The 56,227-nt window shown below is 71.3% G+C and carries 54 protein-coding genes, 1 tRNA gene and 2 pseudogenes (2 of these 57 cut by a window edge); 42 read left to right on the plus strand and 15 right to left on the minus strand.

The window, feature by feature from the left end; genetic code table 11:
* From OHS71_RS30970 to OHS71_RS30980, 3 genes are all read right to left on the minus strand, one after another.
* Nucleotides 1–580, minus strand: partial view of an ABC transporter permease gene (locus tag OHS71_RS30970; RefSeq protein ID WP_328484699.1) — the 5' portion only. It extends 137 nt beyond the left edge of the window; only the first 580 of its 717 coding nucleotides appear in the window; it begins with the start codon at nt 578–580; the stop codon falls past the left edge of the window.
* Between the two features lie 50 nt (nt 581–630).
* On the minus strand, nt 631–1,554 hold the full coding sequence (locus OHS71_RS30975) for an ABC transporter ATP-binding protein (protein ID WP_328482619.1): 924 nt from the start codon (nt 1,552–1,554) through the stop codon (nt 631–633).
* Nucleotides 1,555–1,675: 121 nt separating this feature from the next.
* Nucleotides 1,676–2,476 carry an aminoglycoside N(3)-acetyltransferase gene (locus OHS71_RS30980; RefSeq protein WP_328482620.1) on the minus strand — a complete coding sequence of 267 codons (801 nt, stop codon included), beginning with the start codon at nt 2,474–2,476 and terminating at the stop codon, nt 1,676–1,678.
* 183 nt (nt 2,477–2,659) lie between these two features.
* Between OHS71_RS30980 and OHS71_RS30985 the strand changes: the two genes are divergently transcribed.
* The 8 genes from OHS71_RS30985 (at nt 2,660) to OHS71_RS31020 (ending at nt 9,259) form a co-directional block, all read left to right on the plus strand.
* Nucleotides 2,660–3,403: a helix-turn-helix transcriptional regulator gene (locus OHS71_RS30985; protein WP_328482621.1), complete on the plus strand. Its 744-nt coding sequence runs from the start codon at nt 2,660–2,662 to the stop codon at nt 3,401–3,403.
* A complete protein-coding gene (gene sufB, locus OHS71_RS30990; protein WP_328482622.1) occupies nt 3,400–4,821 on the plus strand; it encodes a Fe-S cluster assembly protein SufB in 1,422 nt (473 codons plus the stop codon). Before OHS71_RS30985 ends, sufB begins: the two co-directional genes overlap by 4 nt.
* 62 nt (nt 4,822–4,883) lie before the next feature.
* Nucleotides 4,884–6,065 carry a Fe-S cluster assembly protein SufD gene (sufD, locus tag OHS71_RS30995; protein ID WP_328482623.1) on the plus strand — a complete coding sequence of 394 codons (1,182 nt, stop codon included), beginning with the start codon at nt 4,884–4,886 and terminating at the stop codon, nt 6,063–6,065.
* A complete protein-coding gene (locus tag OHS71_RS31000) occupies nt 6,065–6,397 on the plus strand; it encodes a non-heme iron oxygenase ferredoxin subunit (protein WP_328482624.1) in 333 nt (110 codons plus the stop codon). The genes sufD and OHS71_RS31000 overlap by 1 nt, the downstream gene beginning before the upstream one ends.
* A 7-nt stretch (nt 6,398–6,404) precedes the next feature.
* Nucleotides 6,405–7,190, plus strand: a complete 786-nt coding sequence (sufC, locus tag OHS71_RS31005) for a Fe-S cluster assembly ATPase SufC (protein WP_328482625.1) — start codon at nt 6,405–6,407, stop codon at nt 7,188–7,190.
* On the plus strand, nt 7,187–8,443 hold the full coding sequence (locus OHS71_RS31010) for a cysteine desulfurase (protein ID WP_328482626.1): 1,257 nt from the start codon (nt 7,187–7,189) through the stop codon (nt 8,441–8,443). Before sufC ends, OHS71_RS31010 begins: the two co-directional genes overlap by 4 nt.
* A gap of 19 nt (nt 8,444–8,462) precedes the next feature.
* On the plus strand, nt 8,463–8,930 hold the full coding sequence (gene sufU, locus OHS71_RS31015) for a Fe-S cluster assembly sulfur transfer protein SufU (RefSeq protein WP_328484700.1): 468 nt from the start codon (nt 8,463–8,465) through the stop codon (nt 8,928–8,930).
* Nucleotides 8,927–9,259, plus strand: coding sequence for a metal-sulfur cluster assembly factor (locus OHS71_RS31020; protein WP_328482627.1), 333 nt, complete (start codon nt 8,927–8,929; stop codon nt 9,257–9,259). Before sufU ends, OHS71_RS31020 begins: the two co-directional genes overlap by 4 nt.
* 76 nt (nt 9,260–9,335) lie before the next feature.
* Here the strand turns inward: OHS71_RS31020 and OHS71_RS31025 are convergent, their stop codons facing one another.
* Nucleotides 9,336–10,043, minus strand: coding sequence for an AbfB domain-containing protein (locus OHS71_RS31025; protein WP_328482628.1), 708 nt, complete (start codon nt 10,041–10,043; stop codon nt 9,336–9,338).
* Between the two features lie 385 nt (nt 10,044–10,428).
* Between OHS71_RS31025 and OHS71_RS31030 the strand changes: the two genes are divergently transcribed.
* Nucleotides 10,429–10,749, plus strand: coding sequence for a DMT family transporter (locus OHS71_RS31030; protein ID WP_328482629.1), 321 nt, complete (start codon nt 10,429–10,431; stop codon nt 10,747–10,749).
* On the plus strand, nt 10,749–11,339 hold the full coding sequence (locus OHS71_RS31035) for a TetR/AcrR family transcriptional regulator (RefSeq protein WP_328482630.1): 591 nt from the start codon (nt 10,749–10,751) through the stop codon (nt 11,337–11,339). The genes OHS71_RS31030 and OHS71_RS31035 overlap by 1 nt, the downstream gene beginning before the upstream one ends.
* Here the strand turns inward: OHS71_RS31035 and OHS71_RS31040 are convergent.
* Complete coding sequence (locus OHS71_RS31040) at nt 11,293–12,192, minus strand: winged helix-turn-helix transcriptional regulator (protein WP_328482631.1); 900 nt, start codon at nt 12,190–12,192, stop codon at nt 11,293–11,295. The two genes, OHS71_RS31035 and OHS71_RS31040, sit on opposite strands and share 47 nt — an antisense overlap.
* Before the next feature lie 143 nt (nt 12,193–12,335).
* Here OHS71_RS31040 and dapD point away from each other — a divergent pair, with 143 nt between their 5' ends.
* Nucleotides 12,336–13,325 carry a 2,3,4,5-tetrahydropyridine-2,6-dicarboxylate N-succinyltransferase gene (gene dapD / locus OHS71_RS31045; protein ID WP_328482632.1) on the plus strand — a complete coding sequence of 330 codons (990 nt, stop codon included), beginning with the start codon at nt 12,336–12,338 and terminating at the stop codon, nt 13,323–13,325.
* Between the two features lie 464 nt (nt 13,326–13,789).
* On the opposite strand, the pseudogene OHS71_RS31050 reads toward dapD, so the two are convergent.
* Together OHS71_RS31050 and dapA are read right to left on the minus strand one after the other, a co-directional pair.
* A pseudogene (locus OHS71_RS31050) lies at nt 13,790–13,984 on the minus strand (cupin domain-containing protein); the annotation flags it as partial.
* A 77-nt stretch (nt 13,985–14,061) separates the two neighbouring features.
* Entirely contained in the window at nt 14,062–14,958 is an 897-nt protein-coding gene (dapA, locus tag OHS71_RS31055) for a 4-hydroxy-tetrahydrodipicolinate synthase (protein ID WP_328482633.1), read from the minus strand.
* A gap of 212 nt (nt 14,959–15,170) precedes the next feature.
* Here dapA and OHS71_RS31060 point away from each other — a divergent pair, with 212 nt between their 5' ends.
* The 3 genes from OHS71_RS31060 to OHS71_RS31070 all read left to right on the plus strand — a co-directional run bounded on the left by OHS71_RS31060 (nt 15,171) and on the right by OHS71_RS31070 (nt 17,457).
* Complete coding sequence (locus tag OHS71_RS31060) at nt 15,171–15,725, plus strand: DUF3618 domain-containing protein (protein ID WP_328482634.1); 555 nt, start codon at nt 15,171–15,173, stop codon at nt 15,723–15,725.
* Between the two features lie 196 nt (nt 15,726–15,921).
* Nucleotides 15,922–16,572: an ArsR/SmtB family transcription factor gene (locus OHS71_RS31065; RefSeq protein ID WP_328482635.1), complete on the plus strand. Its 651-nt coding sequence runs from the start codon at nt 15,922–15,924 to the stop codon at nt 16,570–16,572.
* 141 nt (nt 16,573–16,713) lie between these two features.
* Entirely contained in the window at nt 16,714–17,457 is a 744-nt protein-coding gene (locus OHS71_RS31070) for an SRPBCC domain-containing protein (protein ID WP_328482636.1), read from the plus strand.
* Nucleotides 17,458–17,472: 15 nt separating this feature from the next.
* On the opposite strand, the gene OHS71_RS31075 is transcribed toward OHS71_RS31070, so the two are convergent.
* The gene (locus OHS71_RS31075) at nt 17,473–19,299 is read right to left on the minus strand and encodes an endonuclease/exonuclease/phosphatase family protein (protein ID WP_328482637.1); all 1,827 of its coding nucleotides are present in this window, start codon (nt 19,297–19,299) and stop codon (nt 17,473–17,475) included.
* 293 nt (nt 19,300–19,592) lie between these two features.
* On the opposite strand from OHS71_RS31075, the gene OHS71_RS31080 reads away from it, so the two are divergent.
* From OHS71_RS31080 to OHS71_RS31095, 4 genes are all read left to right on the plus strand, one after another.
* Nucleotides 19,593–21,020 (plus strand): hypothetical protein, encoded by a 1,428-nt coding sequence (locus OHS71_RS31080; protein WP_328482638.1) that lies wholly within the window; start codon nt 19,593–19,595, stop codon nt 21,018–21,020.
* 209 nt (nt 21,021–21,229) lie between these two features.
* Nucleotides 21,230–22,693: an alkaline phosphatase PhoX gene (locus OHS71_RS31085; protein WP_328482639.1), complete on the plus strand. Its 1,464-nt coding sequence runs from the start codon at nt 21,230–21,232 to the stop codon at nt 22,691–22,693.
* A gap of 59 nt (nt 22,694–22,752) precedes the next feature.
* Nucleotides 22,753–22,822 (plus strand) — tRNA-Ile (locus OHS71_RS31090).
* Between the two features lie 373 nt (nt 22,823–23,195).
* Complete coding sequence (locus tag OHS71_RS31095; RefSeq protein ID WP_328482640.1) at nt 23,196–24,785, plus strand: TROVE domain-containing protein; 1,590 nt, start codon at nt 23,196–23,198, stop codon at nt 24,783–24,785.
* Nucleotides 24,786–24,797: 12 nt separating this feature from the next.
* Here OHS71_RS31095 and OHS71_RS31100 read toward each other — a convergent pair whose 3' ends face one another.
* Together OHS71_RS31100 and OHS71_RS31105 are read right to left on the minus strand one after the other, a co-directional pair.
* Nucleotides 24,798–25,172 (minus strand): hypothetical protein, encoded by a 375-nt coding sequence (locus OHS71_RS31100; protein ID WP_328484701.1) that lies wholly within the window; start codon nt 25,170–25,172, stop codon nt 24,798–24,800.
* A gap of 39 nt (nt 25,173–25,211) precedes the next feature.
* A pseudogene (locus tag OHS71_RS31105) lies at nt 25,212–25,357 on the minus strand (3-oxoacyl-ACP reductase); the annotation flags it as partial.
* A gap of 154 nt (nt 25,358–25,511) precedes the next feature.
* Between OHS71_RS31105 and OHS71_RS31110 the strand changes: the two are divergent.
* From OHS71_RS31110 to OHS71_RS31125, 4 genes are all read left to right on the plus strand, one after another.
* Nucleotides 25,512–25,820 carry a muconolactone Delta-isomerase family protein gene (locus OHS71_RS31110; protein WP_328482641.1) on the plus strand — a complete coding sequence of 103 codons (309 nt, stop codon included), beginning with the start codon at nt 25,512–25,514 and terminating at the stop codon, nt 25,818–25,820.
* A 384-nt stretch (nt 25,821–26,204) separates the two neighbouring features.
* A complete protein-coding gene (locus OHS71_RS31115) occupies nt 26,205–26,846 on the plus strand; it encodes a GntR family transcriptional regulator (RefSeq protein ID WP_328482642.1) in 642 nt (213 codons plus the stop codon).
* Nucleotides 26,847–26,948: 102 nt separating this feature from the next.
* Complete coding sequence (locus OHS71_RS31120) at nt 26,949–27,968, plus strand: 1-aminocyclopropane-1-carboxylate deaminase (protein WP_328482643.1); 1,020 nt, start codon at nt 26,949–26,951, stop codon at nt 27,966–27,968.
* 211 nt (nt 27,969–28,179) lie between these two features.
* Complete coding sequence (locus tag OHS71_RS31125) at nt 28,180–28,752, plus strand: TetR/AcrR family transcriptional regulator (protein ID WP_328482644.1); 573 nt, start codon at nt 28,180–28,182, stop codon at nt 28,750–28,752.
* A gap of 190 nt (nt 28,753–28,942) precedes the next feature.
* On the opposite strand, the gene OHS71_RS31130 is transcribed toward OHS71_RS31125, so the two are convergent.
* On the minus strand, nt 28,943–30,133 hold the full coding sequence (locus OHS71_RS31130) for a TerD family protein (RefSeq protein WP_328484702.1): 1,191 nt from the start codon (nt 30,131–30,133) through the stop codon (nt 28,943–28,945).
* Nucleotides 30,134–30,264: 131 nt separating this feature from the next.
* On the minus strand, nt 30,265–31,089 hold the full coding sequence (locus OHS71_RS31135) for an NAD-dependent epimerase/dehydratase family protein (RefSeq protein ID WP_328482645.1): 825 nt from the start codon (nt 31,087–31,089) through the stop codon (nt 30,265–30,267).
* 254 nt (nt 31,090–31,343) lie between these two features.
* Between OHS71_RS31135 and OHS71_RS31140 the strand changes: the two genes are divergently transcribed.
* The gene (locus OHS71_RS31140) at nt 31,344–32,285 is read left to right on the plus strand and encodes a 5-dehydro-4-deoxyglucarate dehydratase (protein WP_328482646.1); all 942 of its coding nucleotides are present in this window, start codon (nt 31,344–31,346) and stop codon (nt 32,283–32,285) included.
* Nucleotides 32,286–33,458: a hypothetical protein gene (locus tag OHS71_RS31145; protein WP_328482647.1), complete on the plus strand. Its 1,173-nt coding sequence runs from the start codon at nt 32,286–32,288 to the stop codon at nt 33,456–33,458. It begins immediately after the preceding gene.
* On the opposite strand, the gene OHS71_RS31150 is transcribed toward OHS71_RS31145, so the two are convergent.
* Entirely contained in the window at nt 33,395–34,642 is a 1,248-nt protein-coding gene (locus tag OHS71_RS31150) for an MFS transporter (protein ID WP_328482648.1), read from the minus strand. The two genes, OHS71_RS31145 and OHS71_RS31150, sit on opposite strands and share 64 nt — an antisense overlap.
* A 252-nt stretch (nt 34,643–34,894) precedes the next feature.
* On the opposite strand from OHS71_RS31150, the gene OHS71_RS31155 reads away from it, so the two are divergent.
* From OHS71_RS31155 to OHS71_RS31240, 18 genes are all read left to right on the plus strand, one after another.
* Entirely contained in the window at nt 34,895–35,488 is a 594-nt protein-coding gene (locus OHS71_RS31155) for a TIGR03086 family metal-binding protein (protein ID WP_328482649.1), read from the plus strand.
* Between the two features lie 97 nt (nt 35,489–35,585).
* The gene (locus OHS71_RS31160; RefSeq protein WP_328482650.1) at nt 35,586–36,347 is read left to right on the plus strand and encodes an MBL fold metallo-hydrolase; all 762 of its coding nucleotides are present in this window, start codon (nt 35,586–35,588) and stop codon (nt 36,345–36,347) included.
* 164 nt (nt 36,348–36,511) lie between these two features.
* Complete coding sequence (locus tag OHS71_RS31165; RefSeq protein ID WP_328482651.1) at nt 36,512–37,192, plus strand: GntR family transcriptional regulator; 681 nt, start codon at nt 36,512–36,514, stop codon at nt 37,190–37,192.
* On the plus strand, nt 37,189–38,100 hold the full coding sequence (locus tag OHS71_RS31170) for a dihydrodipicolinate synthase family protein (protein WP_328482652.1): 912 nt from the start codon (nt 37,189–37,191) through the stop codon (nt 38,098–38,100). The genes OHS71_RS31165 and OHS71_RS31170 overlap by 4 nt, the downstream gene beginning before the upstream one ends.
* The gene (gene araD, locus OHS71_RS31175; RefSeq protein ID WP_328482653.1) at nt 38,097–39,842 is read left to right on the plus strand and encodes an L-arabinonate dehydratase; all 1,746 of its coding nucleotides are present in this window, start codon (nt 38,097–38,099) and stop codon (nt 39,840–39,842) included. The genes OHS71_RS31170 and araD overlap by 4 nt, the downstream gene beginning before the upstream one ends.
* A gap of 226 nt (nt 39,843–40,068) precedes the next feature.
* Nucleotides 40,069–41,004: a carbohydrate ABC transporter permease gene (locus OHS71_RS31180; RefSeq protein ID WP_328482654.1), complete on the plus strand. Its 936-nt coding sequence runs from the start codon at nt 40,069–40,071 to the stop codon at nt 41,002–41,004.
* Nucleotides 41,001–41,900, plus strand: a complete 900-nt coding sequence (locus OHS71_RS31185; protein WP_328482655.1) for a carbohydrate ABC transporter permease — start codon at nt 41,001–41,003, stop codon at nt 41,898–41,900. The genes OHS71_RS31180 and OHS71_RS31185 overlap by 4 nt, the downstream gene beginning before the upstream one ends.
* A gap of 160 nt (nt 41,901–42,060) precedes the next feature.
* Entirely contained in the window at nt 42,061–43,239 is a 1,179-nt protein-coding gene (locus tag OHS71_RS31190) for a Gfo/Idh/MocA family protein (RefSeq protein ID WP_328482656.1), read from the plus strand.
* Nucleotides 43,239–44,093: a PmoA family protein gene (locus OHS71_RS31195; protein ID WP_328482657.1), complete on the plus strand. Its 855-nt coding sequence runs from the start codon at nt 43,239–43,241 to the stop codon at nt 44,091–44,093. The genes OHS71_RS31190 and OHS71_RS31195 overlap by 1 nt, the downstream gene beginning before the upstream one ends.
* Nucleotides 44,090–45,634 carry a glycoside hydrolase family 43 protein gene (locus OHS71_RS31200; RefSeq protein ID WP_328482658.1) on the plus strand — a complete coding sequence of 515 codons (1,545 nt, stop codon included), beginning with the start codon at nt 44,090–44,092 and terminating at the stop codon, nt 45,632–45,634. The genes OHS71_RS31195 and OHS71_RS31200 overlap by 4 nt, the downstream gene beginning before the upstream one ends.
* A gap of 320 nt (nt 45,635–45,954) precedes the next feature.
* Nucleotides 45,955–47,292 (plus strand): ABC transporter substrate-binding protein, encoded by a 1,338-nt coding sequence (locus OHS71_RS31205; protein WP_328482659.1) that lies wholly within the window; start codon nt 45,955–45,957, stop codon nt 47,290–47,292.
* 104 nt (nt 47,293–47,396) lie between these two features.
* Nucleotides 47,397–48,194 (plus strand): rhamnogalacturonan acetylesterase, encoded by a 798-nt coding sequence (locus OHS71_RS31210; protein ID WP_328482660.1) that lies wholly within the window; start codon nt 47,397–47,399, stop codon nt 48,192–48,194.
* Between the two features lie 82 nt (nt 48,195–48,276).
* Nucleotides 48,277–49,572, plus strand: a complete 1,296-nt coding sequence (locus tag OHS71_RS31215) for a pectate lyase family protein (protein WP_328482661.1) — start codon at nt 48,277–48,279, stop codon at nt 49,570–49,572.
* 81 nt (nt 49,573–49,653) lie between these two features.
* Entirely contained in the window at nt 49,654–50,811 is a 1,158-nt protein-coding gene (locus OHS71_RS31220; protein WP_328482662.1) for a pectinesterase family protein, read from the plus strand.
* A gap of 4 nt (nt 50,812–50,815) precedes the next feature.
* Nucleotides 50,816–51,844 carry a pectinesterase family protein gene (locus tag OHS71_RS31225; protein ID WP_328484703.1) on the plus strand — a complete coding sequence of 343 codons (1,029 nt, stop codon included), beginning with the start codon at nt 50,816–50,818 and terminating at the stop codon, nt 51,842–51,844.
* The gene (locus OHS71_RS31230; RefSeq protein WP_328482663.1) at nt 51,831–53,054 is read left to right on the plus strand and encodes a dienelactone hydrolase family protein; all 1,224 of its coding nucleotides are present in this window, start codon (nt 51,831–51,833) and stop codon (nt 53,052–53,054) included. Before OHS71_RS31225 ends, OHS71_RS31230 begins: the two co-directional genes overlap by 14 nt.
* A gap of 106 nt (nt 53,055–53,160) precedes the next feature.
* Entirely contained in the window at nt 53,161–54,273 is a 1,113-nt protein-coding gene (locus tag OHS71_RS31235) for a right-handed parallel beta-helix repeat-containing protein (protein WP_328482664.1), read from the plus strand.
* 160 nt (nt 54,274–54,433) lie between these two features.
* Nucleotides 54,434–55,231 (plus strand): HAD family acid phosphatase, encoded by a 798-nt coding sequence (locus tag OHS71_RS31240; RefSeq protein ID WP_328482665.1) that lies wholly within the window; start codon nt 54,434–54,436, stop codon nt 55,229–55,231.
* A 51-nt stretch (nt 55,232–55,282) separates the two neighbouring features.
* On the opposite strand, the gene OHS71_RS31245 is transcribed toward OHS71_RS31240, so the two are convergent.
* A complete protein-coding gene (locus tag OHS71_RS31245; RefSeq protein WP_328482666.1) occupies nt 55,283–56,155 on the minus strand; it encodes a hypothetical protein in 873 nt (290 codons plus the stop codon).
* Nucleotides 56,152–56,227, minus strand: the end of a protein-coding gene (locus tag OHS71_RS31250; protein WP_328482667.1) for a SigE family RNA polymerase sigma factor. Its footprint extends 494 nt past the window's final position; only the last 76 of its 570 coding nucleotides appear in the window; its start codon lies off the right edge, out of view; the stop codon is at nt 56,152–56,154. Before OHS71_RS31250 ends, OHS71_RS31245 begins: the two co-directional genes overlap by 4 nt.

The following is a 56,227-nucleotide window of genomic DNA, read 5'->3' on the forward strand; positions in this document are numbered from 1 at the left end:
GCAGCAGGCCGAGTACGTCCTGCGCGCCGGGCGGGAACTTGTCGAGCGGGACGATCACCCCGCCGCCCACCAGCAGCAGCAGGAAGACCAGGTTGGCCGCCGCCAGCGTCGCTTCCGCCTTCAGAGTGCCCGCCATCAGCAGGCCGAGGCCCGAGAACGCGGCCGTACCGAGGACGAGCAGCAGCAGGGCGGCCGCCGGGTTGCCGTGCGGGTTCCAGCCCAGCGCGAAGGCGATCGCCGTCAGGACGAGCACCTGGAGGATCTCCGTGACCAGGACCGACAGCGTCTTCGCCGTCATCAGGCCCCACCGCGGCAGCGGGGAGGCGGCGAGCCGCTTCAGCACCCCGTAGCGGCGTTCGAACCCGGTCGCGATGGCCTGGCCGGTGAAAGCCGTCGACATCACGGCGAGCGCGAGGATGCCGGGGGTGAGGAAGTCCACCGCCTCGCCCGCGCCGGTGTCGACGATGTCCACGCTGCTGAACAGCACCAGCAGCAGGGTGGGGATCACGGCGGTGAGCAGCAGCTGCTCGCCGTTGCGCAGCAGCATCCTCGTCTCCAGCGCCGCCTGGGCCGCGATCATGCGGGGGAGCGGGGCCGCCCCGGGCCGGGGGGTGTAGGTGCCAGTGGCGGTCACGAGCGCAGCTCCTTGCCTGTCAGCTCCAGAAAAACGTCCTCCAGGGTGTGCCGTTCCACCGAGATCCGGTCCGGCATCACCCCGTGCTGGGCGCACCACGAGGTGACCGTCGCCAGCAGCTGCGGGTCGACCTTGCCCATCACCCGGTAGGAGCCCGGGGTCAGCTCGGCGGCGGAGCTGTCGGCGGGCAGGGCCTTGAGCAGGGAGCCCACATCGAGGCCGGGACGTCCGCTGAACCGCAGGGTGTTCTCGGCGCCGCCGCGGCACAGCTCCTCGGGGGAGCCCTGGGCGATGACCCGGCCCGCGTCGATGATCGCGACGTCGTCGGCGAGCTGCTCGGCCTCGTCCATGTAGTGGGTGGTCAGGATGACCGAGACCCCGTCCGCTCGCAGGTCCCGGACGAGTTCCCAGGTGGCGCGGCGTGCCTGGGGGTCGAGGCCGGCCGTCGGCTCGTCCAGGAAGACCAGCTCGGGGCGGCCGACGACGGCCATGGCCAGCGCGAGGCGCTGCTGCTGGCCGCCGGAGAGGCGGCGGTACGTCGTCCGGCCGCAGGAGCCCAGGCCGAGGCGCTCCACGAGGGTGTCGACGTCCAGCGGGTGGGCGTGCAGCCCCGCGACGTGGCGGAGCATCTCGTCGGCCCGCGCTCCCGAGTAGACACCCCCCGACTGGAGCATCACGCCGATCCGGGGACGCAGGTCGGAGCCCTGTCTCAGCGGGTCGAGGCCGAGGACGCGCACCGAGCCGGAGTCGGGCCTGCGGTATCCCTCGCAGGTCTCGACGGTGGTCGTCTTTCCGGCGCCGTTGGGTCCGAGGACGGCGGTGACGCCCGCCCGGGCCGTCAGACAGAGGCCGTCCACCGCGGTCTTCGTCCCGTACCGCTTCACCAGGGCCTCGACCCGGACGACAGGCTCGCTTCGCATGGCTCAAGAGTCTAGGTTCGCGGGCCGGGGTTCAGCCGTGGGGGTCCCCGCCGGAGCGGAGCCGGGAGGGGAGAGGGCGCGGGAACCGGCCACGTGCGACGGCTTCCGGGGGCCGGCGGAGTCAGATCTCGTCCTCGCGGGACCGGTGCAGCGGCAGCCACCGCTGGGCGTAGGCCACGGCGTCCGCGACCGGGAACAGCCGTACGTCGGCCGCGCCGACCCTGCCCCGTACGACGTCACGGTCGCGTTCGAAGTCGTGGCCCAGCTCGTCGAAGCGGTCGGAGTCGATGGACACCTCGGTCATGACCTCCCACGTTCCGTCCGGCCCCGGGCGGCCCACCTCGACGAGCGGCGCCGGGATCCGGTACTCGGCGAGGTGGAAGCTGGTGCAGGTGGCGTAGCCGGCGCCCAGGAGCAGGACCCGCGCCCCCGCCTTCTCCAGCCGGGCCAGCGGGCTGCGTTCGCCGAGCCGGCAGTCGGGTGCGTGGCCCTCGACCAGCTCCGCCGCCCGCGCCCCGAGCGCCGCGAACGAGGTCTGCGGGTGGGCGCTGCGCAGGGCACCGGGCCAGGTGCGGACCGTCTCCGGGATCACGCCCACGCCCAGCGCGGGGGTGATGAGGGGGTCGTAGGCGGGCATGGTCGCCCGGATCCGCTGCCACCACTGCGCGGGGACCGGCGGATTGCTCCACAGGGCGGGGTCGGACAGGTCGCCGGACTGGGTGGGGACGACGAGTGTGCCGTCCGGACCGAGCACGTCGAGCAGTCCGCGAACGACCGTGACGGGACCTCCGCAGACCCAGCCGAGCGAACTGAGCGAGGAGTGGACGAGGAGGATTTCTCCTGGTTCGACACCCAGGGCGCGGACCTCCGCCGCGAGGGTGTCGCGGGTGACAAGTGGGCCGGTGGGAGCGGGTATGGGCATGGTTCGGCAGTGTCCTGGACGGGGGCTGCGCGGACCAGTCCTTTTCTTGCCGGTCCGCCCCCCGTCGATCGATCAAAGATCGTTTCCGCAGGTCAGATTAGGTTTACCTAAGTGACGCAGGGCACCGCCCGGCGATCCGGGCACGGCTTGCCTGCCTCTGAGGAATTACGCAACAATGGCGTTGTGAAAAACGTCGGCGAGGCTCGGGAGACCCCCACGGGGACCCCCCAGGAGGAGATCGCGACCGGTGAGCGCTCGACGCGCAACCGGGTCGCGCGGTCCATCCTGGACCACGGGCCGTCGACCGTCGCCGAGCTGGCCGGGCGGCTGCGCCTCACCCAGGCCGCCGTGCGCCGCCACCTCGACGCACTGGTCGCCGACGACGTCGTGGAGGCACGAGAGCAGCGGGTGTACGGAGCGCGGACCCGCGGGCGCCCCGCCAAGGTCTTCGCCCTCACCGACTGCGGCCGCGACGCCTTCGACCAGTCCTACGACAAGCTTGCCGCGGACGCCCTGCGCTGGATCCAGGAACGCTTCGGCGGGGACGAGGCCGTCGTCGCCTTCGCCCGCGCACGCATCGTCGAACAGGCCGCCGGGTACCGCCAGGCGATCGAGGCCGCCGCCCCCGAAGAGCGGACCGAAGCCCTGGCCAAGGCCCTGAGCGCGGACGGGTACGCTGCTACGGCGCGCAGCGCACCGGTCGGCGAGCAGCTGTGCCAGCACCACTGCCCCGTCGCTCACGTCGCGGAGAAGTTCCCGCAGCTCTGCGAGGCGGAGACCGAGATCTTCTCCCAGTTGCTCGGAACACACGTCCAGCGACTGGCGACCATCGCGCACGGCGACGGCGTCTGCACGACGTTCATCCCCAGAGTTTCCACAGCCACCCACAACGCATCCACAAGCACGGCCGGGAGGAACCCCGCATGACTCTCCCCACGGAGACTGCCCACCCCGAACTCGAGGGCCTGGGTAAGTACGAATACGGCTGGGCCGACTCCGACACGGCCGGCGCCTCTGCGAAGCGCGGCATCAACGAGGACGTCGTCCGGGACATCTCCGCGAAGAAGTCCGAGCCGGAGTGGATGACGAAGCTCCGCCTCAAGGGCCTCCGCCTCTTCGCGAAGAAGCCCATGCCGAACTGGGGCTCGGACCTGTCGGGCATCGACTTCGACAACATCAAGTACTTCGTGCGCTCCACCGAGAAGCAGGCGGAGTCCTGGGAGGACCTGCCCGAGGACATCAAGAACACGTACGACAAGCTCGGCATCCCGGAGGCGGAGAAGCAGCGCCTCGTCGCCGGTGTCGCGGCCCAGTACGAGTCCGAGGTCGTCTACCACCAGATCCGCGAGGACCTGGAGGAGCAGGGCGTCATCTTCCTCGACACCGACACCGCGCTGAAGCAGCACCCGGAGCTCTTCAAGGAGTACTTCGGCACCGTCATCCCGGTCGGCGACAACAAGTTCGCGTCGCTGAACACCGCGGTGTGGTCCGGCGGCTCCTTCATCTACGTGCCGAAGGGCGTGCACGTGGAGATCCCGCTCCAGGCCTACTTCCGCATCAACACGGAGAACATGGGCCAGTTCGAGCGGACCCTGATCATCGTCGACGAGGGCGCCTACGTGCACTACGTCGAGGGCTGTACGGCCCCGATCTACAAGTCGGACTCGCTGCACAGCGCCGTGGTCGAGATCATCGTCAAGAAGAACGCCCGCTGCCGTTACACGACCATCCAGAACTGGTCGAACAACGTCTACAACCTGGTCACCAAGCGCGCCGTGGCGTACGAGGGCGCGACCATGGAGTGGATCGACGGCAACATCGGCTCCAAGGTGACGATGAAGTACCCGGCCGTCTACCTGATGGGCGAGCACGCCAAGGGCGAGACCCTCTCCATCGCCTTCGCGGGCGAGGGCCAGCACCAGGACGCCGGCTCCAAGATGGTCCACATGGCGCCGAACACCTCGTCCAACATCGTGTCGAAGTCCGTGGCGCGCGGTGGCGGCCGGACGTCCTACCGCGGTCTCGTCGAGATCGGCGAGGGCGCCCACGGCTCCAAGTCCAACGTGCTGTGCGACGCGCTGCTCGTCGACACCATCTCCCGCTCCGACACCTACCCCTACGTGGACGTCCGCGAGGACGACGTGTCCATGGGCCACGAGGCCACCGTCTCCAAGGTCAGCGACGACCAGCTCTTCTACCTGATGAGCCGGGGCATGACCGAGTTCGAGGCGATGGCCATGATCGTGCGCGGCTTCGTCGAGCCGATCGCGAAGGAACTCCCCATGGAGTACGCGCTCGAACTCAACCGGCTGATCGAGCTGCAGATGGAAGGCGCGGTCGGCTGAGCCCCGCCCCTCCATCACCAGCTAGCAAAATCTGACGCAGGAAAGTGAGCAGACCGACAGCCATGGCTGAGGCTACGAATATCCCGGTGGGGTCCACCACCGCCGGACAGATCGCGGTGGCCGCCGAGTCGACCGTCGCCACGCGCATGAGCGCGCCCGCGTCCTTCGACGTGGCGGACTTCCCGGTCCCGCACGGTCGCGAGGAGGAGTGGCGGTTCACGCCGCTGGAGCGGCTGCGCGGACTGCACGACGGCACCGCCGTCGCGACCGGCGAGGGCGTGAAGGTCGCCGTCGAGGCGCCCGAGGGCGTCATCGTCGAGCTCGTGGACCGCGACGACCCGCGCCTCGGGAAGGCGGGCACCCCGGTGGACCGGGTCGCCGCCCAGGCGTACTCCGCGTTCGAGAAGGCCGGCGTGGTCACCGTGCCCAAGGAGACGGTGCTCACCGAGCCGATCCGCATCGCGGTGCACGGCGAGGGCGGGGTCTCCTACGGCCACCAGGTCATCGAGCTGGGCGCCTTCGCCGAGGCCGTCGTCGTCATCGACCACACCGGTGACGCCGTGATCGCCGCCAACGTCGACTACGTCCTCGGGGACGGCGCGAAGCTGACCGTGGTCTCCGTCCAGGACTGGGACGACAAGGCCGTGCACGTCGCCCAGCACAACGCCCTCGTCGGCCGTGACGCGACCTTCAAGTCGGTCGTGGTGACCTTCGGCGGCGACCTGGTCCGCCTGCACCCGCGCGTGGCGTACGCCGGCCCCGGCGCCGAGGCCGAGTTGTTCGGTCTGTACTTCACGGATGCCGGTCAGCACCAGGAGCACCGCCTGCTGGTCGACCACAACGTCCCGCACTGCAAGTCCAACGTCGTCTACAAGGGCGCGTTGCAGGGCGAGGGTGCGCACGCCGTGTGGATCGGTGACGTGCTCATCGAGGCCAAGGCCGAGGGCACGGACACCTACGAGATGAACCGCAACCTGGTCCTCACGGACGGCGCGCGCGTCGACTCCGTGCCGAACCTGGAGATCGAGACCGGCGAGATCGTCGGCGCCGGTCACGCCTCCGCCACCGGCCGTTTCGACGACGAGCAGCTTTTCTACCTGATGGCCCGCGGCATCCCGGCCGACGAGGCCCGTCGCCTGGTGGTCCGCGGCTTCTTCGCCGAGCTGGTCCAGCAGATCGGTGTCGACGACATCGAGGAGCGCCTGCTCGCCCGGATCGAGACCGAGCTGGAGGCCACCGTCTGATGGCCGACGACCGTGCTCGATTCATTCGGGCCTGTGGGCTCAGCGAGCTGGAGGAGGACACCCCGACACGGGTGGAACTCGACGGCACGCCGGTCTCGGTCGTCCGTACCGAGGGGGAGGTGTTCGCCATCCACGACATCTGTTCCCACGCGAACGTCTCGCTCTCCGAGGGCGAGGTGGAGGACTGTCAGATCGAGTGCTGGCTGCACGGCTCCAGCTTCGACCTCCGCACCGGCAAGCCGTCCGGCCTTCCCGCGACGCGCCCCGTCCCCGTATACCCCGTAAAGATCGAAGGGGACGACGTGCTCGTCTCCCTCACCCAGGAGTCCTGAGGCACCCATGGCAACGCTTGAAATCCGAGACCTGCACGTCACCGTCGAGGCCGACAACGCCACGAAGGAGATCCTCAAGGGCGTCGACCTCACCGTGAAGCAGGGCGAGACGCACGCCATCATGGGCCCCAACGGCTCCGGCAAGTCGACCCTCGCCTACTCGCTCGCGGGCCACCCGAAGTACACGATCACCGGCGGCACCGTGCTGCTCGACGGCGAGGACGTCCTCGAGATGTCCGTCGACGAGCGCGCCCGCGCGGGCCTCTTCCTCGCCATGCAGTACCCGGTCGAGGTTCCCGGCGTGTCCGTGTCGAACTTCCTGCGTACCTCCGCCACCGCCGTCCGCGGCGAGGCCCCCAAGCTGCGCACCTGGGTGAAGGAGGTCAAGGAGGCCATGGAGCGTCTCCACATGGACACCTCCTTCGCCGAGCGCAACGTCAACGAGGGCTTCTCCGGCGGTGAGAAGAAGCGCCACGAGATCCTCCAGCTCGAGCTGCTCCGGCCGAAGGTCGCGATCCTCGACGAGACGGACTCCGGTCTGGACGTCGACGCCCTTCGCATCGTCTCCGAGGGCGTCAACCGCGTCCGCGAGACCGGCGAGGTCGGCACGCTGCTGATCACGCACTACACGCGCATCCTGCGCTACATCAAGCCCGACTTCGTCCACGTCTTCTCCGGCGGCCGCATCGTCGAGTCCGGCGGCGCCGAGCTCGCCGACAAGCTGGAGAACGAGGGCTACGAGGCATATGCGAAGCTCGACGAAGTAGACACGAAGGGTGGCGTATCCGCGTGACGCAGCTGCCGGGCCTCCTCGACACCGAGGCGATCCGCAAGGACTTCCCCATCCTGGACCGACAGGTCCACGACGGCCGGAAGCTCGTGTACCTGGACAACGCGGCGACCTCGCAGAAGCCGCGCCAGGTACTGGACGCCCTGAACGAGTACTACGAGCGCTACAACGCCAACGTCCACCGCGGTGTGCATGTGCTCGCCGAGGAGGCCACGGCGCTGTACGAGGGCGCGCGCGACAAGGTCGCCGCGTTCATCAACGCGCCGAGCCGCGACGAGGTGATCTTCACCAAGAACGCCTCCGAGTCCCTCAACCTCGTGGCGAACATGCTCGGCTGGGCCGACGAGCCCTACCGGGTGGACTCCGAGACCGAGATCGTCATCACGGAGATGGAGCACCACTCCAACATCGTGCCGTGGCAGCTGCTGTCGCAGCGCACGGGCGCGAAGCTGAAGTGGTTCGGTCTGACGGACGACGGCCGGCTCGACCTGTCGAACATCGACGAGATCATCACCGAGAAGACGAAGATCGTCTCCTTCGTGCTGGTGTCGAACATCCTCGGCACGGTGAACCCGGTCGAGGCGATAGTGCGCCGCGCGCAGGAGGTCGGCGCGCTGGTGTGCATCGACGCCTCGCAGGCCGCGCCGCACATGCCGCTGGACGTGCAGGCCCTTCAGGCCGACTTCGTGGCCTTCACCGGCCACAAGATGTGCGCCCCGACCGGCATCGGCGTCCTCTGGGGCCGCCAGGAGCTGCTCGAGGACCTGCCCCCGTTCCTCGGCGGCGGCGAGATGATCGAGACGGTGTCGATGCACTCGTCGACGTACGCCCCGGCGCCCCACAAGTTCGAGGCGGGCACCCCGCCGATCGCTCAGGCGGTCGGTCTGGGCGCGGCCATCGACTACCTGTCCGCGATCGGCATGGACAAGGTCCTCGCCCATGAGCACGCGCTCACCGAGTACGCGGTGAAGAAGCTCGGCGAGGTTCCCGACCTGCGGATCATCGGCCCCACCACGGCCGAGGACCGGGGGGCGGCGATCTCGTTCACGCTCGGCGACATCCACCCGCACGACGTGGGCCAGGTGCTGGACGAGGAGGGCATCGCGGTCCGGGTGGGCCACCACTGCGCCCGTCCCGTCTGCCTGCGGTACGGAATTCCCGCGACCACGCGAGCGTCGTTCTATCTGTACTCCACGCCGGCCGAGATCGACGCTCTGGTCGACGGGCTGGAGCACGTACGGAACTTCTTCGGCTGAGGGGTTGGCGAGCGAGCGCATGAAGCTGGACTCGATGTACCAGGAAGTCATCCTGGACCACTACAAGCACCCGCACGGGCGTGGTCTGCGCGATGGCGACGCCGAGGTGCACCATGTGAATCCGACCTGCGGCGACGAGATCACTCTCCGTGTGAAGTACGACGGTACGAAGATCGAGGACGTCAGCTACGAGGGCCAGGGCTGCTCCATCAGCCAGGCGAGCGCGTCCGTCCTCAACGACCTGCTGGTCGGCAAGGACCTGGCCGACGCGCAGCGGATCCAGGAGACCTTCCTGGAGCTGATGCAGTCCAAGGGAAAGATCGAGCCCGACGACGCGATGGAGGAGGTGCTGGAGGACGCGGTCGCGTTCGCCGGCGTCTCCAAGTACCCGGCCCGGGTCAAGTGCGCCCTCCTCAGCTGGATGGCGTGGAAGGACGCGACGGCCCAGGCCCTGGGCGGAGCCGACGCCGAAAGGAAGACGGCATGACCGAGACCGTTGAGATGAAGCCGGCCTCCGAGGAGGAAGTCCGCGAGGCGCTGTACGACGTCGTCGACCCCGAACTGGGCATCGACGTCGTCAACCTCGGGCTGATCTACGGCATCCACATCGACGACGCGAACATCGCGACGATCGACATGACCCTGACCTCGGCGGCCTGCCCGCTGACGGACGTCATCGAGGACCAGGCGAAGTCCGCCACGGACGGCCTGGTCAACGAGTTGCGCATCAACTGGGTCTGGATGCCGCCGTGGGGCCCGGACAAGATCACGGACGACGGCCGTGACCAGCTTCGCGCGCTCGGGTTCAACGTCTGAGATCCCGCTTGGCGGGCAGCATGTGGAAGCGGCGGCACCCCCGGTCGGGGGTGCCGCCGCTTTCACATGGGAGGCGTCAGCCCAGGGGGCTCACCAGGCGGAAGGAGAAGTCCGCCCGGTTGGTCGTGTTGTAGCCCCAAGGGTCCAGGCGCAGCTGGAAGTTCTTGTGACGCAGCGCGTAGTTGGGGTAGTTGACCGACTGGAGCAGCACCGCGCCCGGCGCTCCGGAGTATCCGGGGCAGAAGGTGGCGTCCTGCTTGAACAGCGAGGAGCCGTCGTTGCGTTCGGCACGCAGCACGAAGTTGCGGTGGCGCAGGTACCTGCCGTCGTGCGTCGCGAACGTGTAGCAGGAGCTGTTGGACAGCCCCTTGACCACGGTGAAGGTGGAGTCCTCGCGGGACTCCGAGCCACGCGGCGCGTCGAGTTTCACCAGACCGTCACTCACGTGCCAGTACCGGTCGGGGTAGTTGACCGCCTGCACCGACCGCTGGTCACCGGACGGCGCCGGGTCGGCGGGCTTCCTGGTCGGCGGGGCCGAGGGCCGCGCCGAGGTGTGGGGAGACGAACTGCCCTGTGCCTCGGGGGAGGAGGAGGACTTCGGCGACGCGGACCCGGACGGGGACGCGGAGGTGTTCTTCCGCCCCGCCGGTGTCGCCGACCCGCTCGCGGAGGGTGTGGCGAAGGAGATCAGGCCGCCCCCCGTCTCGTCGTCCGAGAGTGTCTGTCCCTGACGGCCCTTCGACGTGTCCTCCAGGGGCTTGTCGTTGAGGGCGATTGCGGTCACGCACGCCACGATGGTGGCCACGGCGAGACCGCCGGCCAACCAGAGGCGTCGTGTTCCGGGTGCCCGGGAGGTATCCGGGGCCCAGCCGTTCTCCCAGGGTTGCTCCTGGGACGGCCGGGACTTGTTTTCTGGCATGCGCTGTTCCTCCAGCGGTACCCCTGACGGCTGCCGCGGCTGCGATGGCCCGGTGTGTGAACGGTGAAACAGTAGTGGAACGTGTGGCTCACGTTCAGCCGTTTGGGCGAGCGCTTTCCATAACGCTTTCGACTCTGCGGCCACTTGGGGGCGCGGCTCACCCCGTGGCCCGTAGCGGCGAGGGGCGCGGGAGCGGTGGTCGGGTCACCGTTGTGTACGACTGTACGCATCGTTGTGTACGCTCGTACACATGGGATATCTGACGCTCGCCGGCGCCATCGCCGCCGAGGTGGCCGCGACGACGGCCATGAAGTACAGCGACGGGTTCAGCAGGCTCTGGCCCTCGCTGCTGACGGCCGTCGGCTATGTCGTCTCCTTCCTCCTCCTCGCCCAGACCCTCAAGACCGTCGGCATCGGCACGGCGTACGCGATCTGGGCCGGGGTCGGCACCGCGGCCATCGCCGTCATAGGGTTGGCCCTGTTCGGGGAGTCCCTGACGCTCACCAAGGTCGCGGGCGTCCTGCTGATCGTCGGGGGAGTGGTCGTGCTGAATCTGGGAGGTGCGCACTGATGCCCCGGCGCCACGACCCCGAGCGGCGGCAGCGGATCATCGACGCGGCGATCCGGGTCGTCGGCGACAAGGGACTGGCCGGGCTGAGCCACCGCACGGTCGCCGCCGAGGCGGACGTGCCGCTGGGCTCCACCACCTACCACTTCGCCACCCTCGACGAACTGGTGACCGCCGCCCTGCGCCAGGCCAACGAGGGTTTCGCCAAGGTGGTGGCGGCGCACGGCGGCCTGACGGACACCCGCCTCGACCTGCCCGCCGAACTGGCCGGACTGCTCGGCGACTGGCTGGCCGGCGAACGGACCGGCGTCGAGCTGGAGTACGAGCTCTACCTGGCCGCCCTGCGCCGGCCGGCGCTGCGGCCCGTCGCCGCGGAGTGGGCCGAGGACCTCGCCGCCCTCCTCGCCCGGCGCGTCGACCCCCTCACCGCCCGCGCCCTGGTCGCGCTGATGGACGGGATCTGTCTCCAGGTGCTGCTGACGGACACGCCCTACGACGAGGAGTACGCGCGTGAGGCGCTGGCACGGCTCGTGCCGCCCGCGCCCGTCACCCGTCCGGGCCGGTCCCCTCGCCGAGGCGCCGGACGGAACTGAGCGCCTCCTCGACACTCGCCACCACGTCCGTCACCGGATACTGCACCTGCCGTACCACCCGCTCCCGGTCCACGACCAGCGTCAGCCGCTTCAGCCGGCTCACCCCCGCCGACCGGAACGTCGGCAGCCGAAGCGCGGTGATCAGCGCCAACCCGGCGTCGGACAGCAGAGGAAAGCCCAGCCGCTCCTCCCGGACGAACGCGCGCTGCTCGTCCGGGCGTTGGGTGGACACGCCGTGTACCGCCGCGCCCGCCGCACGGAACCCTGCGAGCCGGTCGCGGTAGGCGCGGGACTCCAGCGTGCAGCCCGGGGCGCCCGGGATGTCCGTCCAGTCCGGAGGGTAGGCGTCCGGGCGGGCAAAAGCGCCAGGGACGCAGTAGAGAACGGTGTACGGCGCGTCGTCGGCGACCGGATCGCGCGGCGCACCCCGGTCGTCGACCAGCAGGAGTCCCGGCAGCCGGGTTCCCACCAGCGCGTGCACGCGCCGGGCCTCCGCAGAGGACTCCCCGGCCGTGGCCGTGGTGTCTCCGTCGCCCAGGACCCAGGCGTCGCCCCAGTCCTGAAGGGCGACCAGAACGGGCAGCAGCGCCCGGCCGCGTGGAGTGAGCCGGTACTCGAAACGCGCCGGACGCTCCTGGTACGGCACCCGCACGAGCACCCCGGCCTCGACGAGGAGCCGTAGCCGCTCGGTCAACACCTTCCGGGACAGTCCGAGTTCACGCTGCAACTCGTCGAACCGGTGCACCCCGCGGGCCGTGTCCCGGACGATCAGCAGGGTCCACCAGTCCCCGACGACGTCCAGCGCCTGCGCGATGGCACAGCCCGAATCCTCCAGGCTCGTCCTGCGGGCCATGGGCCTCCTCCCTCGCTGACGGCCATGCTGGCACAGCTGGTTCCCAAGAGGAACTCACGAGGTCGCCGGGGTCGCACGGCTCGCCGACTGAGACACCGCTGTGCGGGTTGGCCACTGCGGCCCCCGCCGGTTAGGTTGCCCTCATGACCGACACGACTGCTCCTCGCACCACCGGCGCCGTGGCCGCCGGCCTCGCCACGATCGCCGCCGACGGCACCGTTCTCGACACCTGGTTCCCCGCGCCCGAGCTCGTCGCCGAGCCCGGCCCGTCCGGCACCGAGCGGCTGTCCGCCGGGAAAGCCGTGGAGCTGCTCGGCGAGGGTGCGACGAAGGCGGTCGGCCCGGACGCCCGCCGCGGCGTCGAGGTGGTCGCGGTCCGCACCGTCGTCGCCGCGCTCGACGACAAGCCGCTCGACGCGCACGACGTGTACCTGCGCCTGCACCTGCTCTCCCACCGGCTCGTCAAGCCGCACGGGCAGAGCCTCGACGGCATGTTCGGCCACCTCGCCAACGTCGCCTGGACCTCGCTCGGCCCGGTCGCCGTCGACGACGTCGAGAAGGTCCGCCTGAACGCCCGCGCCGAGGGCCTGCACCTCCAGGTCACGTCCATCGACAAGTTCCCGCGCATGACGGACTACGTCGCCCCGAAGGGCGTCCGGATCGCCGACGCCGACCGGGTGCGCCTCGGCGCCCACCTCGCCGCGGGCACCACGGTCATGCACGAGGGCTTCGTCAACTTCAACGCGGGCACGCTCGGCACCTCGATGGTCGAGGGCCGCATCTCCGCGGGCGTCATCGTCGGCGACGGCTCGGACATCGGCGGCGGCGCGTCCACGATGGGCACGCTGTCCGGCGGCGGCAACGTGATCATCTCCATCGGAGAGCGCTGCCTCATCGGCGCCGAGGCGGGCGTCGGCATCGCTCTCGGCGACGAGTGTGTCGTCGAGGCCGGCCTGTACGTCACCGCGGGCACCCGGGTCACGATGCCCGACGGCCAGATCGTCAAGGCCCGCGAGCTCTCCGGAGCCTCGAACATCCTCTTCCGCCGCAACTCGGTCACCGGCGCGGTCGAGGCCCGCCCGAACAACGCGGTCTGGGGCGGCCTGAACGAGATCCTGCACAGCCACAACTGACCGCCGGCGGCCGGTGGCCTTCCATCGATCAACTCGATCGGCGGGATCAACGCGCCGACCTGCTGCTGAGCGGTCGGCGCCTGTCCACGTCGGTCACCACGGAGTGCCCTTCCACGGCCCGAGGGCGGCCCGGGAGGGCGCTCGGGTCGGTCGGCGCCCGGCCCCACTCCTCGTCGGCGTGCGCCTGCCGTACGACCGGGCATGCAGCCGTGGCCGTGTCGGCAACTCGTTCCCGTGGCGCGGCGAGTCTGTCAGGCCGGTCGTACGACGGGAACAGACCGCTCAGGTTCCTTCCGCGATCTTTACTCCTGGCAGGATTCCGAGGGGCGTCCGGCACCCGTCACCTGCGCCGTCTTCCCTTCCGTCCGCCGCCGGCCCCCACCGCTGAGACCCGACGCACCGAAGGCTGCACCCTCGGCGCCGTCCGGACGCTGCCGAGGATCGAGCCCCGCGCCGCCCTCGGCTCAGGACTCGAGGAGTGTGTGCCCGGTCGTTGCGTCCACATGGTCCGGGACCTCGTCGTGGCGATCGCCCACGCTCAGCGTCCCGGTGGGTTCGAACATGAGGATCGCGGCGCCGGACGGAGCGTACGGCTTGTGCTCCGCGCCTCGCGGGACGGTGAAGACCGCTCCCTGGGGGAGCAGGACCGTGCGCTCCCCACGGGCGTTCTCCGGTTTCGGCGTACCTACGCCGCAGACAGGTCTTCGCGGGTCGCTGCCCCGCGCTCGGCGGGGGTTCAGAACTCCGGGTCGGCGATCAGGCGGTCGTAGGCCGCGTGCAGCTTGTCGGTCGTTGCCCGGTCGGCGGGGCGCAGTGGCGGCCGTACCGGGCCCGCCGGCAGGCCGATTTCGCCGAGCAGGGCCTTGGCGGTGACGGTTCCGGGCAGGTCCGAGGCCATCATCAACTCCATCAGCTCGGTCGCCCGTTGCTGGCGTCGTGCGGCTCCCGTGGTGTCACCCGCGTCGAACGCGTCGAGGACCGCACGGAGGTGGGCCGGAACCACGTTCGCGACCGTGCTGACGTATCCCGCCCCTCCCACCGCGTACAGCGCGAGGTTGTGCTCGTCGCTGCCCGCGTAGTACGCCAACCCGGTGCGGGAAAGCACCTTCTGAGCGCCGAGGAAGTCCTGGGAGCAGTCCTTGACCGCGACGATCCTGGGGTGCTCGGCGAGCCGGAGCACGGTGTCCGGCTCGATGCGGACGCCCGTGCGGCTCGGGATGTCGTACAGCATCACCGGCAGCCCCGATCCGTCCGCCACCTCCCGGAAGTGCGCCTCCAGCGCGTCCTGCGGCGGCCTGCTGTAGTACGGGCTGACCACGAGCACCCCGTCCGCGCCCGCCTTCTCGGCGGCCAGGGCGAGTTCGACGGTGTGGCGGGTGTCGGAGGTGCCCACCCCCGCCACGACCGAGGCCCGGTCGCCCACCGCGTCCCGCACCGCGGCCACCAGCTGCGCCTTCTCGGTGTCCGACGTGGTCGGCGACTCGCCCGTCGTACCGGAGAGCACCAGTCCGTCGCAGCCGGCGGACACCAGCCGGTCGGCGAGCAGGCGCGCGCCGTCGAGATCGAGCGCACCGGCACCGGTGAAGGGCGTGATCATCGCGCAGAGGGCGCGGCCGAAGGGGGTTGTCGTCATGGGCGTAGTCTCGGCGATACGACAGTGAAGCTCTACTTAATTTTCCTAAGGGGTATGAGTAAGCGTTGCTGCGAGGAGGGTGCGGTGGACCGCTGATCGCCCGGCCGGGGCCGGGACCCGGTGCGGGGCGGTGCGGGCGTCCCGTTGCGGGGGTGGGGGTGGTCGGCCGGGGTACTCGGAAGTTCTGGGAACACAGAGGAGGCGGCGCACCGATGACGGACAGGACACCGGCCGACCTGCGTCGGCAGATCGAGCAGACCCGGCACCGACTGGGGGTCACGGTGGAGGAGTTGGCGGTCAGGGCCGACCTCCGGGGTCGTACCTGGGCCCGCGCCGCCGACCTCATGGACCGCGCCGGCGCGGTCGGCGTGCAACTGCGCAGCACGGCGTCCATGGCCGGGTACCGGATCCAGAAGCGGGCGAACCGGGCCGGTCACACGGTGCAGGGGCGCGCGGGCCGGGCGGGCCACGTGATCCAGGAGCATGCGGGCCGCGCCGGTCATACGGTGCGCAACACCGCGGCGCGCGCCGGTCACGGTGCCCAGGGCCGCGCGGTCCATGCCCGCCGTGCCGGCCACGGCCTGCGGGGTGCGGCCTCCCGCGCGGGGGGCGCCGCGCCGTCCGTGCCCGCTCCGGTCCGGGCGCCGGTGCGGTTCGCTCAGCGGTATCCCCGGCCGGCGGTGGTCGTGGGCGCCGCGGTGGCGGCACTCGTGGCGGCCGGTGCGATCGGGAGGAACAGGGCCAGGGCGGGGGTGAAGCCCCGGTAAGGGCATCGTCCCAGGCATCGTCCTGGGGTCGGGTGAGGGAGGGGCGACGGCCCGGTGTCCGCGGCGTGCGGATGCCGGGCCGTCGGCCTGTCGGGCCACCGAAGGCCGTTTTGTCCGAGCGTGGGGGATCGTGATGTCACCCACCGAAGACTCGATTGTCCTGGACAAAAAAAGTTTTCGGTGAGACGGTGGACGCATGCTGGATGTGACCGTGATCGAGGACCCCGAGGCCGCCGCCGTCTCCCTGGACCCCATACGGGCCGGGCTGCTGGCCGAGCTGGCGGCCGGACCCGCCTCTGCGGCGATGCTGGCCGGCCGCGTCGGGCTGCCGAGACAGAAGGTGAACTACCACCTCAAGGCGCTGGAGCGGCACGGCCTGGTCGAGTTGGCCGGTGAGCGTCGCAAGGGCAACGTCACCGAGCGGCTGATGCGGGCGACCGCCGCGTCGTACGTGATCTCGCCGCTCGCGCTCGCCTCCGTGCAACCGGATCCCGACCGGTTCCGGGACCAGATGTCCGCGCGCTGGCTGCTCGCGCTCGGCGCCCGGCTGGTGCGTGACGTCGGCTCGCTGATCACCGGTGCCGCGAAGGCACGCAAGGGCCTGGCGACCTATGCGCTGGACGGGGAGGTGCGCTTCGCCTCGGCGGCGGACCGGGCGGCGTTCATCCAGGAGTTGACGGCGGGGGTCAGCGGCCTGATCCGCAAGTACGACGCCCCCGACGCGGAGGACGGCCGTGACCACCGGATCGTCGTCGCCGTCCATCCCACGGTCAAGGCCGAACCCGGGACCGGCAGCCAGGACCGCGGTCCCGGCCGGACCCGAGCCCCCGAACTCGACAGTCAGTAGCCAGTAGGAGCCAGTAGGAGCCGGCAGCGGCCACCAGCCAGTGGTCGGTACGCAGTGGTCGGCAGGCCGCAGTCAGCGGTCAGCGGTCAGCAGTCAGTAGGCACCAGCCAGAAGCCGACAGTCAGGTCAGGTGAGACAACCATGTCCAAGGAATTCGAGATCGCCCGCGAGTTCGAGGTCGACGCCACACCGCAGCAGGTGTGGGACGCCTTCACGGCCGGGACCGGCGGCTGGCTGTGGCCCATGGAGGAGCCGGAGCCGCATGCGGGCGGCAAGGGCCCCTTCGGGTCCACGGTCACCGTGTGGGACCCGCCGCACCGCTACACCAACCGGGTCGAGAACGTCGACGGCATCTCCGAGCAGACCCTCAACCAGCTCGACTACACCGTCGAGCCGCGCGACGACGGCCGTCGCGCCTGGGTGCGCTATGTGCACAGCGGCATCTTCGTCGACGACTGGGACAACCAGTACGACGCGGCGGGCCGGCACACCGACTTCTACCTGCACACCCTGCGCGAGTACCTCACGCACTTCGACGGCCGTCCCGTCGCCTTCGTCACCTTCGACGGGCCCGACGCGTCCAAGGAGTCCGGCGCCCTCACCGCCGTGGCGCGGGCGCTCGGCCTGGCGGACGACGCGTCCGAAGGCACGAGCGTCCGGGGCGCGGGCCCCGAGGGGCGCTCCCTCGACGCCGTGGTCGACTTCCGCAACCCGTACTTCGTAGGGCTGCGCACCGACAACGCCCTCGTCCGCTTCTTCGGCCGCAACCACTGGGGTTACCCGGTCGGCGTCAGCGTCCACGACTTCGCTCGGGACGCCGACGCCGAGGCGAACGAGACCGCCTGGCGGGGCTGGCTGGACGCGGTGTTCAGCCGGCCCCTGTGACCGCTGCCGCAGGTGTTACGGCTTGAACCGCAGCACCTGCGGGTCGTGGTCGCTGATCTGGTCGTGGAACTCCGAGTTGATGTGCACGCTGTCGTACGCGAAGTCGCCGTCGTGCTTGATCGACCGGCTCACCAGGATCTGGTCCAGGACCTGCTGGTTGCCCTGGTAGTCGTAGGTGTAACGCTCGTTCCGGGACAGCGACTTGATCGCCGACCAGAGCGTGCCGTCGCCCTCGAGGATCTGGGCGGTGCCGGAGAACTCGAAGTCGTTGATGTCGCCGAGGGCGATGACGTCCGCCTTCTTCTGCACGTCGAGGATGTCCTTGACGAAGGCGTTGACCAGCGTCGCCTGCTGGTGGCGCTGGGTCTCCGAGCTGCGCACCACCGGCTGGTACTGCGCGGTCAGGCCCTGGTCGCCGCCCTTGGAGTTGAAGTGGTTGGCGATCACGAAGACCGTGCGGCCTTGGAAGACGAACTCGCCCACCAGCGGCTTGCGGCTGCTCGCCCAGGCCGCGTTCGCCGGGTCGATGCGGCCGGGGGAGGCGGTGAGCTGCGGCCGGCCGTTCACCTCGGTGACGCCGACGGCGGTGGTGGCGTCACCGCCCGCGCGGTCGGTGAAGGAAACCCGCTCGGGGTTGAAGAGGAACACCTGACGGATGTTTCCGCCCGGCTCGCCGCCGTCGGTGTTGTTCGTCGGGTCGATCGAGCGCCAGTCGTACCTCGGGCCGCCAGCCGCCACGATCGCGTCGATCAGCTTGCCGACGGTCACGTCGGCGGCGGTCGTCCCGTCGTTCTTCGCGCCGTTGTTGTCCTGGATCTCCTCCAGGGACACGACGTCGGGCGACTGGAGGTTGTTCACGATCGCGGCGGCGTGCTCCGCGAAGGTGGCGTCGGTCGGGTCGAGGTTCTCGACGTTGTACGTCGCGACCGCGAGCTCGTCCGCCTTCTGCTTCTGCGTCGTCTCCCGCTCCAGGCCGCCGCTCACGAGCGTGCCGAGCCGGCTCGCGACGAGCGTGTAGCCGCCGAACTGGTTGTAGTCCAGCGGACCCGAGGTGACACCGTCGAGGGTGTCGCCGACGTTCGCGACGGGGAAGTCGGCCGTCGCGCCGAGCGACTGGATCTGGAGCCGGCCGGTGTTCTGCGACGCGTAGGAGTCGTACAGCGTGCCACCACGGCGGGTGTCGTTCTCGTGCGGCTTCACCGTGACCCACAGCTCGCTGTACGGGTCGGTGGCGGTGACCACGCCGGCGTCCTCGACCTGGACGTTCATGCCCTCGAGGGACTCGTAGTAGTCCAGGGCGTACGTGGCCGGGCGCAGGGGGAGCGCGTTGACCGAGTTGTTCGCGGCGGGGTCGCCGGCCGGGGCGTAGGCCGCCGGGACCGACTTCTTGTTCACGACGGCGGCGGCGGGGACCGCGTTGCCGCTGGAGAGGACCGTCACCGTCGGCTTGGTGATCTCGGTGACCGACTGGTTGCCGGTCGAGACACCGCCCGGCACGAACTCCGAGACCGTGCCGTTGACGGTGACGGAGTCACCGACGGCGACCTTCGGGGTGGAGCTGGTGAAGACGAAGACGCCCTCACTGGTGGCCGGGTCGGCGTCCGGGTTCGGATCCTGGATCCAGAAGCCTCTGGACGAGCCGTAGGTGCGCACGCCGGTGACGATTCCGGCCACACCCGTGACCGCCTGGCCGGCGTACGGCGATATCCGGGTCGTGCCCTGGATGTCGTGGACGGCCACCGTTGCCGCCTGGGCGGGAGTGGTGAGTGCGACGGTGGAGGCCGCGGAACACACGGCGGCGACGGTGAGCGCGGCGAGACGCGCGGACTTCTTGCTCGGCAACGGAAATCCCTCCGGGGACGTACATGAGTGCCGGGACGAGGGTGGAGCGTGGAACCGGGGGCCGCGACCGGCAGGGCGGAGGCGACGCGCGTAGAAAATACAGTGAACAGATGTCCATCGGATTTCTACGCGCGTCAATCTCCTGCCTGGTCACGCCACTTGTCAAGGTTTCAGCCATGTACGGGGCCTGGCGGGGAGATGAACCGGGCGGCATGGGTCCATACCCGTCTAGGCTGAGTGGCCCAGTGCCCCCAGCGGGCCGGTGGCACCACGCGCCCTAGGAGAACCAGCCGATGTCAGACAGCTCCCCCCTGCCGCCGGTGCGGCTGCACCCCGAAGCGGAGCTGGCGCGCGACGCGCTGTCCACACCGTTGCTCTCCCGGGCCGCCCTGCTCGCCCGCTGGGCGGGCCCCGGCACCCGGGTCGACGCCGGGGGAGGGCTGGTCGAGGAGCAACTGGCGCCCGCCGCCGAGGCGCTCGGGCTGACCGGTGACGACGCCGCCGCCCACGCGAGCGAGGCCTGGCGGGTCGCCCTGGACGCCGGGCTCGTGGAGGTCGTCGACGAGGATGCCGGCACCGTCATGGCCGGCGAGGAGCTGGCGCTGCTGACCTCGGGTTCCCCGCACGACATCCTCGCCGTCTGGCTCGGCGCCCTGGAGACCGTGCTCGCCGACGCGGCGGTGCCCGACCTGGACGAGCTGATGGAGGCGATGGACGAGGGCGGCGAGATCGACTTCTCCCGGCTCGACTGGAACCCCGAGGCCGAAGCGGAGTTCCTCGACGGCGTGCTCGGCAACCTCTACCTGCTCACCGCCGGCGAGGACGGCCCGGGCGACGCCGCCGTCCCGCTCCCCGCGCTCGCCGCGTCGATGATCATCCCCGGTGACATGGAGGAGCCCACCAACGACGTCCTGGAGCAGGTCTCCGACGCGATGATGCGGCTCGACGACCAGTTCCGGCTCCTGGAACCGATCGGCATCGTCTCCTACCGGCCCGTCGACGAGGACCTGATGGCCGACCCCGAGGAGGAGCCCACCGCCCCCCTCGACGAGACCGACGTCTCCCGCTACGGCATGGTCCGCCTCACCCCGCTCGGCGTGTACGGGCTGCGGGCCCGGCTGCGGGAGGCCGGCTTCGACGCCCCGGCCGTCGGCGACCTCGCCGACAAGGGCGCCGACGTCCTCCTCGAGGGCAGCGCCGGCTACGGCTCGCGCGCTGCCCTCGCCGAAACCGAGCAGTGGCTGATGCGCCGCGAACCCCTCGACGCGGCAAGGGAGTTGCTGGCCGCAGCCCGCGGCTCGGACCCCGGCGCGCCGCTGCGCCGACTCCGCTGCCAGCAGGCCCTCTCCCTCCTCGGCGCCCAGGCCGAACCCGCCGTCCGCGAGGTCCTCGACGACGCCGAACTCGGCGGCCTCGCGCGCGTCTGGCTCAGCGAACTCGGCGCGACGGACGTACCGCCGCCCTCCGAGGAACTGGTTTTCTGGCTCACCATCGACACCCTGGCCGCGCAGCTCGCCGCCGAGGGCAACTCCGAGGAACTCCAGGCCCTGGTCGAGGGGCTGGCCCAGCAGCACGGCGGATTCTTCTCGGCTGCGTGGCGCGTCGACCACCCGGCGACCCCGGATGTGCTGGAGGCGATGGGACGCCTGCACCCGGACAAGCGCATCGCGAAGGAAGCACGCAAGGCGGCGTTCAAGGCGCGGTCGCAGCAGGGCGGATGAAGCCGCCCGGGGTGCGGGGCCCCTCGCCGCGCTGAGGGGCTTTCTTTGGTCTCCGGTGGCGCTCCCGTGGCCTGATCCTTACGACTTCATGGAACGGGGTCCCCTGAAGTCGCTCCCTGTTCAACTCCCGTTCAGGCATGGGCGGGACGGTGTCGCCGGAACCGAGGTCCGCCACCCTCCACGGCACTACCACCGTCTCAGGAGACACCATGTCGCTCACCCGCAGGGACTTCGCCAGACAATCCGCGATCACCGGTGCCGGGGTCGCGCTGGCGGGCAGCGTAGGCGCCCTCGCCACCGCGCCGAACGCCCTCGCGTCCACGGAGACCGACTCCGATGTGGACACCGCGGACGCGAAACAGGCGTCCGCGGCCCGGCACCACGGGCTCGGCTACGGTCCCCTGGTGCCCGATCCCGCGGGCATCCTCGCGCTGCCCGCCGGGTTCAAGTACCGCGTCATCACCTACAGCGGCAGGACCAAGCTGGAGTCCGGCGAGATCACCCCGTCCAACCACGACGGCACCGCCACCTTCTGCGGCCCGCGCGGCGCGACCCTGCTCGTCAACAACCACGAGCTGAAGGGCCCGCGTGCGAACTGGCAGTACCCGGTCCCGCTGACCGCGGGGCTCGTCTACGACCCGGCGGCCGCCGGTGGCTGCACGGTCGTCGAGGTACGCCCCGGCGGGCATGTCGCCGAGTGGGTCGGTATCGCCGGCACGTCCACCAACTGCGCGGGCGGCACCACCCCTTGGGGCACCTGGCTCACCGGCGAGGAGACCGAGGACAAGGCCGGCCAGAACGGCATGACCAAGGACCACGGCTACATCTTCGAGGTCGACCCCGAGGACCGCCGCGCCAACCGCGACCCCAGGCCGGTCAAGGCATTCGGCCGGTACGCCCACGAGGCGGTCGTCATCGACCCCAAGCGCGGCCACGCCTACCTCACCGAGGACGCCTCGGGCCCCAACGGCCTCCTCTTCCGCTGGACCCCGCCGGCCGGCTTCCGCCACGGCCGCGGCAAGCTGCGCACCCTCGCCGACGACGCAGGCGTCCTCCAGGCGTTCAAGTGCTTCGACTCGGGCGGCAAGTTCGTCGACGACCTCTCCCGCGCCACGAAGATCGGCACGGTGTACGGCGTGGACTGGGTCGACGTCCCCGACCGCGACGCCAGGACGGTGTCCGTCCGCAAGCAGTTCACCGACGGCCAGGTCACCCGCGCCCGCAAGCTGGAGGGCATGTGGTGGGGCGACGGCGGCACGTACATCGTCTCCTCGTACGCCCGTGACGAAAGCCCCGTCCAGCACGACGGCGCCGTCTGGTTCTACGACCCCAAGCGCCGCACCCTGACGCTGAAGGTCCTGCTCGGGGTGAACCCCGACCCGTCCGTCGACGGCGCCTTCGACGGACCGGACAACATCACCGTCTCCCCGTACGGCGGCCTCGTGATCGCCGAGGACGGCGAGGGCGTCCAGCACCTGTTCGGCGCCACCGACAGCGGCCGCACCTACCCCATCGCCCGCAACGAACTGAACATCGGCACCGCGGAAAAGCCGGAGTACAGCGAGTTCACCGGCGTCACCTTCTCGCCCGACGGGCACACCCTGTACGCCAACATCCAGACGCCGGGCATCATGCTGGCCATCACCGGTCCCTGGAAGCGGCAGAAGCGGTGAGCTGCAAGCCGTAATTAATTCACTCGCTCGACCCGCGGCCGTCCTCCTAAAGTGATGCATGTCCAGGTGCGAAGGCAGGACCTACTTCCACTGATAATGGGGCGGCCGCGGGTTCGAGTCCCGCCACCGGCACAACGCGCCGGTGTAGCTCAGGGGTTAGAGCACCTTGTCGGTTCCGCCGGCTTCGATCTCTGGACACCACAATTTCACAGCACCTCCCGGTGCGCTGGCTGCGGCTACTTCTTTGCCATAGAAACAGAAGCCGCCGCCGACTTTTTCTCGGGAGGCGCAGCATGTGGTGGGTGCCCGGTGCGCAGGCAACGGTTACTTCATTGGATCGGACGGTCGCGGGTTCGAGTCCCGTCATCGGCTTCAGGTCGGTGTAGCTCAGTCGGTAGAGCATCTGGCTAAGTCCGTCGCCGACCCCTGATCTCGGGCACCCTCCTTTTGTTGCGCCTTCCCCGATACATCATCATGAACAATGAATTCGGGGGAATTCACCATGGCGCGCTTCAATGTCCGTGCCCGTAAGCCGCAGTCCGTCTCGCCCGTGACCACCACGGGCCGCGTGCTCCGCACCCACCAGGGCGGCCGGGGCCATGAGCGGGACGCCCGCTCCGAACTCTTCCTGCTGGCGATCGCCAACTTCGTGTCCCAGCAGACCTTCTACGAGTCCGGCGCCGCCCGTGACGACCGCTTCGCCGCGCTCGTGCGCGAGCTCGCCGTCAGCGACCCTGCCTGGACCGCCGGTCTGCTCGGCTGGCTGCGCGGCGAGGGCAACCTCCGCACCGCCGCGATCGTGGGCGCCGCCGAGTACGTACAGGCGCGTCTGGCGGCGGGCGCCACCGACGGTCCCTCGAACCGGCAGGTCGTGGACTCCGTGCTGCGGCGTCCCGACGAGCCCGGCGAGCTGCTCGCGTACTGGACGGCGACGTACGGCCGCAACATCCCGAAGCCCGTCAAGCGCGGCGTCGCCGACGCCGTACGCCGGCTCTACAACGGCAAGTCGCTGCTGAAGTACGACACTGCGTCCAAGGGCTACCGCTTCGGCGACATCCTCAACCTGGTGCACGCCGCGCCGGACCCGGCCAAGCCGTGGCAGGGCGAGCTGTTCCGGTACGCCCTCGACCGCCGGCACAACCCGGACACGGCTGTGGTGCCGAAGTCGCTGCCCGTGCTCGTCGCCCACCGTGACCTGATGGCGCTGCGCCCCGCCAAGCGGCGCAAGGTCGTGACCGGAGCGCAGGGTGCGCGACGTCTGGCCGAGGCGGGCATGACCTGGGAGGCACTGGCGGGCTGGCTCCAGGGGCCGATGGACAGGGCGGCGTGGGAGGCGGTCATTCCCACGATGGGGGCGATGGCCCTCACGCGAAACCTGCGCAACTTCGACGAGGCCGGTGTCTGCGACGAGGTCGCCGCGCAGGTGGCGGCGAAGATCAGCGACCCGGCGGAGGTCGCGCGCTCGCGGCAGTTCCCCTTCCGCTACCTCGCCGCGTACCAGCACGCGCCCTCGCTGCGCTGGGCGTACCCGCTCGAGCAGGCGCTCGGCCATTCGCTGGCCAACGTGCCCGCGCTGCCCGGCCGGACGCTGGTGCTCGTCGACCGTTCGGGTTCGATGTTCTACGCGCGTCTGTCGGACCGCTCCGAGCTCAACCGGGCCGACGCCGCGGCGATCTTCGGCACGGCGCTCGCGCTGCGGGCGGCGGACGCGGACCTCGTCGAGTTCGGCACCGGCAGCAACGCGATCAAGTTCCGTAAGGGGGAGTCGATGTTGAGGATTCTGGAGCGTTTCGGTGACCTCGGTGGTACGGACACCACCGAGGCAGTGCGCCGGCACTACCGCAAGCACGACCGGGTGCTGATCGTCACCGACGAGCAGTTCACCGCGAGCCGCCACGGTGACCCGACCGACCAGGTCCCGGCGAACGTGCCGGTCTACACCTGGAACCTGGCCGGCTACCGGGCGGGTCACGGCCCGTCGGGGAAGGCGAACCGGCACACCTTCGGCGGGCTCTCGGACGCGGCTTTCCGGATGGTGCCCCTGCTGGAGGCCGCCGACGACACGCGGTGGCCGTGGGCCGCCGCGGCCTGAGAGGCCGCGGAGTCAGCCGAGCCGCGAGACCTGGTAGTGCCCGATGCGCCAGTCGTCGCGCTCGCGCCGCACCAGCACACCGAGGTACACGGCGATCGTGGGCCGGTCGGTGAACGAGAACTCGACCTCCAGATAGCCGAGGACGAGGTCGTCGGCCAGACGTCGGGTCTCGAGGATCCGGTAGCCGGCCGTCATGCCGAGGGGCTGGGAGTCGTAGTAGTCCGCGACTCCCGGCCTCCCCACGCTGTAGGGGTGCAGACCCTGGAAGATCGCGTCCTCGGTGAACAGGGCGGCGACCCGCAAAGGTTCGTGCGCGTCGACGGCGGCCTTCCACCGGTCCAGGACGCCGCGCACGATCTCGTCGTCGCCCTTGGTGCCGCTGTTCATCGCAGTGTCCGTGTTCATCGCAGTGCTCCTGTCCGCCGGTCAGTGGCCGGCGCTCATTCCCCGTCGGCGTGCGGGACCTCGCCGGTGACGAACGGGGCGTTCTCCCAGTAGACGACCGCGTCGACGATGCCGCTCCGCTCGCCCATCCGCCCGACGGGATGCAGGGCGGCGAGGAAGTCGTGCGTGGGTCCGGGACGACCCGGTAGGAGGCTGTGGCCACCAGCCGGGAGCAAGGCGGCCGTGGCGGTCCACGCGGGGCGGGCGCACGATGGGGGTCGGGCAGCGCGGCGGCATCGGGCCGCCGCGGCCCGACGAGGCCTCACGGAGCGGAGCGGGACCATGCGGGAGTTCCTGGTCGAGATCACCACCACCGTCCCCGAGGGCACCGGTCAGGGCGAGGTCGACGAACGGCGCGCCGCCGAGGCCGTCCGAGCCCGTGAGCTGGCGGCCTCCGGCCATCTGAGCCGACTGTGGCGACCGGTCGGTGAACTGCGCAGCATCGGTGTCTGGTGCGCCGCGGACGAGGCGGAACTCCATGAGAAGGTGCTCGGCACGCTGCCGCTGCGCCCCTGGATGACCCTCACCGTGACCGCGCTCCAGCCCCACCCCAACGACCCCGGCCGGGCCCGCCCCGGCAACCCGCTGTGACAGCTCTCCGCTGTCCCGCGGCCCGGACCGCCGCCGCGACCCTTCGCTTCAGACGGTGGTCGTGCGCGGCTGCGGGCGGGGGCGTTCAGGAGGGCCAGGCGGTTGCCCCGGAGGGAACCGGGACGGGCGGCGTCGTCGTAGACCTCGGCGAACATGACCTGCCCCTCCGGCTGGGCGACCACGGCACGCGCCGCCGCCCGGGTGTCGGTCACGGCGGCCTCCCCGCGGTCGGGGGCCTCGGCGACCACCGACTCGACCATGCCGACCTGCGCCTCGTGGATCCCCTGGAGACGTTTTCGCGGACGGCCTCGGGCTGGTTGCTCGGTTCCACGGCGCCGCCGTCGCTCTTGCGCGGACGGGGGACTGATATCTAACATTTCAGTTATGGAGGCTGTGCCGCGCACTCTGCTCAGGGACCGCGCCTACGAGGCGATCCGGGACGCCATCGTCGCGGGGGACATCGCCCCCGGCGCGGTGGTGCGGGACGCCGATCTCGCGGAACGGCTGGGTTTGTCCCGCGCGCCGGTGCGGGAGGCGTTCGCCCGGCTCGTCGACGAAGGGCTGCTGGAGAGCAAGCCGCAGAGCTACACGCGGGTGACCCCGGTCGTGGCCTCCGACGTACGCGACGCGGCGGCGGTGGTGGGCGCGATGCACGAGCTGGCCACCCGGGTGGCGGTGCCCCGGCTGTTCGCGGCGGACGTCGAGGGGATGCGCTCGGCCAACGAGCGGTTCGCCGCCGCCGTACGGGCCGGGGACGTCGACGCCGCCCTGCGCGCCGACGACGCGCTGCACGACGTCCTCGTCCGGGCCGCCGGCAACCGCGCGGCCGCCGCCACCATCGCCCGCTACACCCCCCTCATCCGGCGGCTGGAGCGACGGCGCTTCGGGGAGGGCGGCACCTGCCGTTCGGCCGGACTGCACGGCCGGCTGATCGAGGCCTGCGCCGACGGTGACGTGGACGGGGCGGTCCACGTCACGGCGGAGATCTGGCGCACCCTCGCGGACCTCGCCGACTCCGACGGCTGAGCCACCGAGCCACCGAGCGGCCGAGCGGCTGAAGGGCTGAGCGGCCGAGCCCGAGGAGTGACCCAGCGACCGATCGACCGACCCACTGCTCCAGGAGGCCTCATGTCCCTCTCCTCGTACGCGCGTTACCCCCTTCTCTTCGGCCCGTCCCCGGTCCATCCGCTGGAACGGCTGACCGCGCACCTCGGCGGAGCCGCCCTCTGGGCGAAGCGGGAGGACTGCAACTCCGGCATCGCCTACGGCGGCAACAAGACCCGCAAACTGGAGTACCTGGTCGCCGACGCGCTCGCTCAGGGCTGCGACACGCTCGTGTCGATCGGCGGGGTGCAGTCCAACCACACCCGTCAGGTCGCGGCCGTCGCCGCCCGCGCCGGACTGAAGTGCGTGCTGGTGCAGGAGAGCTGGGTCGAGTGGCCCGACTCCGTCTACGACAAGGTCGGCAACATCCTGATCAGCCGGCTGGCCGGGGCCGATGTGCGACTGGTGCGGGCCGGGTTCGGGATCGGCTTCAAGGAGAGCTGGGAGCTGGCCCTCAGGGAGGTCGAGGAGTCGGGCGGGAAACCGTACGCCATCCCGGCCGGGGCCTCCGACCACCCGCTCGGCGGACTCGGCTTCGCCGGGTGGGCGTACGAGGTCGCCGAACAGGAGCGGGAGTCGGGCGTGTTCTTCGACACCGTGATCGTCTGTTCCGTGACCGGATCGACCCAGGCCGGCATGGTCGCCGGGTTCGCCGCGCTGGAGGAGGCCGGCGGGCGGCCGCGGCGCGTGATCGGCATCGACGCCTCGGCCAAGCCGACCGAGACCCGCGAGCAGATCGCCCGCATCGCCGACGGCACGGGCCGGCTGATCGGCGTGCGGCGGGAGCTGACCGTCGAGGACGTCGAACTCGACGAGCGCTACCACGCCGGTGTCTACGGTGTCCCGGACGAGACGACCCTGGAGGCGATGCGGCTCGCCGCGCGGACCGAGGGCATGGTCACCGACCCGGTGTACGAGGGGAAGTCGATGGCCGGACTCGTCGACCTGGTCGCGCGCGGCGAGATAGGCCGCGACTCCACGGTGCTGTACGCCCACCTGGGCGGTCAGCCCGCCCTGAACGCGTACAGCGCGCTGTTCGGGTAACCGGTCACTCCTGTTCGCCGCTGCTCCGGCTGGTGCGTACCGTCGAGGATCGCCGCCCGGTCGGAACGCGGCGCCGCATCGTCACCGGCGGCCGGTTGGCGTGGGCCGGAGGCCGCGGAGGCGATCCGGCGGGCGCGGTCGTCAGGGACGCCGGCGGGCCTGAAGCGTGCCAAAATGCGGAGAGAGCCCCCGCTTCGCAAGGAGTATCTGGATGACGCAGGTCAGGCCGATGCGTGCGGACGCTCGCCGCAACTACCAGCGCCTGCTGGAGGTGGCGGCCGAGGCCTTCGCCGAGCGAGGGGAGAGCGCCTCCCTCGACGACATCGCCAAGCGGGCGGGTGTCGGTTCCGGCACGCTGTACCGGCACTTCCCGACCCGGCAGGCGCTGCTCGAGGCGGCCTACCTCGACCGGATCGAGGCGCTCGCCGTGCGGGCCGACGAACTCGGCGGCGAACTCCCGCCGGGCGAGGCGCTGGTGGAGTGGCTCAACGAGCTCTGCGTCGGCACGATCCAGGTGCGCGGCATGAAGTCGTTGCTGGGTTCCGCCGTCACGGACGGGAGCGCGGCCGCCGTCACCGCCTGCGGCACGAACATGAAGGGGGCGGCTGCCCGGCTGGTGGAGGCGGCGCAGCGGGAGGGGACCCTGCGGGCGGACATCGAGCCGATCGACGTCCTGCGCCTCGCGCACGGAGTGGCGACGGCGTCGGAGCTGGCCAAGGGGGACGGCGACGCCATCCGCCGTTATGTGTCGCTGCTGACCGAGGGCCTGCGGCCCGTGCGGTGACGACAGCGGGCGCCCCCGTGCCGGCGGGCGCCCGTGGCTGAACGACTGCGGTGGGAACCACAGCGTATGCACGACTGGGGTTGTACGACTGCGGTTGGAGCGACTCCGGTTGAACGACTACGGCCGGCGCCGACGGCGGTCGGGTCGCCGCGGCTGCCCGCCCGCGACCCGCGGACCGGCCGGCGTACGGCTACAGCGCCTGGGCGCCGGGCTTCACCATGTTCCGTACGGTCCGGGCCTTGACGAACTCGCCCATGGCCGTCATGTCCCACTCGCCGGAGAACTGCCGGATCAGCTTGGCCATCAGCACACCCGTCTGCGGTTCGGCGCCGGTGAGGTCGAAGCGGACGAGTTCCTCGCCGGTCGAGGCGTCCAGCAGACGGCAGTAGGCCTTGGCGACCTCCGTGAACTTCTGGCCGGAGAAGGAGTTCACCGTGAAGACCAGCCCGGTCACCTCCTGCGGGAGACGGCCGAGGTCGACGACGATCACCTCGTCGTCACCGCCGCCCTCACCGGTGAGGTTGTCGCCGGAGTGCTTGATCGCGCCGTTCAGGATGGAGAGCTTGCCGAAGTAGCAGCTGTCGATGTGGTTGCGCTGGGGGCCGTAGGCGATGACCGAGGCGTCCAGGTCGATGTCCTTGCCGCGGAACGCGGGCTCCCAGCCCAGACCCATCTTGACCTGCGAGAGCAGCGGGCGGCCGCCCTTCACGAGGGAGACGGTCTGGTTCTTCTGGAGACTCACGCGGCCCTTGTCCAGGTTGACCTTCCCGGTGGCCGCGGGAGCCGCCGGGGCGGGCGGCGCCGGGGGCATCGGCGGGGCCGCCGGAGCCAGCGGCGACTGCGCCACGGGCGCCGGGGCGGCCTGCCGCGGCGGAGCGGCGGGCGCCGGTTCCTCCACCGTCACACCGAAGTCGGTGGCGATGCCGGCCAGGCCGTTGGAGTACCCCTGGCCGACCGCGCGGGCCTTCCAGGCGCCGTTGCGCAGATAGATCTCGACGACCACCAGCGCCGTCTCCGAGCCGAGCTGCGGGGGAGTGAAGGTGGCCAGCACGCTGTTGTCGTCCGCGCTGCGGATCGTCGCCGTCGGCTCGACGCCCTGGAACGTCTGCCCCGCCGCGTCCGGGCTGGCGGTGACGACGATCTTCTCGATGCCCGGGGGGACCGCGGACGTGTCGACGGTGATCGCGTCGGGGGCCGCACCGCCACCGGAACGGTAGGTCACGCCGGGGCCGCTCGGCTGGTTGTAGAAGATGAAGTCGTCGTCGGAGCGCACCTTGCCGTCGGCGGTGAGCAGCAGGCCCGAAACGTCGAGCCGCACCGGAGCGGCGACGTCCACCGTCACACGGGCGGTGGAGAGAGGGATGTTCGAGCCGGGGGTCATAGCTGTCATGCCGGGTGAACGAGCGGGACCACTTTGCCGTTCCCTTACCCGGACCCGAACGGACGCAGGCAGGGACCTGGCGGCGATACCGCGCCCACCACGATCGTCCGTCCGGCCGTTGCGTCCGCCGGTCAGTACGGCCAGATCGGCGGGTCGCTGACGAAGTGGCCGCCCAGGTAGGCGTGGGCGATGTTCTCCGGGTCCAGCTCGCCCTGCTCGGCGATCAGCTTCTCGGCGTACGGTTCCGAGTCGTCCTGCGGGTCGTAGCCGAGCGCCCGCGCGGTGCTCAGGTCCCACCACAGCCGGGTGTTGTCGGAGGAGCCGTAGACGACGGTGTGGCCGACGTTCTCGGCGGTCAGGGCCGCGTGGAAGAGGCGGGCGCCGTCGGCCGGGCTCATCCACACCGACAGCATGCGCACACTGGTCGGCTCGGCGAAGCAGGAGCCGATGCGCACCGAGACGCTCTCCAGGCCGTGTTTGTCCCAGTAGAGCTGGGCGAGGTCCTCGCCGAAGGACTTGGACAGGCCGTAGAAGGTGTCCGGGCGGCGCGGGGTGTCGACCGGGATCAGCTCGTCCGCGGCGTGCGGCGCGTCGCCACGGGGGCGGGGGGTGAAGCCGACCGCGTGGTTGGAGGAGGCGAAGACGATGCGCTGCACACCCTCCTCGCGGGCGGCCTCGTACAGGTGGTGGGTTCCCGCGATGTTCGCGCTCAGGATCTTCTCGAAGGGGGCTTCCAGGGAGATGCCCGCGAGATGGATGATCGCGTCGACGCCCCGCACGGCCTCGCGGACCGCGGCCCGGTCGGCCAGGTCCGCGACGATCGCCTCCGGCTCGCCCTCGACCGGACGCAGGTCGAGCAGCCGCAGCCGGTAGCCGTAGGCGGGCAGCAGGTCCCGCATCAGGGTGCCGAGGCCGCCGGCGGCGCCGGTGAGCAGGACGGTGCGCGGAGCGGGCATCCTCGGGTCTCCTTGGATCGCTGAGGTCGACATCATGGGGTGGGGCGGACGTATGCGTGGCCACAGTTCACATTCATGGACACGCTAGGGAGCGGTGGCCGTGCCCGTCAAGTGTCCTGCGCGCAGGGCAAAACTGCTGGTGTCTCGGGGGTTTGCCCGCTTGACCCGGCTCGATCGGGCACCCTAGCGTGAGCTTGTTCAGGAATATGGACGCTGCTCAAGAATATGGACCCGTTATGGACCCGGGAGAGCCCGTGACGTCAGCCCCGCTCGCCGACCGCCTCCGCGTCCCCAGCGGACCGCTGTTCTTCCCCGTCACCGCCTACGGCCCCGACGGCTCACTCGACCTCGACACCTACCGCGCGCATGTCCGCCGCGGCGTCGGGGCGGGGGCCGCGGCCGTCTTCGCGGCCTGCGGGACCGGGGAGTTCCACGCGCTCGCCCCCGAGGAGTTCGAGGCCTGTGTACGGGCGGCCGTGGCGGAGACCGCCGGGCGCGTGCCGGTCGTCGCCGGCGCCGGCTACGGGACCGCGCTCGCCGTGCGCTTCGCGCGGCTCGCCGAGTCGGCCGGCGCGGACGGCCTGCTCGCCATGCCGCCCTATCTCGTCGTCGCCGCCCAGGAGGGCCTGCTGCGGCACTACCGGTCGGTGGCGGCCGCCACCTCGCTGCCCGTCGTCGTCTACCAGCGCGACAATGCCGTCTTCAGCCCGGAGACCGTCGTCGAGCTCGCCCGGACCGAAGGGGTCGTCGGCCTCAAGGACGGCCTCGGCGACCTCGACCTCATGCAGCGGATCATCAGCGCCGTCCGCACCGAGGTTCCCGGCGACTTCCTCTATTTCAACGGCCTGCCGACCGCCGAACAGACCCAGCTCGCCTACCGGGCCCTCGGCGTCACCCTGTACTCCTCGGCCGTGTTCTGCTTCGCCCCCGAGATCGCCCTCGCCTTCCACCGGGCGCTCACCGCCGGCGACGACAGCACCGTCCGACGCCTCCTCGACGGCTTCTACCGGCCGTTCGTCGAACTGCGCGCCCAGGGCCGCGGCTACGCCGTCTCGCTGGTCAAGGCCGGGGTCCGGCTGCGGGGCCTCGACGTCGGCGAAGTACGCCCGCCGCTGCACGAACCGGGCGAGGATCATGTCAAGCAGCTCGCCCGGCTGATCGAGCGCGGGCACGCGCTGCTGGAGGAGGACCGTTAAGTGAAGGCGTCGACTTTCGTCTATCCCTGGGACGTCGTGGGCGACCCCGCGGCACCGGCCCGGATCGCCGCACTCGGCGTGGAACAGGTGACCCTGGCCGCCGCCTACCACTCCACCCGCGCCCTCACCCCCCGCCACCCGCGCCACCGCATCGTCACCGCTGAACACGCGGCCGTGCTGTACCCGACGGACCCGGCCGGCGGCCGCTGGAAGGACAGCGCCCTGCGCCCCTACCCGGCCGGTGACTGGGCCCCCGGCGACGCCTACGCGCAGGCCGCCGAAGCCCTCGCGGGAGCCGGGCTCGACGTGCACACCTGGGTGGTCCTCGCGCACAACTCCCGGCTGGGCGCCGAGCATCCGGACACCTCCGTCGTCAACGCCTACGGCGACCGCTACCCGTGGGCCCCCTGCATCGCCCAGCCCGCCACGCGCGTGTACCTCGTCGACCTCGCGGCCGAGGCCGCCGTACGCCCCGGCGCGGGCGGCACCGAACTGGAGTCCCTCGGCTGGTACGGGCTCCAGCACCTGCACGCCCACGACAAGACCGGCGGCGTCGGTCTCGACGACGCCGGCCAGTACCTGATGGCGCTCTGCTTCTGCTCCGCCTGCCGGTCCGGCTACGGCGAGCACGGACTGGACGCCGACGCGCTCGCCGCGGCCGTACGGGAGGCGCTGGAGCCGCTGTGGCGAGGCGCGCCCGACGACGGGGGCTGGACCGGGGTGGAGAAGCTGCTCGGGGAGGAGACGGCGGCGGCCACCCGCGCGTGGCGCGACGAGAGGGCCCGCACGCTCCAGGAGACCGCGGTGCGCGCGGTACGGGACGCGGCGCCCGACGGCTTCCAGGTCCTGCTGCACGCCGACCCGGTGACCCACCACGTCGGCGCCAACCCGGGCGTCGACCCCGCGCACATCCTGTCCGTCGCGGACGGGGTCGTCGTGCCCTGCGCGGGCGGCCCCCGCCCGCTGGCCCCGTTCGCCGCGCAGGGCCGCGACGGCGCGGTCCTCGCCGCCAACCTCGGCATCGTCTCCGGCATGGGCGGCAGCCCGGGAACCCTGACCGCCGACATGGCCCGGGCCCGTGAACTCGGCGCGACGGAAGTCCGGCTGTATCACGCGGGGTTGGCGTCGGACGGAGACCTGGAGGCCGTACGGGCGGCGCTGGCCTCGCGCTGAGGGCCCGCGCGCAGCAGCGGCAACACCGTCACCAGCCGGGCCAGACCCAGCAGGACCAGCGGCCACCGGTACGGCACGAGTTCGACCAGGCACGCGCCGAGCGCGAGGCCGCACACGTTCGGCGCGTACAGCAGGGTGCCTGCCGTGCCGGTGACCCGGCCGAGCAGCGCGTCCGGGGTCTCCCGCTGCACGGCGGTGAGCGCGGCGATCAGCACACAGGGCAGCCCCGCCCCGATCGCCGCGCCCGACACCAGCACCACCGGGTCCGAGGGGACGGCGCGCGCGACGACCCCCAGAGCCGTCAGGGCGATCCCACAGCCCGAGAACCGGCGGTCACCCAGCCGCCGCAACGCGGGTCCCGAGAACAGGCCCACCACGACCGAACCGGCGCCCTGGACGGCGTAGAGCGCGCCCGAGTACGCGGGGGAGTGGCCGAGGCCCTCGACGACGGCGTAGGTGAACGCGCCGTTCAGCCCCCCGAACAGCATCGTCGTACCGCCCGCCACCACCAGCGGGCGCAGCCCGGGATGCCCCCACAGGAAACGGACGCCGTCGGCCGTCCGCACCCGGCCACCGCCCGCGGCCGGTCCAGGGCGGTCCTCGCGGACCCGCACGCACGCGTACAGCGCCGCCGCGCACACGAAACTGGCCGCGTCGAGCAGGGCCACGGCCGGGCCGCCGAAGGCCGCGTAGAGGCCGGCCCCCGCGAGCGGGGCGAGCAGCTTCATGCCCTCCGTCGCCGTCGTGCGCAGTCCGTTGAAGTCGCCGAGCGACTCCGGGGCGACGACGGCGGCGACGAGCGCGGACTCCGCCGCGTCGGCCACCACCGAGGCGGCGCCGTACAGCGACAGCACCACCCACAGCAGCCACAGCCGGCCGGGGGAGTGCACGGCGAGGACGGTGAGCAGCAGGGCCGCAGGGCCCAGGTTCAGCGCCACGAGCAAGGGCTTCCGGCGGCGGGGGAGGTCGGCCAGGGCGCCCAGCGCAGGCCCGAACAGGACGGGGACCCACAGCGCCAGCATGCACAGCACCGCGAGCCCGTCCGAGCCGGTGAGATCCTTGACCCACACACCGGACGCCAGCCAGAGCGCCGAGGTACCGAAACCGGACACCAGCGTCGCGGCAAGGCAGAGCGCCGCCTCACGGTCCCCGAGGACGCGCACCACGGACCAGTTCTTCTTCATGTCCGGTGATCGTGGCGCTGAGGCGTCCGCCCGCGCATCGGGCAGATGCCCCGGGCCGGATCGCCGACGGCAGCTCGTCACGGGCACCCCCTAGGGAACGCCGCCGGGGCGCCTGAGGCACCGGTCCCGGACCCTCCGGCGAACCAGGTCGGGCCGCCGTCGGGTCTGTCGCCGGTCGCCGGTCCCGGGGGGCGGCCGGAATTCCCGGGCGTGGCGCCGATGAGTTCGCATGGCGCCGGCGGTCCACCCTCCATGACCGACACCACCGTCGCATTCGACCTCGGCCCGCAGACGCTGATCGTGGCGCGCCTCGCGGAGGGGGTCCGCGACGAGCAGCTCGCGGACCCGACCCCCTGCCCGCGCTGCGCCGTCCGCAACCTGCTCGGGCACCTCACCGGCCTCTCCGTCGCCTTCCGGGACGCGGCCCGCAAGGACCTCGGACCCACCACCGACACCCCCGCGGACGCCGCCGGGCCGGACATCGGCCCCGGCTGGCGCGAGGACCTGGCCAAGGCGCTCGACGCACTCGCCGACGCCTGGCGCGACCCGGCCGCCTGGACCGGCACGACCCGCGCCGGCGCCGTGGACCTGCCCGGCGCGGTGGCGGCCGCCGTCGTCGCCGACGAGCTGGTGATCCACGGCTGGGACCTGGCCCGGGCCACCGGCCAGGAGTACGCGCCCGACCCGGCCGCCCTGCGCGCCTCGCACGACTTCCTGCGGGCGGCCGCAGAGCAGTCGGACCGCGGCGACGGCGCCTTCGGCCCCGTGGTGCCCGTCCCTGACGACGCCCCGCTGCTCGACCGGGCGGTCGGCCTCAGCGGGCGTGATCCGAGGTGGACGCGGTAGCGGGACCGCCCGGCCCGCCCTGGACGGCCCCCTGCGGTTGCCGTAGACGGACGCAATCACGGCGCGTCCGGCGAGAGCGAAACGTACGCTCCCCACCATGCCCCTGAGCCTCACCGTCCTCGGCACCGCCTCTCCGCACCCGGGGCCGGGCCGCCCCTGCTCCGGCTACCTGCTGCGCGGAGCGGGGGCGGAGGTATGGGTGGACGCCGGACCCGGGACGTTCGCGGAATTGCAACGGCACACCGACCCGGACCGGCTCACGGCGATCTGGATATCCCACCTCCACGTCGACCACAGCGCGGATCTCCTCGCCGCGGCCTACGCCCTCGCCTACGGCGGGATGACCCCGCCCGCCCCGATCCCGGTCTACGCGCCGCTCGACTGCGCCCGGCGCCTGGCGGGTTTCTTCGGCCGGCCCGACGTACGGTTCCTGAGCGAGGTCTTCGACTTCAGGGCCCTGTTCGACGGGCACACCGTACGGCACTGGAACCTGCGCCTCACCTCGCGCGCGGTGGTGCACGACACCGAGGCGTACGGGCTGCGGGCCGAGTGCCAGGGGAGCGTGCTCGCGTACTCCGGAGACAGCGGACCGTGCGACGCCCTCACCGAACTCGCCTCCGGGGCGGACCTGTTCCTGTGCGAGGCGGACATCGACCGGCATCGCGAAGGCGAACACGAACCGCAGGTGCATCTCACCCCCGAGGAGGCCGGCGACGCCGCTCGCCGGGCCGGAGTGCGCGAGCTGTACATCACCCATGTCGGACCCACGCTGACCCGGAAGGCCGCGACCGCGCGGGCCGCCGTCGCCTTCGGTGGACCCGCCCGCACCGCACGTGAGGGCGAGACCATCCCCTTCTGACCCCACTTGGGGCCCTTGCGCCCCGGCAACCCCGACTTCCTTTGTCAGAAGCATTGACGAAACACGGGCCCGCTCCTACCTTCAACGCGTCGTACCTCGTACGTCATATATGAGACGCGATACGCCAGATCCGAGATCAGATACGCGACACCCGAGAGGCGCGCATGACCTCTGTGCCCACGCCGATCCCCTCCCGCACGCAGTACGTGCTGGAGGAGATCAAACGCCGCATCCTCACCGGGCGGCTGACGCCCGGTCAGGCCCTGGTCGAGACCGAGCTCGCCGCCCAGTTCGGGGTCTCCAAGACCCCGGTGCGCGAGGCGCTCAAGACCCTGGCCGGCACCGGACTGGTCGTCATGAGCCAGTACAAGGGCGTCACGGTGCGCATGGTGGACGCGGACATGGCGCGCGAGGTCTACGACGTCCGCCTGCTCCTCGAACCCGAGGCGCTCAAGCGGGCCGTGCGACGAGGCGCCTCCCTGGATGCCGCCCGCGAGGCGCTGACCAAGGCCGACGGGGCGACCGACACCGCCGAACGCTCCCTGGCCAACCGGGAGTTCCACCGCGCCCTGTACCTGCCGTGCGGCAACCCGCTGCTCGGCAGGATGCTCGACGAGGTGCGCGACCAGGCCGCCCTGGTCTCCGCCGTCGCCTGGGCCGCCTCGCCCTCCTGGGAACGGGAGGCGGGCGAGCACCGCGAGATCCTGCGGCTCGCCCTGGCCGGGGACGCCGACGGCGCGGGCCGCGCCCTGCACGCCCACATCGCGTCCTTCGTGCACCGGGCGTTCCCCGAGACCGCCCATGAGGCCCCCGCGGAGACCAAGGCAGAGAAAGGCCAGGAATGAGCAGCGTGGCGTTCGAGACCCAGCGCGCGGCCCTGGCCGACGTGGTGGCCATCCCGGTGACCCCGTTCGCCGAGGACGGCTCCGTCGACGGCGACGCCCACCGGGCCCTGCTGCGCCGGCTGCTCGACGGCGGGATCACCACCCTCACCCCGAACGGCAACACCGGCGAGTTCTACGCCCTCACCCCCGAGGAGCGCCGCCACGTCATGGAACTCACCGCGGAGACGGCCGGCGGACGGGCGGTGATCCTGGCCGGCGTCGGACACGACGTGCCGACCGCCGTCGCCTCCGCCCGGCACGCCCGTGACCTGGGCGCGGGGATGGTGATGGTCCACCAGCCCGTCCACCCCTATGTCTCGCAGCGCGGCTGGGTCGACTACCACCGGGAGATCGCGGCGGCGGTGCCCGAGCTGGGTGTCGTCCCGTACATCCGCAACGCGCAGCTGCACGGCGAACGCCTCGCCGACCTGGCCGACGCCTGTCCGAACGTCATCGGCGTCAAGTACGCCGTCCCGGACGCCTCCCGCTTCGCCGCCTTCGCGCGGGACGCGGGTCTCGAGCGCTTCGTCTGGGTCGCCGGACTCGCCGAGCCGTACGCCCCCTCCTACTTCTCCGCCGGCGCCACCGGCTTCACCTCCGGGCTCGTCAACGTCGCCCCGGCCGTCTCGCTGAACATGATCGAAGCGCTTCGATCCGGGGACTATCCGGCCGCGATGAAGGTGTGGGAACAGATCAGGCGCTTCGAGGAACTGCGCGCCGCCGACGGCTCCGCCGACAACGTCACCGTCGTCAAGGAAGCCCTTGCCTCCCTCGGCCTGTGCCGACGTGAGGTGCGCCCGCCGAGCCGGACGCTGCCGGAGCACGAGAGGGCCGAGATCGCCGCCATAGCGGCCGGGTGGTCCATATGAAGCGCTTCGACGACCAGCCCAGGAAACGCCCCGAGGAACTCAGAAGCCACCAGTGGTACGGCGCCGAGGGCCTGCGCTCCTTCAGCCACCGCGCCCGCACCCGCCAGCTCGGCTATCTCCCCGAGGAGCACCTCGGCAAGCCGGTCGTCGCGATCCTCAACACCTGGTCGGACATCAACCCCTGTCACGTCCACCTGCGCGACCGCGCACAGGCCGTCAAGCGGGGCGTGTGGCAGGCGGGCGGCTTCCCGCTGGAGTTCCCGGTCTCCACGCTCAGCGAGACCTTCCAGAAGCCGACGCCGATGCTCTACCGCAACCTGCTCGCGATGGAGACCGAGGAGCTGCTGCGCTCCTACCCCGTCGACGGCGCCGTACTGATGGGCGGCTGCGACAAGACGACACCCGCGCTGCTCATGGGCGCGGCCAGCGTCGACCTGCCCACGGTCTTCGTCCCGGCCGGGCCCATGCTGCCCGGCCACTGGCGCAACGAGGTCCTCGGCTCGGGCACCGACATGTGGAAGTACTGGGACGACAAGCGGGCCGGCCTCATCGGCGACTGCGAGCTGGCCGAGCTGGAGAACGGCCTCGCGCGCTCGCCGGGGCACTGCATGACGATGGGCACGGCGTCCACGCTGACGGCCGCCGCGGAGGCGCTGGGCGTGACGGTGCCGGGCGCGTCGAGCATCCCGGCCGTCGACTCGGGACACGACCGGATGGCGGCGCAGGCCGGCATGAGGATCGTCGAACAGGTCCACAAGGGGCGCGTACTCTCCGAGATCCTGACCCGGGACGCCTTCGAGGACGCCGTGACGACCGTCCTCGGCCTCGGCGGTTCGACCAACGCCGTGATCCACCTGATCGCCATGGCGGGCCGCGCGGGCGTCGAGCTCACCCTCGACGACTTCGACCGCGTCGCCCGGACCGTCCCGGTCCTCGCCAACGTGCGGCCCGGCGGCCAGAAGTACCTCATGGAGGACTTCCACTTCGCGGGCGGACTCCCCGGCTTCCTCTCCCGGATCCCGGACCTGCTCCACCTGGACCGCCCGACCGTCTCGCACGACACCCTGCGCGAGCAGCTCGCCGGCGCCCAGGTGCACAACGACGACGTCATCCGGCACCGGGAGGACCCGGTCGCGAGCGAGGGCGGGGTCGCCGTCCTGCGCGGCAACCTCTGCCCGGACGGCGCGGTCATCAAGCACATCGCCGCCGAGCCGCACCTGCTCAAGCACACCGGCGCCGCGGTCGTCTTCGACGACTACCGCACCATGCAGCGCACCATCAACGATCCCGCGCTCGGGATCACCGCCGACACGGTCCTGGTGCTGCGGGGCTCCGGCCCCAAGGGCGGCCCGGGCATGCCCGAGTACGGCATGCTGCCCATCCCCGACCACCTGCTCAAGCAGGGCGTGCGGGACATGGTGCGGATCTCCGACGCACGGATGAGCGGGACGAGTTACGGCACATGCGTCCTGCACGTGGCGCCCGAGTCACACGTGGGCGGGCCCCTCGCCCTGGTGCGCACGGGGGACTCCATCACCCTCGACGTGGAGGCCCGGTCCCTTCAGCTCAACGTGGACGACGAGGAGCTGGACCGGCGCAGGGCGCAGTGGACGCCGCCGCCCGTCCGCTACGAGCGCGGCTACGGCGCGCTCTACAACGAACAGATCACCCAGGCCGACACCGGCTGCGACTTCGCGTTCCTGGCCCGCCCGGGCAAGGTCGCGGACCCGTACGCGGGCTGACCGCAGCGGCACGGCCCCGGCCGTCCCATGTGCACCGAGAAAGCGCTTCACCCGCACGGAAGCACGATGCGCACGAACGCAGACGTCGCACGACGCACACGACGCACGACGCACAGGACGCACGACGCACACGACGCACAGGACGCACGACGCACACGACGCACAGGACGCACGACGCACACGACGCACGACGCACCGAGAGACGTACTGAGAACGGAGAACAGTCATGGCCCAAGCCGCAGCCGTGGCGAAACCGCCCGCGCCACCCCGGCGGCGCCGTGCCTCCGCCGCGCCGCGCAGACTGCCGTATCTGCTGATCGCGCCGGCGGCGCTGCTGATGCTGGGCTTCATCGCCTACCCGGTCATCAGCGTCTTCTACTACAGCCTTCAGAACTACAACCCCACCAAACCGTGGCGCAACGGCTTCGCGGGCTTCGACAACTTCGTCCACGCCTTCACCGACGACCCGCAGTTCTGGGACACGCTCACCTTCAGCGCCAAGTGGGTCTTCGTCGAGGTCGGACTCCAGCTGCTGTTCGGTCTGGCGCTGGCACTGATCGTCAACCAGACCTTCGTCGGGCGCTCGCTCGGCCGGGCGCTGGTCTTCTCCCCGTGGGCCGTCTCCGGCGTGCTGACCTCCGCGATCTGGGTGCTGCTCTACAACTCCCAGACCGGCATCACCCGTTACCTGGCGGACATGGGGATCGGCGAGTACGGCACCAGCTGGCTGTCGGACACCTCCACCGTCTTCCCCGCGGCGATCGTCGCCGACCTGTGGCGCGGCGTCCCCTTCTTCGCGATCCTCATCCTCGCCGACCTCCAGTCCGTCTCCAGGGACCTGTACGAGGCGGCCGAGGTCGACGGGGCGAGCCGGATCAAACAGTTCTGGCACATCACCCTGCCCCACCTGAAGGACGCGATCGTCCTGTCCACGCTGCTGCGCGCGGTGTGGGAGTTCAACAACGTCGACCTGCTCTACACGCTCACCGGCGGCGGCCCGGCGGGGGAGACCACCACCCTCCCGCTGTACATCGCCAACACCAGCGTCGACGCCCACAACTTCGGCTACGCGTCCGCCCTCACCACGGTCGCGTTCGTGATCCTGCTCTTCTGCTCGATGGTCTATCTGCGGCTGAGCAAGTTCGGAGGAGGCGACAAGTGATCACCAAGGAGGCCACCGAGGTCACACCCGTCCCCGTGCGCGTGCCCGGCGCGCCCGCCCGGCGCCCGTCCCGGCAGAAGCGTGCCTGGGACGAGGCCCCCCGCTGGCAGATCTACCTCCCCCTGGGGATCTACCTGGTCTTCACCCTGGTCCCCTTCTACTGGATCCTCCTCTTCGCGCTCCGCCCGGCCGGCTCGACCGCGCTCGTGCCCTGGCCGATGACCTTCGAGCACTTCGAGAAGGTCTGGAACGAGCGGGACTTCGCCGTCTACTTCCAGAACAGCGTGATCACGGGCGTGGCGACCCTGCTGCTCACCACCGGCGTCGCCCTGGCCGGCGGCTACGCCCTCGCCCGCTTCGAGTTCAGGATCAAGCGCGGCTTCATGCTGGCCCTGCTGTGCACCCAGTTCGTGCCGGGCGCGCTGCTCCTCGTACCGCTGTTCCAGATCTTCGCCGAGCTGAAGATGATCAACTCGCTGGGCAGTGTCATCATCGCCGAGACGGTCTTCCAGCTGCCCCTGTCGATGATCCTGATCAGCGGCTTCATCCGGAACGTGCCGTACTCCCTGGAGGAGGCCGCCTGGGTCGACGGCTGCAACCGGCTCACCGCCTTCCGGATCGTCGTGCTCCCCCTGCTGCGGCCCGGGCTGATCGCCGTCGGCTCCTTCGCCTTCGTGCATGCCTGGAACCACTTCCTGTTCGCCCTGATGTTCCTGTCCGACCAGACCAAGCAGACGATCCCGGTCGGCCTCAACACCCTGATGAGCGCGGACAGCGTCGACCTGGGCGCGCTGGCCGCGGGCGGCATCATCGCCGCCGTCCCCGTGGTGGTCGTCTTCGCCTTCATCCAGAAGTGGCTGATCACCGGCTTCAGCGCGGGGGCGGTGAAGGGGTGAGGCTCCGTCGGACCACGGTGGTCACGGCCGCGTCGGGGCTGCTGCGCGAGTGCGGTCCCGCGGCGGGCCCCGGCCGGACGCCTACCCTGCACGGAAAGATCGACAGCGCCGCGGTGGCCGACCGCGAGGTGGCACGCGGCGCGGGCGCAGGGAGGATTCCATGAGCACCGCCGAACCGATGAGCGGCCCGGTCCCGATCGTCCTCGCGGGCGCGCGCGGTCACGGCCGCTGGCACCTGGACAACATCCGCCGCCTCCAGGACAAGGGCATCGTCCGACTGGCGGGCGTCTGCGAGCTGACCCCGCTGACCCCGGCGGAGATCCCCGAGGGCCTCGGCACGCCCGAGCAGTCCGCCGACTTCGGCGCGCTGCTGGACACGACCGGCGCCCGGATCGCCGTCGTCTGCACCCCGATCCCGACCCACACCGACCTGGCCCTGACCGCGGCGCGCAAGGGCGTGCACCTGCTCCTGGAGAAGCCGCCCGCGCCCTCCTACGCCGAGTTCCGCCGGATGGCCGAAGGAGTCGCCGAGGCGGGCGTGGTCTGCCAGATCGGCTTCCAGTCGCTGGGCTCGCACGCCGTGCCCGCGATCCGCGAACTGATCAGGAACGGTGCGATCGGTGACATCGCGGGGGTCGGCGGCGCCGGCGCCTGGGCCCGCGCCGAGTCGTACTACCGGCGCGCGCCCTGGGCGGGCAAGCGGCGGCTGAACGGCGTCGACGTGATCGACGGGGCGCTCACCAACCCGCTCGCCCACGCCGTCGCCACCGCCCTCGCACTGGCCGGCGCCACCCGCGCGGACGACGTCACCCGCATCGAGACCGAGCTGGCGCACGCCAACGCCATCGAGTCCGACGACACCTCCTGCGTCCGTGTCAGCACCGCCGACGGCCGCGAGATCGTCGTCGCGGCCACGCTGTGCGCCGAGGACCCGGACGACCCGTACGTCGTCGTGCACGGCAGCCGCGGCCGGATCACCTACTGGTACAAGCAGGACCGCGTCCTGCTCCAGCGGGCCGGCCACGGTCCCGAGGAGTTCGAGTACGGCCGCACCGACCTGCTGGAGAACCTCGTCGAGCACCTCGTCGACGGAACGGAACTGCTGGTCCCGCCGGCGGCGACCGAGTCGTTCATGCGGGTCGTCGAGGCGATCCGGGTCGCCCCCGACCCGGTGCAGCTGCCTGACGACGCCTGGCGTCCGCTGCCCGACGAGGAACGGCGGGTCGTTCCCGGCATCGACGGCCTCGTCGCGGCCGCCGCCGACACCCTCGCCCTCTTCTCCGAACTGGGCGCCCCGTGGGCGTTCCCGACCGCGCATCCGAAAGAGGTGAGCCCCTGATGACCGCACAGCCCCCCGACGCACCGGTCGTCCTGCGTGTCGCCGGCCGCCCGGTCGCCCGCTACGTCACCCGGCCCGAGCTGCCCGCCCGGTTCTCCCCGCGTCCCTACCTGCACCCTGTCACCACCCTGGCGGGCACGGCGGTCACCGAGCTGAGCCCGGCCGACCACGCACACCACCTCGGCGTCGGTGTAGCCGTACCCGACGTCGAGGGGCACAACTTCTGGGGCGGACGCACCTACGTCCGTGACCGGGGCCCGACCGAACTCGACAACCACGGCGCCCAGCGGCACAGCTCCTTCCAGCTCCGCGACCCGGACGGCTTCGTGGAGGAGCTGCGCTGGGTGGCCTCGGGAACGGAACTGCTGCGCGAACGCCGTACGGTCGCGGCCACCGAACTCACCGACTCCGCCTGGGCGCTGGACTTCACCTTCTCGCTGACCAACGTCACGTCCGACCCGCTGTCCATCGGCAGCCCGGCGACGAACGGACGCCCCGGAGCGGCCTACGGCGGCTTCTTCTGGCGGGCCAGGAAGGAGGACACGCCTCCCGCGGTCTTCACCGCCGGTACGGAGGGCGAGGCGTCGGTCCACGGCGCTCCCGCCGACTGGCTCGCCCTGGCCGGCGCGGACTGGACGCTCGTCTTCGCGGGGGCCACCGGCACCACCCGGCGCGACCCCTGGTTCGTCCGCACCGCCGAGTATCCGGGCGTCGGCTCCTCGCTGGCTTCGGGGGCGAGGCTGCCGGTCCCGTCCGGCGGGACGGCCGTACGCCGGATCGTCACCGTCGTCGCCGACGGCCGCCTGGACCGGACCGAGGCGGCGGCACTGGTACGGAAGGCGGTCAGCCAGTGAGGTACGAGACGTACACCAACCCCGTCCTGAACGCCGACTGGTCGGACCCGGACGTGGTGCGGGTGGGTGACGACTTCTACCTCACCGCCTCCAGCTTCGGCCGCGCCCCCGGGCTGCCCCTGCTGCACTCGCGCGACCTGGTCAACTGGACGCTGATCGGTCACGCCCTCGAACACCTCGAACCCGTCGAGGAGTTCCGGTCCCCGCGGCACGACTGCGGAGTGTGGGCGCCCTCGCTGAGGCACCACGACGACCGCTTCTGGATTTTCTGGGGCGACCCCGACCAGGGCATCTTCCAGATCAACTCACCTGAGATCAGAGGGCCTTGGTCGCGCCCGCACCTGGTGAAGGAGGGCAGGGGACTCATCGACCCGTGTCCCCTGTGGGACGAGGAGACGGGCGATGCCTATCTGGTCCATGCCTGGGCCAGGTCCCGCGCGGGCGTCAAGAACCGGCTCACCGGTCACCGTATGCACCCGGAGGGGACGGCCGTCCTCGACGAGGGCAAGGTGATCGTCGAGGGGGACCGGATCCCCGGCTGGTTCACGCTCGAAGGCCCGAAGCTCTACCGGCACGACGGCTGGTTCTGGATCCTCGCGCCCGCCGGGGGAGTGGAGACCGGCTGGCAGGGCGCCTTCCGGTCCCGGGACTTCTTCGGCCCGTACGAGGAGCGGATCGTCCTGGAGCAGAAGGACACCGAGGTCAACGGCCCTCACCAGGGCGGCTGGGTCCGCACCCGTTCCGGCGAGGACTGGTTCCTGCACTTCCAGCAGCGCGGCGCCTACGGCCGTGTCGTCCACCTCCAGCCGATGCGCTGGGACGGCGCGGGCGGCTGGCCGGTGATCGGCGACGAGGGCGCACCGGTGCGCGAGCACCGGCGGCCCGACCTGCCGGCGGGGCCGCCCGCCGCGCCCGCCACCGACGACGACTTCCCCGGCGGACGCTTCGGCCGCCAGTGGTCGTGGACGGCCAACCCCCGCGACGGCTGGGCGCCCCGGCACTCCGCCGACGGACTGCGCCTGACCTGCGTGCGGACAGCGGACGCGGACGACCTGCGCACCGTGCCGGCCGTCCTGACCCAACGACTGCCGGGGCTCCCGTCCGCCGTCGAGGTGGAGCTGTCTCTGCACGGCGAGGAGCCGGGAGCACGCGCCGGACTCACCGTCCTCGGTGACGCCTTCGCCTGGATCGGACTCCAGCGGGGCGCCGACGGAGCCGTCCACCTGGTGCACCGGTTCGCCGAACCGGTCGCCCCGGGGGCGCCTCCCACGCCGTGCGGGCATGGCGGCAGGGAACGGGACGCGGCGCACCCCAGGCCCGCCCCCAGGGGACGGGCGTGTCTGCGGATCGAGATCGGCGCCGGGGCCCGCTGCCGGTTCGCCTACGACGTCGGCGACGGCCTGCGCTACTCCGGTCCCGTGTTCACCGCCACCCCTTGGCGCTGGGTCGGCGCCCTGCTCGGCCTCTTCGCTCTCGCGCCCGCCGGGACCGGTTACGCAGGGACGGCCACGTTCGACGAGTTCCGCATCAGACCGCTCTGAGCTCCGCCTCCTCATCACCTCCGTACGCCTGTGGGAGCCGCAATGACGCACTTCCCTAGCAAGCGCTTGCCGAGACCGGGTGCGGTCCCGGCGGCCGTCGCCGGCCCGCCGACGGCGCGAGCCGTCCGCGCGGACTTCGAGCCGCGTGGGTTCCCCGTGCCCCGCCCGCACCCCGCGGCCGCCGCCCCCGCCCGGATCACCCGCTCGTGCGGACCGCGCAAGCGGAGCGGAGGCATGCCGTGAGCCCGCGCCGGCACCACCCAGCGACCCCCCACAACTTCATATCGTCCGTCGGGATCCAGAAGAAGAGAGCCGAACACATGAAGAGCAGCATCCGCAGAAGCAGGCGCGTCGCCCTGGCCGTCGCCCTGGGCTCCGTGCTCGCGCTGACCGCCACCGCCTGCGGCGACGACGGCAGCGGCGGCGCGGGGGACAAGGGAGGCGAGGGCTCCGGCAAGGGAGAGATCACCTTCTGGGACAACAACGGCGGTGTGCGCACCGACGTCTGGAAGGAGATCATCGCCGACTTCGAGAAGGCGAACCCCGGTATCAAGGTCAACTACGTCGGTGTGCCGGCCGACAGCGTCCAGTCCAAGTACGACACCGCCATCCAGGGCGGCGGACTGCCCGACGTCGGCGGCGTGGGCACCGCGATGCTCGCCGAGGTCGCCGCGCAGGGCGCCCTCGAACCGCTGGACGACCGGATCTCCAAGAGCACGCTGAACGGCAAGCTGAACCAGAAGTTCCTGGACGTCGTCAAGGCGGCCGGCATCGGCGGCAAGACGTACTCGGTGCCGACCTCCGCGAACAACGGCACGCTCTGGTACCGGACGGACCTGTTCCAGCAGGCCGGTCTCGACGCCCCGACGACCTGGACGAAGTTCTACACGGCCGCCGACAAGCTGACGGACAAGAAGAAGAACGCCTTCGGCTACACCATCCGCGGTGGCGCGGGGTCCATCGCCCAGGCACTGGACGCGACCTACGGGCAGAGCGGTATCACCGAGTTCTGGAACGGCGACAAGACCACGGTCAACGACCCGAAGAACGTGGCCGCGCTGACGAAGTACGTCGGTCTGTTCAAGAAGGACACCCCGTCCGCCGACGTCAACAACGACTTCACCAAGATGGTCGCCCAGTGGGACTCCGGCACCATCGGCATGCTGAGCCACAACCTGGGCTCCTACGGCGACCACGAGAAGGCGCTGGCCGGCAAGTTCAAGGGCATCCCGGCGCCGACGCAGGACGACGGCACGCGGGTGCAGGTGTCCAACCCCGTCGACGGACTCGGGCTGTTCAAGGCGAGCAAGAACAAGACCGCCGCCTGGAAGTTCATCGAGTTCGCCGCGTCGCACGAGTCCAACAGCAAGTGGAACAGGACGGCCGGGCAGGTGCCGGCGAACTCCGAGGCCGCGCAGGACGGTTGGGTGCAGGAGTCGGAGCCGACGAAGCTGGCCGCCGAGGCGCTGGCGGGCGCCGGCACCAAGATCGTGCAGCTGCCCTACTACCTGCCCGACTGGAACACGATCTCCAAGGCGGACAACGAGCCCAACTTCCAGAAGGTGCTGCTCGGGAAGCTGAGCCCGAAGGACTTCCTGGACACGCTGGCCGAGCAGCTGAACGCCGCGCAGGCCGACTGGAAGAAGAACCACGCGTAGCCGGGCGGTCTCGGTCGTGGGGAACTGCGGGCCCGTCGGGCCGGTCGCGCGGTTCCCCGCGACCCCAGGGAATCCCACTCCCCGCTGTCGAAAGGTGCACGTTCGTGTCCCTCAGCCGTAGACAAGTCACTTCGGCGGCGCTCGCCGCCGTTCCGCTGGGCGCGGTGGCGGCCGGGCCCGCCCGGGCCGGGGCCCGCCGGCCCCGCACGCTCTTCATCGCCGGTGATTCCACCGCCGCCCAGAAGTACTCCGACGCCGCTCCCGAGACCGGGTGGGGCATGGCGCTCCCCTTCTTCCTGCACAAGGACCGGCCGGTCGCCAACCACGCGGTGAACGGCCGCAGTTCCAAGAGCTTCGTCGACGAGGGGCGGCTCGACGCGGTCCTCGCCGCGATCCGGCCCGGGGACCTGCTGCTCGTCCAGTTCGCGCACAACGACGAGAAGAGCACCGACCCCACCCGCTACACCGAGCCCTGGACCACCTACCAGGACTACCTGCGGATGTACGTGGACGGCGCGCGGGCGAAGGGCGCCCGGCCCGTGCTCGCCACGCCCGTCGAACGGCGCAGGTTCGACGCCGGGGGGAACGCCGTGCCGACGCACGGTGAGTACCCGGCCGCCATGCGCGCGCTGGCCGGGGAGGAGCGGGTGGCGCTGCTCGACCTCCAGGCCCTGTCGCTCGCGCTGTGGCAGCGACTCGGCGTCGAGGAGACGAAGACGTACTTCAACTGGACCGCCACCGAGCAGGACAACACGCACTTCAACCCGCCGGGCGCGATCGCCGTGGCGCGGCTCGTCGCGCGGGAACTGCTGCGGACGCGGGTGCTCGGGCCGCGAGACGCCGTCCGGCTGCGCGACGAGATCCCCACGTCCTGGATCACCTGGCCGGCACCGCTCGCCTGAGGACCGGCACCGCCTTACGCAACAAGAGGAGACCCGCACAGTGCGTACACAGATATGTCATGGACGCGTCATAGCAGCTCTGATGGGGTGCACCGCGCTGGTGCTCACCGTCACCGGAACGGCCTCCGCCCGGTCCGCGCCCCACCCGGCGTCCCCCTCCGCCTCCCGCGACCTGGGCCGGCAGGTCCTCGGGGCGAAGGACGGCTGGGCCTCGTACGGGACCGGCACCACGGGCGGGTCGGCCGCCACCGCCGACCAGGTGTACACCGTCACCACCTGGGCCGGCTTCAAGGCCGCTCTCGCCGCCGGCGGCAGCGCACCGAAGATCATCAAGGTGAAGGGCGTCATCGACGCGGTCGCCGAAGGGTGCGACGCCTTCGCCGAGCCCGGATACGACTTCGACGCCTACCTGGCCGCCTACGCGCCCGAGACCTGGGGGCTGGACACCGATCTGAGCGCCGAGCCCGACGACAGCCCGGAGGGGCTGCGGCGCGCCTCCGCCGCTGCCCAGGACCGGGCCATCAAGGCGAACATCCCCGCCAACACCACCATCGTCGGAATCGGGAGGAACGCCGGCTTCAAGGGCGTCAGCCTCCAGATCAAGGCCGTCGACAACGTGATCATCCGCAACCTGGCGTTCGAGTCGCCCATCGACTGCTTCCCGCAGTGGGACCCGACCGACGGCGCGAAGGGCAACTGGAACTCCGAGTACGACACGGCAGTCGTCTACGGCTCGACGCACGTGTGGATGGACCACAACACGTTCACCGACGGATCCCACCCGGACAGTGCCGCGCCGACCTACTTCGGCATGCTCTACCAGCAGCACGACGGCGAGCTGGACATCGTGCGGGGCGCCGACTACGTCACCGCCTCCTGGAACGTCTTCAGCGAGCACGACAAGACGATCCTCATCGGCAACAGCGACAGCGAGTCGACGGCCGCCGGCGACCGGGGACACCTCAAGGTGACCTTCCACCACAACCAGTTCTCGAACCTGGTCGAGCGCGCCCCCCGCGTCCGCTTCGGGCAGGTCGACTCCTACAACAACCACTTCATCGGCGACGACTCCTACTCCTACAGCTTCGGCGTCGGCAAGGAGTCCCAACTGGTCGCCCAGCACAACGCGTTCACGCTGCCCGAGGGGATCAGCGCCGCCAAGGTGCTGAAGAGGTGGAACGTGTCGCCGCTGACCGCCGACGACAACTACGTCAACGGCAGGCTCACCGACCTGATCGCCGTGCACAACGCGGAGATCCCGGCCGAGGTCGTGCAGTCCGGCGCGGGCTGGACCCCGACCCTGCGCACCAGGGTCGACCCGGCGCAGGCGGTCCCCCGCATCGTCGACTGCGGCGCGGGCGCCGGACGCCTGGGCTGACCCCTCGTACGACGGCCGGGGCGGCGCCCGCCACCGCCCCGGCCCCCTCAGCGAACAGCCGCACCGCCAAGGAGCACCCGCATGCCCTCGCCCCTCCGGACCGGACACCCCCGAGACCCCCGACTCCCGCTCTCCCGGCGGGGATTCCTCACGGCGGCCACCGGCGCGACCGCCGCCCTCGGCCTCGCCTGCGCACCCGCGCGGGCCGCCACCACCGCGCGGCGCGGTCCTTTCTGCCGCCACGGCTCGCCGGCCGCGCGCCTCACCCCGCAGACCCTGTACGTCGACCCGCTGGGCCGGGGCGACTTCACCGCCGTCCGGGAAGCGGTAGCCGCCACCACCGGCAGCGGCTGGACCCTGGTCCTCGCCCCCGGCACCTACCGGGAGACGGTCGTCCTCGACGCCACCCGCACCGAGGCCACCTGGATCGGCGCCTCCGACGACCCGCGCGACGTCGTGATCGTCCACGACAACGCGGCCGGCACCCCCAAGCCCGGCGGCGGCACCCACGGCACCACCGGCTCGGCCACCACCACCGTGCAGGCCGCCGGCTTCACCGCCCGCCGGATCACCTTCGCCAACGACTGGCTGCGTGCCGACCACCCCGACATCACCGGAACCCAGGCCGTCGCCATCAAGGTCCAGGGCGACCGCAGCGCCTTCCACCACTGCCGCTTCCTCGGCCACCAGGACACCCTGTACGCCGACTCCACGGCCCTCACCGCCTTCGCCCGGCAGTACTACGCGCACTGCTACGTCGAGGGCGACGTCGACTTCGTCTTCGGGCGGGCGACGGCCGTCTACGAGCACTGCCGTTTCCACACCCTGAACCGCACGGACCTGGCCACCGCCCCCTACGGCTTCGTCTTCGCCCCCTCGACGGCGGGCGCCAACCCGCTCGGGTTCCTGGTCACCCGGGGCCGGATCAGCAGCGAGGCGCCCGACGCGTTCTACAAGCTGGCCCGCCCCTGGGTGCCCAGCTCCGACACCACCGCCCGCCCGAGCCTCACCGTCCGCGACACCCGGCTGGACGCGGGGATCGACGCCATCGCCCCGTACACCGACATGTCGGCCTCCTTCCCCTGGCAGAGCCAGCGGTTCGCCGAGTACCGCAACAGCGGTCCGGGAGCCCGGATCACCGTCCCCGGGAACCGCCCCCAACTCAGCGCGGAACAGGCACGGTCGGCGACCCGCGCGGCCTACCTGGGCGACTGGGAGCCCTGGAAGGAGGAGTGCTGAGATGCTGCGTCGACGCACCCTCCTCGCCGGCATGACGGGCGCCGCCCTGATCACCGCGACCCCGGCCCACGCCCGCTCCCGCCGTGTCCTGCACATCCACCCCGGCGACTCGCTCCAGGCCGCCGTGGACGCCGTCGACGGCCCCGGCCGGACGATCGTCGTCCACCCGGGGACATACCGTCAGGTCGTCGACGTACCGGCCGACAAGGAGGAGTTGACGATCCGCGGCGCCTCCCGCGACCCGCGTGCCGCCGTCGTCGTCTTCGACAACGCCAACGGGACGCCGAAGCCCGACGGGTCCGGCACCCACGGCACGGCGGGCTCCGCCACCTTCACCTCCGCCGCGCCCGGCCTCACCGTCCGCGACCTCACCCTCGCCAACGACTGGCTGCGCGCCGACCACCCGGAGATCACCGGCACCCAGGCGGTGGCCGCCCACGTCACCGGCGACCGCACACACTTCGACAACGTCCGCCTGCTGGCCCACCAGGACACCCTCTTCGCCGACACGACGGCGCTTGACGCCTTCGACCGGCTGTACTTTCACCGCTGCTACATCGAGGGCGACGTCGACTTCGTCTTCGGACGCGGCCGGGCCGTCTTCGACGCCTGTCACTTCCACACCCTCCAGCGGGAGGTGGCCTTCACCCCCAAGGGCATGGTCTTCGCCCCCGCCACCGCCCGGGCCGACCCCTACGGCTTCCTCGCGGTGCACGGCCGGATCACCTCCGGCGCCGAGGACGCGGCCTACAAGATCGCCCGGCCGTGGGTGCCGTCGTACGAGACGACCGCCTGGCCCTCGCTGGTCGTACGGGACACCTGGATCGGTCCCGGCATCGACGCGGTGACCCCGTACACCGACATGCGCGAGGCCTACCCCTGGCAGACCATGCGCTTCCGCGAACACGCCAACTCGGGTCCCGGCGCGGTGATCACGGTGCCGCAGAACCGGCCGCAGCTGACCGCCGAGGAAGCGGCCGGGCACACCCGGCGGACGTATCTCGGCGACTGGAGGCCGTATGCGCGCCCGTGATCCGGGGGTGGGGCGGCGGACGTTCGTGGTGGGCGGCGGGGCCGCGTTCCTCGCCGGGGGAGCCGCCACCGCCGACGCGCGGGCCGCCACCGGGGAAGGCCGGCCGGCCCTGGAGGAGGGGCAGACCGTCGCGGCGGACGGGACGGCCCTCGTGGAGGGGCCGCTGCCCGGCTTCCACCCCGCGCTGAGAGCCGAGCTGACCTTCCCCCTCGCCTGGGGGAACTCCCCCATCCGCGACTTCCGCGCCTGGCGCCGTGCCGCCCGCGCCAAGGTCGAGGAACTGCTGGTGGTCGGGCGGCAGGACGGCACCCCGTACGCCCCCGAGTTCACCGACCGGAGCCGGGAAGCCGGTTACACCCGCGAACTGGTGACGCTCTCCCTCTCCCGGTACGAACGCGTGCACGCCGCGCTCCTCACCCCGGACGGCCCCGGCCCCTTCCCGGCCGTGCTGCTCCTGCACGATCACGGGGCGAAGTTCGACATCGGGAAGGAGAAGCTGGTCCGGCCCTGGTACGACGACACCCGGCTCGCCTCCGCGCAGGCATGGTCGCAGCGGTACTTCAGCGGGCGGTTCGTCGGCGACGAGCTGGCCCGGCGGGGCTACGTCGTGCTGTGCGCGGACGCCCTCGGGTGGGGCGACCGCGGGCCCCTCGCCTACGACCAGCAGCAGGCCCTGGCCTCCAACTTCCTCAACCTCGGCTCCTCGCTCGCCGGGCTCATGGCCCGCGAGGACGCCCGGGCCGCCGGCTTCCTGGCCGGTCTCGGCCGCGTGGACCGCCACCGGGTCGCGGCGGTCGGATTCTCCATGGGTGCCTTCCGGGCCTGGCAGGCGGCCGCGCTCAGCGACGACCTCGCGGCCGCTGCGTCCGTCTGCTGGATGACCGGCCTGAAGGAGATGATGGTGCCCGGCAACAACACCCTGCGCGGGCAGTCCTCGTACTACATGCTCCACCCCGGGCTTCCCCGGTTCCTCGACTTCCCCGACGTGGCGGGCATCGCCGCCCCCAGGCCGATGCTGTTCTTCGACGGCGGGCTCGACCCGCTGTTCCCCGCCGACGGCGTCCGCGCGGCCCACGACAGACTGCGCGCCGTGTGGCGCTCGCGCCGCGCCGAGGAGCGGCTGCACCTCAGGAGCTGGCCGGACCTCGGCCATGTCTTCGTCGACCGCATGCAGGACGAGGTCTTCACCTGGCTGGACAGCGTCCTGTGAACCGTCCCCCTCCCCGCCTCCCGGGGCGTGCCCGCTTCCCCTCACGGTGCTCGTCCCCCGCGAGGCGCCTCACCTCCCCATGAACGACGGAAAGGACCCGCACTCCATGTCTCGTCGTACCGCTCTCACGGCCGTCACCGCCCTCGCCCTGGGCGCCGGACTCGCCGCCCTCCCCACCCAGGCGCAGGCCGCCACCGTCGTGGTCGGCAACTCCGCCGACCTGTCCACCGCCATCAGGAACGCCACCGCCGGCACGGTCATCCAGGTGCGCGGCGGCACCTACTACCCGACCGCCACCCTCCAGTCCACCGCCAACGGCACCTCCGCCTCGCCGGTCACTCTCACGGCGTACGGCTCGGAGACGGTGAAGATCGACGGCTCGTCGCTCCCGGACGGTGACTGGATCTTCAAGCTGACCGCCGACTACTGGAACGTCTCGAACATCACCTTCCAGAACTCCCCGGACAGCGCGGTCGTCTGCCAGTCCTGCACCGGCACCAACTGGAACAACATCAAGACCATCGACGGCGGCGACTCCGGCTTCACCCTCACCGGGGACGGGACCGTCGGCAACACGGTCAGGAACATCGACAGTTACGGCAACTACGACGCCGCGAACCACGGCGAGAACGCCGACGGTGTCGCCGTGAAGTTCGGCTCCGGCTCCGGCAACCTCATCACCGGCGCCCGCCTCTACAACAACTCGGACGACGGGATCGACTTCTGGTCCTTCTCCTCGCCCGTCACCGTCGAGCACACCTGGTCCTTCGGCAACGGCGCCAACCGCTGGTCCGATTCGGCGTTCGCGGGCGACGGGAACGGCTACAAACTGGGTGGCGACGGCGAAGTGGTCGCGCATGTCGTCAACAACTCGGCCGCCTGGGGCAACGCCGGGAACGGCTTCACGGAGAACTCCAACACCGGCGCCCTGGTCCTCAACCGCACCACCGCCTACGCCAACAGCAAGTGGGGTTACTACTTCGCCACCGGCTCCGCCAAGCTCGGCAGGAATCTGGCGGTGAGCAACGGCGGCGGGACGGTCAGCAAGGGCTCCAAGGTCACCTCCTCCGGCAACAACTGGGACTCCGGGGTCTCGACGCCCGCCTTCCGCTCGACGGACGCGAGCACCGCCTACAACGCCCGCAGTTCGAGCGGCACGCTGCCCGCCACCACGTTCCTGACGACCGGGTCGACGACCATCGGAGCGACCATGAACTGACCTCCCGTCAGCCCTCTGGGGCGCTTGCCCGGGCGCCCCGGGCGAGCGCCCGGAGGCCGGAGCCCGAACCGGGCGCTTGACCCGATTTTTGCCGCCGAACGGGTCTCGATCGGGCAACGGGTCTCGCGCTCACCCGTGTGACGCGCGTAGAAAACGTGTCATGTATAAGCCACTACGCATCGCGGCCGTTGCCGCGACCTGTGCCGTCGCCGGCGCCGCCCTGTTCGGCGCCGGCGCGGCGACGGCCGGCCAGTCCACGGCCAACTCCACCCACGAGCCCTACAACATCGGGCTCCTGGTGAAGGACATCGACACCTACTACGGCACCGCGCCGGACGCGAACGGCGTGTACCAGGCGTCGCCGGCCAGCCCGTACGCCAAGGACCTCGCGAGCCTCGACAAGGCCGCGAGGAAGTACATCGACAAGGCCGCCCGCAAGGCCGTCAGGAAGGGCGAGAAGCCCGCGGTCGTCTTCGACATCGACGACACGCTGCTGCTCAGCCTGGACTATGAGAAGCGGTACAACTACACGTACAACTCGGCCACTTGGGCGGCGTACGTGAACAAGGCCGACCGTCCGGCGGTGTTCGGGACCCCCGAACTCGTGCAGTACGCCGAGAAGCAGGGCGTCGAGGTGTTCTACAACTCGGGCCTCGGCGAGGCGCAGCGTTCGGCCGCCGTGGAGAACCTGAAGAAGGTCGGCGCCGACATCAACCTCGACGCCGCCCACATGTTCCTCAAGAACGCGGCCGCCCCGCCGTCCTACCTGAGCGGCTGCGCCACTCCGGGCGCCTGGACCTGCACGACCGTCCAGTACAAGTCCGGCACCCGCAAGCACATCGAGGACGACCTCGGGTACGAGATCATCGCCAACTTCGGCGACCAGTACTCCGACCTCGACGGGGGCCACGCCGACCGGACGTACAAGCTGCCCAACCCGACGTACTTCGTGAGCTGACGTCCCGTGTGAGCCGGCGCCCCGGCGCCGGCTCACCCGCGCGAGTACCTCTCAGGAATCGCCCTTGTCGTCCTCGTGCGCGGCGAAGTCGCCTCCCACGGAACCCTTCTGCCGGTCCGACCCGCCGGTGACCGCGTAGGTGTCGTCCTTGGCGTCGCGGCCGCCGCGGTCGTGGTCGTACTGCCCGGCGAACACCCACTCGCCCTTGGCGACCGTACGGCCCTCCTTCAGCACCCAGGTGTAGACCAGGAAGCCGTCCCGCTCGGCCACCGAGAAGGTGAAGTCGTCCTCGGGCAGGGAGCGCCAGGCTCCCGTCGACGAGACCCCGCCGGTCTGCGCGACCTTCAGCTGCACGGTCAGCCGGGTGAGCGCCTCGGACGTCTTCAGTGTGACGTTGCTCTGCGCCCAGAATTCGTTGCTGTGCGCGTCGACCGAACCGTCCGACCACAGCGGCCCGTCCTCGTCGTCGGTCGTCGCCGGCAGCGCGGTAGCGGGCGGGGAGGGGGTCGCCCCGGTGTTCTTCGAGGGGGAGGTGCTCGGCTTCACGGGGTCCTTCGCGCCGCCGCCCGAGCTCGGCGTGGCCCGGGGCGAGGCCGGCGGACGGCTCGTCGCGTCCGGGGACCCGACCGGCGGCGAGGAGACGGAGACCGTCTGCTGGGCCGGCGGGGTGTCGCCCTTCACTGCGGACGCCACCGCGTAGCCGCCGACCGCGAGCATGCCCGCGACCGCGGCCGTGGCCCCCACGATCCGCGCCCAGCCCCACAGCACCGGACGGCTCGCCCGGTGATCGGTGCGCTCCTGCCCCTGTCCCGCCATGCCGCGCTCGACGCGGGCCAGGATGTGCGCCCGGTCGGGCTCGTGTGCCTCGGCCGCCTCGTGCAGCCGGGCGCGCAGATCGTCGTGCACGTCCCGCCGCATCGTCATCGGTCCCTTCCTGAGGCCGGGGTCCCGCCGGTGCGCACCATGGCGGGCATCGTGAGCGGAGCTCCCTTGGCG

Source organism: Streptomyces sp. NBC_00377 (genome assembly GCF_036075115.1).
In the GTDB taxonomy this organism is placed as follows: domain Bacteria; phylum Actinomycetota; class Actinomycetes; order Streptomycetales; family Streptomycetaceae; genus Streptomyces.

Coding starts and splice junctions, on each gene's coding strand:
- OHS71_RS31235 (WP_328482664.1), top strand. CDS start 53,161: ATGTCTCGTCGTACCGCTCTCACGGCCGTCACCGCCCTCGCCCTGGGC.
- OHS71_RS31245 (WP_328482666.1), bottom strand. CDS start 56,155: ATGACGATGCGGCGGGACGTGCACGACGATCTGCGCGCCCGGCTGCAC.
- OHS71_RS31100 (WP_328484701.1), bottom strand. CDS start 25,172: ATGAACAGCGGCACCAAGGGCGACGACGAGATCGTGCGCGGCGTCCTG.
- OHS71_RS31230 (WP_328482663.1), top strand. CDS start 51,831: ATGCGCGCCCGTGATCCGGGGGTGGGGCGGCGGACGTTCGTGGTGGGC.
- OHS71_RS30980 (WP_328482620.1), bottom strand. CDS start 2,476: ATGCCCATACCCGCTCCCACCGGCCCACTTGTCACCCGCGACACCCTC.
- OHS71_RS31060 (WP_328482634.1), top strand. CDS start 15,171: ATGACGGACAGGACACCGGCCGACCTGCGTCGGCAGATCGAGCAGACC.
- OHS71_RS30975 (WP_328482619.1), bottom strand. CDS start 1,554: ATGCGAAGCGAGCCTGTCGTCCGGGTCGAGGCCCTGGTGAAGCGGTAC.
- OHS71_RS31135 (WP_328482645.1), bottom strand. CDS start 31,089: ATGCCCGCTCCGCGCACCGTCCTGCTCACCGGCGCCGCCGGCGGCCTC.
- OHS71_RS31115 (WP_328482642.1), top strand. CDS start 26,205: ATGGAGGCTGTGCCGCGCACTCTGCTCAGGGACCGCGCCTACGAGGCG.
- OHS71_RS31095 (WP_328482640.1), top strand. CDS start 23,196: ATGGCGCGCTTCAATGTCCGTGCCCGTAAGCCGCAGTCCGTCTCGCCC.
- OHS71_RS31155 (WP_328482649.1), top strand. CDS start 34,895: ATGACCGACACCACCGTCGCATTCGACCTCGGCCCGCAGACGCTGATC.
- OHS71_RS31030 (WP_328482629.1), top strand. CDS start 10,429: ATGGGATATCTGACGCTCGCCGGCGCCATCGCCGCCGAGGTGGCCGCG.
- sufB (WP_328482622.1), top strand. CDS start 3,400: ATGACTCTCCCCACGGAGACTGCCCACCCCGAACTCGAGGGCCTGGGT.
- OHS71_RS31160 (WP_328482650.1), top strand. CDS start 35,586: ATGCCCCTGAGCCTCACCGTCCTCGGCACCGCCTCTCCGCACCCGGGG.
- dapA (WP_328482633.1), bottom strand. CDS start 14,958: ATGACGACAACCCCCTTCGGCCGCGCCCTCTGCGCGATGATCACGCCC.
- OHS71_RS31085 (WP_328482639.1), top strand. CDS start 21,230: ATGTCGCTCACCCGCAGGGACTTCGCCAGACAATCCGCGATCACCGGT.
- OHS71_RS31195 (WP_328482657.1), top strand. CDS start 43,239: ATGACCGCACAGCCCCCCGACGCACCGGTCGTCCTGCGTGTCGCCGGC.
- OHS71_RS31065 (WP_328482635.1), top strand. CDS start 15,922: ATGCTGGATGTGACCGTGATCGAGGACCCCGAGGCCGCCGCCGTCTCC.
- OHS71_RS31110 (WP_328482641.1), top strand. CDS start 25,512: ATGCGGGAGTTCCTGGTCGAGATCACCACCACCGTCCCCGAGGGCACC.
- araD (WP_328482653.1), top strand. CDS start 38,097: ATGAAGCGCTTCGACGACCAGCCCAGGAAACGCCCCGAGGAACTCAGA.
- OHS71_RS31070 (WP_328482636.1), top strand. CDS start 16,714: ATGTCCAAGGAATTCGAGATCGCCCGCGAGTTCGAGGTCGACGCCACA.
- OHS71_RS31020 (WP_328482627.1), top strand. CDS start 8,927: ATGACCGAGACCGTTGAGATGAAGCCGGCCTCCGAGGAGGAAGTCCGC.
- OHS71_RS31220 (WP_328482662.1), top strand. CDS start 49,654: ATGCCCTCGCCCCTCCGGACCGGACACCCCCGAGACCCCCGACTCCCG.
- OHS71_RS31125 (WP_328482644.1), top strand. CDS start 28,180: ATGACGCAGGTCAGGCCGATGCGTGCGGACGCTCGCCGCAACTACCAG.
- OHS71_RS31120 (WP_328482643.1), top strand. CDS start 26,949: ATGTCCCTCTCCTCGTACGCGCGTTACCCCCTTCTCTTCGGCCCGTCC.
- OHS71_RS31190 (WP_328482656.1), top strand. CDS start 42,061: ATGAGCACCGCCGAACCGATGAGCGGCCCGGTCCCGATCGTCCTCGCG.
- OHS71_RS31165 (WP_328482651.1), top strand. CDS start 36,512: ATGACCTCTGTGCCCACGCCGATCCCCTCCCGCACGCAGTACGTGCTG.
- sufC (WP_328482625.1), top strand. CDS start 6,405: ATGGCAACGCTTGAAATCCGAGACCTGCACGTCACCGTCGAGGCCGAC.
- OHS71_RS31215 (WP_328482661.1), top strand. CDS start 48,277: ATGGGGTGCACCGCGCTGGTGCTCACCGTCACCGGAACGGCCTCCGCC.
- OHS71_RS31035 (WP_328482630.1), top strand. CDS start 10,749: ATGCCCCGGCGCCACGACCCCGAGCGGCGGCAGCGGATCATCGACGCG.
- dapD (WP_328482632.1), top strand. CDS start 12,336: ATGACCGACACGACTGCTCCTCGCACCACCGGCGCCGTGGCCGCCGGC.
- sufU (WP_328484700.1), top strand. CDS start 8,463: ATGAAGCTGGACTCGATGTACCAGGAAGTCATCCTGGACCACTACAAG.
- sufD (WP_328482623.1), top strand. CDS start 4,884: ATGGCTGAGGCTACGAATATCCCGGTGGGGTCCACCACCGCCGGACAG.
- OHS71_RS31170 (WP_328482652.1), top strand. CDS start 37,189: ATGAGCAGCGTGGCGTTCGAGACCCAGCGCGCGGCCCTGGCCGACGTG.
- OHS71_RS31000 (WP_328482624.1), top strand. CDS start 6,065: ATGGCCGACGACCGTGCTCGATTCATTCGGGCCTGTGGGCTCAGCGAG.
- OHS71_RS31240 (WP_328482665.1), top strand. CDS start 54,434: ATGTATAAGCCACTACGCATCGCGGCCGTTGCCGCGACCTGTGCCGTC.
- OHS71_RS31040 (WP_328482631.1), bottom strand. CDS start 12,192: ATGGCCCGCAGGACGAGCCTGGAGGATTCGGGCTGTGCCATCGCGCAG.
- OHS71_RS31130 (WP_328484702.1), bottom strand. CDS start 30,133: ATGACCCCCGGCTCGAACATCCCTCTCTCCACCGCCCGTGTGACGGTG.
- OHS71_RS31150 (WP_328482648.1), bottom strand. CDS start 34,642: ATGAAGAAGAACTGGTCCGTGGTGCGCGTCCTCGGGGACCGTGAGGCG.
- OHS71_RS31180 (WP_328482654.1), top strand. CDS start 40,069: ATGGCCCAAGCCGCAGCCGTGGCGAAACCGCCCGCGCCACCCCGGCGG.
- OHS71_RS31080 (WP_328482638.1), top strand. CDS start 19,593: ATGTCAGACAGCTCCCCCCTGCCGCCGGTGCGGCTGCACCCCGAAGCG.
- OHS71_RS31205 (WP_328482659.1), top strand. CDS start 45,955: ATGAAGAGCAGCATCCGCAGAAGCAGGCGCGTCGCCCTGGCCGTCGCC.